Source organism: Leptolyngbya sp. UWPOB_LEPTO1, from assembly GCF_017302695.1.
Lineage (GTDB): Bacteria > Cyanobacteriota > Cyanobacteriia > Leptolyngbyales > Leptolyngbyaceae > Leptolyngbya > Leptolyngbya boryana.
The window spans coordinates 55,580-113,250 of record NZ_JAFLCJ010000006.1; the positions used below are offsets into that span (position 1 = coordinate 55,580).

The following is a 57,671-nucleotide window of genomic DNA, read 5'->3' on the forward strand; positions in this document are numbered from 1 at the left end:
TGATTGATATCTACTTGATTTAGAGAGCAAAAATTTCTGATGAGTAAATTTCCGATCGTTCTAATTCCCCGTGCGCTAAAACAGATCACTATGGAGTTTCCACCACTGCCTACAATTCATGAACCGGAATCACCTAAAGACCCAATAGCCCCAGTACCTCCTACAAAACCTACAAAGCTTGAGTTACAGCAAGTAATCTGGATAGGGATAATCACTAGTCTATTGTTTTTTTCTATCAACGTAAGTTTAGGGATTTTCTCTGTTGTTGTTCTGACAGTAGCCTGGATTTGGTATGAACAGTGGCTTGACAATTCTTTCCCTCAAATTGAACAGAAATATCAGCAAGATCTAGTCAGATTCGAGCAGCGAAAACGGGGCTACCAAGAAGAATTAGATGCAATGCCTGCACGCAGGAGGCAGCATCAACTTGATTTGGAAGCGCATAAGCAAAAATTAATACGGCTAAAAGCTGAATATCGGCAGCCAGAGAAGGTTGTAGCATTTAGGCGAAAACGCCTTTGTGAGGTGTTGAAGCATACTCTTCCGCACGATGGAGAAGACAGTAGGGCGATTGAAGGAGCGAATGAGCATAGATTACGGCATCGTTTAGAGCATTTTTTTCATGGCAGAATCTATACGAGACTAACAGTATCGATTCCGAACTACGAATATCCTTACAGCCCAGATATAACGTACATTGATACTACTTTAGGACTCTACATCGACATTGAGGTAGATGAGCCATATGACTACTACTCTGGTCAGCCAACTCATGAATTGAATGGAGAGAAAGATGCTCGACGTGATCAATTCTTTCTCAGAAGAGGTGGGATTGTCATTCGATTTAGCGAGGAGCAGGTTGTTTGTGCGTCTGAAAGTTGCTGTAAAGAAGTAGCTAAAACGATCGCAAGTCTAACTGGCGATCCAACTATCCCCGCTCAATTTGAAAATGTTCCAGACTTGGTATCAATGCCTCAATGGACTTATACAGAGGCAGCAGAGATGGCTCTTAATCGGGTAAGAGATAGAGGATACGAATGCAGAAATTTTCCGCAATCAGTACCACGTACTTCTGGAATTTCCCCTGCTTCAGGTAGTACCCTTACACCAGATGAATTACTAAATCGCCTTACTGAATCAATGAGACAACGGCGCTCTCAAGCCGAATCATCAAGACGAGTGCGTTCTCAGCAACAAGACCGTTCTAGCTTACCCACTCCACCTGCTCCAAATTCTCAAACCTTCAATACTCAACCGCCAAAGAATCCTCCAACTGTTCAATCTCGTTCTCCAGTTCAACCCCCTAGCGATGCTCAGCGACCTACGAAGAAGACACCTCCTGTTCAGCCTAATAATTCTGAAAATCGGGGACGCTCCTGGAGAAGAAATCGCCGCAAGAAGCTGAAGATGAAATTGGCGAATTCCCAAACTACTGAATCAGAAGCACGAGGATATATTCAAACAGCTTTAGAGCTTGGAGTCATTGAACAGAACGAATTTTCAAAATTCATGGATTACTTCATTAATAGAGACAACAATAATGCCTGATCAATACTCTTCCTTCTACGCTGGAGAACCAATCTCTCAACCTCCAGACCGCTTCACCAAAGCCGAGAAACTCGAACTACTGATGTGGCATCCTCTCTTCACTGGGAAATGTCCTCGCTGTGGTCAAAAACTCGCTGAGTCGATCGCTGAATGTGAGTGCGGCTGGAAGGATGAAACTGAAACAAAGAATTGAATTTTGTCCCGAAAGCTATGAGTTGTAATCGTGAATAATAGTGTTTTCATCCCCATAGTCTTATGATGAGTATTCTCAAATCCCTCACCCTTCTGAGTATTCTGACTGCTTCTCTTCCCGCGATCGCCCAAACTAAACAGGTTCTTGATCAAAGCTGCCGTCAAGGAACTTGTTGGGAATCATCGCTAATCAGTAAGAAATTAGTTCATCAGAATCAATTAGGTGGAGAGCTAAGCCAACTCTACAGAATTGAAGTTGAGACTAAGCTTACAGCGAGAGAAACCACGACCAAGAGAGCCACGCAATGGGTGTATTGCTCAATGAGTGAGCCTTTTGTCGCGTTTAGCCAGCCTTCTGACGACCTAATCTATCTCCACTATTTGAATCCCGGTAGCGAGATATATGGCTATAACGCTGGCTCTAGTAGAACGTACTGGGCAATTTGCCACAATACCTGGAGTGCTGAAACTTTTGGCTCAAGTGAAAACCTTGCTCGAAAAGCGAGACAGTTAGGATATTCCCTCACACTGCAAAGTGTTCAAAGAGAAATTCCTAAGCAATTATTCCAGCCCTAAACCTTCAAAATAATCTCCTCAACCCCTCCATTACGAACCACAATTTTTTCAATCAGTGCCCGATAGATCTGCTGCTTCTCTTCATCATTGAGAGTCTTCCAATAGAGCGGATCACTAAATACCTGAAGTAATAAATCGCGCTTGGTTAGAAGCTCAGAAGTGATATTCTGTTGGGCTTTCTGGTATTGCTCAATCTGTTGCTTTAGGTCTTCTACAATTCCGGCTGCTCGATCTCCTGGAGCAGATTGATAAAAGGAAAGCTCTGCACGTAATGATAGGATTTCCGGAGAATCAGTAGTAGTGCTGGGAGGTAGTTCGGCAAGTCGAGTAACCTCTTCAGTCCGTTGAATTAGAGCCTCGATTACGAGTGGTTCGATCGCATCATGGCGGATACTTGTTTTCTGAAGACAGGTTCGCATCCGGTAATTTTTACATTGAAATGAGAATTTTCTAATTGTTGGATCAGTTCTAAGTCGGTAATTTTGAACTGAACATCGTCCTCGACACTCTCCACAAATGATCAATCCCGTGAATGGGTGAATTAAATCGGTCTTGTAGGCATATCCTCCATGTTTTGAATTCCAATCCAGAACCGCTTCAATCTCCTGATACTCCTCATCGCTCATTACACGATGATCGGGATGAGTGTTATAGCGAATATCCCAGAGATGCTTATGACGTTGACGTTGATGATATGCCCGACCATAAGCAAGATGTCCTCGTAGAATTGGATTATTCAGCCATGAAACAAAGCCAGAAATACTAAAGCTAAGACTATGCTTTGGTTTGCGATTTGCTTTAACGCCTTCTGTTTTAGCTTTAATGAAAGTTCGGATTCCATATCTATCGTTAAGCCAGAGAATAGTCCGGCGAACAGTTCGGTATTCCAAAAACTTTTCAATTAATTCCCGCGCCACTTCAGCCTGACTTAGCTCGGTTTGAGTCTCAATAATGCAAACATAGGGTCTGTGGTCAAGTTCAAACCTCTCACCTATTTTTCGATATCCAAATGGAGCAAAGTAGGCTGCATTGCGATCGCGATGATGTTGATGTCCTTGCTTCACTCGTTTGGACAATCTTGCACTGTATGCTCGTGCTTGGATTACTGCTTGCCCTGCCATGACACGTCCATCAGGGTCAGATAAATCAATGTAGGGTTGGTCAAGACTAACTAACTTAATATCCTGCTCTTCTAGCAATTCAAAAACCCAAAATGATCTAAGCTCATTCCGTGCTAGTCGATCGATATCAGTCACACAAAGACGCTTGCCTCTTGCGGCTCCAGTTTGAATATAAGCAAGCATTGCCTCAAAATCTGGACGCACCACACCTTTTTTATAAGCTGATTCAGTATCCGCCCAAATCTGAGTACATCCGAACTTTTTAAGCCGCGCAATCTGATTGTCAACGCTATGTCCCTTTGCCTGTTCATCGCTGGAAACCCTTGCGTAGCCTAGATCGCCATCCACGAAACCCACCTCGATTTAACGTACTTGCTATCGTACATTAAATCCCATGCCAAATGCACAGGTACAAATGACGAACCTTAAACGATCGCTGATCCAATCCTGTTCAATGCATCGGCGATCGATGGATTTCAATCCAGCATGATATGCCCCGGTTCGATGCCCTTGTTGTGTGAGCCATTCTGCAAGCTCCTCACTTTCGCTTCGCGATCGCACATAAACTAAACCCGATCCCATCTGCGAATTGATTACGGCTAGTAATTTCTGTCTGCGCTGTCGCGGAGTCGAAACCGATTGAATTTGCAGATTCAAATTCGCACGATATGGACTAAGCCGGAAGATTTGCGGCTTTTCAAGTTGTAAAATCCGTTCAATCGTTGCTTGAGCTAAGGAATTCGCAGTGGCAGTGAAAGCTGCGATGGCAATACGATCGCGATTGTGTGATAAGGCTGCTCGAACCGCCCCAAGCCGATAGTAAACGGGTCGAAATGTCTCACCCCACTGGGTTAAACAATGCGCTTCATCAACAATTAGCGTGTTAATTTTAACTTCGAGCAATCGTTGCCAAACAGATGCACTGAGTAACGTTTCAGGAGAAAGATAAAGCAAACGGTAACGTGCGATCGTGCTCAAAATCCGCTTACGCTCTGCGGCTGGAAGTTCACTATGTATCAATGCGGCTGGAATTCGGCGCTGTTGCAAATCTTGAACTTGATTCTCCATTAAAGCGACGAGAGGAGATACCACGATCGTTAATCCAGCTCGCATCACTGCTGGCAGTTGAAAACATAGAGATTTACCCCCGCCTGTCGGGAGAACAATCATCGCATCTTGATTGTTCAAGATTGTTTGAACAATCTCACCTTGAGGCGGACGAAATTCAGAATAGCCCCAGAACTGTTTTAAGCGATCGTGTAAAAGCATAGATAACTGAGGCAAGAACTGAGAAGGCGACTCAGTTTACCCAGCTTCAGCTACACGATCGCTAAGACAAAAGTAGCATTAGTTACCGACCAACATATTCATCATTTCTGCATGTAGAAATGCAATATCGGGATCACGTTGAATCGCTTGGTCATACTTCTGCTCAAGATTCGATCCCGTTACAGCGGGACGAAGAAGCTGTTTTGTCTGCGCTAACAATTCGCTTGCTTGCTCCATCGTGATCGGTTCTTTCGCATCCAACGCTTCATCAATCTGCACAATGAACTGCGAAATCGGTCGTAACCAAGCAAACCGCTGGTCTTCCAGCACTAAGCGAAAAAACTCAGTATTCGTGACTCGTCCATGTTCTTGCTCATAGCCCATCCGCTCTCCATCCAATAGGGCTTTATGCAGCCGTAAGAGCGCGAAACGGACTTGTCCCAAGCGTTGTAGCGTCGCATCAAACTCAGTCAAAGACATCCGGCAAACTCTGGTAAACACTGTCTTCATCTTGGCATATTCACGCGATCGTGGAGTAAGCCTCAGCCGCCGATTCGCACCCCAAAAACTCTATCAAAAGTTCATACAGGCAAGCGATTTATTAAGCTTCTGCTGGAATATCGAGAGTCTCAAGGTCAACGCATTTGCGATTTGGGAATCTTAAGGTCACCGCATTGACGATGCGGAAATATCTTTACTCAATCTCAAAACTATGCGCGCTTCCCAATCTCTCTCTCGCTTCGTGATTGCTCTAGGCTTGATGACCGCATCATTTGCACCGATGCACAAGGCAAACGCGGAAAATGCAACGGCTTATCCATCTGAAACAGTCGCAGCTTTCACGAGCACTTGTACTGAACAAGGCAGCAGCAAAGGAATTCCGGCTGAAGTTATGCAACAAATTTGCGCTTGCAGCATCGAAGCCCTTCAAGAACAGTATACCTTTGAGCAGTTTGCGAAAATTGATGCGGATTTAGGCGCTGGCAAACCTGCACCTGCGGAGATGGACATGATTGTTCAGGGTTGTGTTAAAGAATTTATTAGCAAATAGACAAATTCTTCTGATTTAAAATTAACGGGAGCATAATTATGCTCCCGTTTTTTGTAAAGAAATTCCGCATCTGAAAATTCTGAGGTTAAGCTATCGTTCAAATGACTTACGTTGACGTATGGCAAGTCCGCAACTCTCTGCGCCGATTCAGCGATCGCTGGCAATTTCTACACAATCTTTAACGAAACGATTCGATCGTCGTCCCGTCGTGAGTGATGTCCATCTCGACATTGCGAGCGGCGATGTCTACGGATTAATCGGACCGAACGGAGCCGGAAAGACCACCTTAATTCGGATGCTGGCGCTGATCGAAGAACCCACGATCGGCGAAATTCATTTCAACGGTCAGCGCTACGATCGCCATAATACTGCTGAGATTAAGCGCTATCTCGGTTATCTTCCCGACGACTTTCCGCTCTATGACGACCTGAATGTCTGGGATTATTTAGATTATTTTGCACGGCTATATCGACTGCGTGAACCGCGACGCTCCCGAAGACTCTACGAAGTGCTCGAACTCGTTCAACTGACTCACAAGCACAAGGCTCCGATCTCGACGCTCTCACGGGGGATGAAACAGCGCTTAGGATTGGCGCGTACCGTCCTGCATGAGCCGATGATTTTACTTCTGGATGAGCCAGTTTCAGGGCTTGATCCCATCGCTCGAATGCAGTTTCGAGAAATTATTAAAAACTTACAATCCGCAGGCATGACGATTCTGATTTCCTCACATGTGTTGAGCGATCTAGCAGAATTGTGTACGTCGATCGGCATGATGGAATTAGGTTATCTTGTGGAGAGTGCATCGCTTCAAGATTTATATGCTCGTCTGAGTCAGCAGCAAATTCTGCTCTCAACTTTAGGATCATTAGATGATCTCACACGAGAACTTAAACATTCACCCTTCATTCAATCTGTTGAACCTGTCTCAGAGACTCAACTCAAAGTCGCGTTTTCTGGAAATCAAGAAAATAGTGCTGAATTACTACGATCGCTGATTCAAGCCGGAATTCCGCTGACCGAGTTTCACTGCACACAGGAAGACCTCGAAACGATTTTTCTCAAACTTGGACATCAACAGGCATCATGACTATGCTGGATCAAATTGGTAATCTCAACCCCCAACTTTTACGAGAACTGAAAGGGCGGCTCACTTGGCGCAATATTCTAATCGTGGGCGCACTCTCGATCGTGGCTCAAGTGCTCGTCTTTCTCTGGTTTTATGGTCAACTACCAACCCCAGAAGCCTATCAATATAATCCCTACTGTGGGCACATGGTCGGCGGTGAGTTTATTCAAGGTTGCACCGAGAATGTTTCTGCCAAGACTTTCGCGATTGATTGGATGCTGTGGTGGCAGCACTTTGCACAAGCGTTGCATACCTGTATTCCCTTTGTCTTAATGCTTTCAGGAACGTATTTCTTACTCAGCGATTTGCAAAATGAGGAACGTCAAGGCACGCTTGATTTTGTGCGATTAAGTCCACGATCGGCATCAAGCATTTTACTCGGTAAAATCTTGGGTGTTCCGATTTTGGTGTATTGTGCGATCGCATCTCTCCTGCCTTTACATATTTTTGTCACATCAAGAGCGGGAAATCTCAGCTTTTTGCCCAGTTTCTACATGATGCTAGCAGCAGGCTCATATCTGATTTTTAGCTTTACTTTGCTCTTTGGCTTTTTTAGTAAATCGACTCTCAAGCGATCTGCTCAGGCGCTAGGTGTAACCATCTTCTATGTGTTGATGGTTGGAGCTATTTTTGTTCCAGGATACATCATGTGGAATTCAGAAACGGTCTGGAAAACCTTACTAACAGCGCCAATTTTATATATCACTTCTCCTGATTCAAGTTGGTTTTGGTTTAGCTTACCAATTAGCAACAATACAGCGATCGCACATCTGTTTACGCTTTTGAATATTGCGATTCTCAATGGATGGGTGTGGCAAGGCTTAGCGCGATGTTTCCATCAACCTAGCACCACAATTTTGCACAAGCGTCAAAGCTATGGATTAGTCTTTTATCTGCAAAGCTTAGTGCTAGGTCTGAGCTTTCAAACGTATGTGAGTAAGGGCACTGATGCACCCCAAGCATTCGGAACCGTCTTGCTCCCAATTGTCCTGAATCTGCTGATTTTTCTACCTTTGGCTGCAATTCTCTCCCCCCAACGTCAGACGGTCATGGATTGGGCGCGATACCGTCACACTCAATCGCCGCGATCGTCACTTTTGAAAGATCTGTTGTTTCATGACCACAGCCCAGCCGGACTTGCAATGATGGTGAATTTAGCGATCGCTGGAATTCTTTGGCTTGGTATCTCTGTATTTGGGCAGGAGCGAATCTGGCATAGCACACAACTTAGCGCAATCTTGGTCTTGATGAGCCTCATAACGATTGCACTTTATGCTGCAATCATGCAATGGCTGGTCATTCAGAAAACGTCCAAACGGAATTTTATTGCGATCGCGTTGATTACCATCTTGCTCTTGATTCCGCCTGCATTCGCTGCGCTCCTCTCTTCTAGAGGATTAATTTCGATCCCGCTTAGAGACATTGTGCTCCTCACATCGCCTTTTCTTTGGAGTGTATCTCCCGAGGTTGTATCCCCCCTCGCAGTTTTGAGCGCGCTGCTAGGTCAACTCAGTTTCATTGCTGGAATTAATGCACTGATTGCTCGCCAAGTTCGTCAAATTGGTGCTTCTGAAATGAAAGATCGATTTGCTAGACTGCAACCCAGTGGTTCAGCGCAATAGCTCTGCTGGGGAGATAGGGAGCAGCAATCTGAGTCTGATTTATTTCTCCCCATCCCCCCACTCTCCACTCCGCAAACTTCATAAGGTATCTATGCTTTTCAGGTCGCGACGCACCTTGCTCAATCTTGCGATCGCAATTTTCACGATCGTGCTTTCCCTCAGTTTGAGAAGTCCAAATTTTGCAACGGATTTACTCACTGCGGATGTACAAGCTTTAGTCACAATGGGAGCGCGGGTCACAGGATCGCCTGCTGCTGAACGAGCTAGCGAATTTTTGGTCAATGAGTATCGCAAAGCAGGCTATCAAGTTGAAATCCAACCCTTCAGCTATCCGAAATTTGCAGATGTCGGCTCTGATTTGACCGTCAATGGAACTGCGATTCGAGTTTGGGCAATGGTGCGATCGCGATCGGGTCATCCTTCTGGAAAGCTCGTTATAGTTCCAAATTATGGAACATCTGAAGACTTTCAAACCGTGAATGTCAAAGGCGCGATCGCGCTGGTTCGACGGGGTGGAGGGCTGACATTTGCTCAGAAGATTGATCATGCAGCAGCAGCAGGCGCGATCGGGATTGTGATTGTCAATAACCAACCTGATAATGTTCGCGGCATGTTGATGCAACCTTCTCCAATTCCTGCTGCCGCGATTTCTGGAAAAGATGGTGCACCCTTACTCGCTCAACCGACTGAAGCACAAGCAACACTGAATGTGCAATCTCGCCCGAATGCAGTCGGACGGAATATCATTGCTCATTTGCCGGATGTGAGGCAGCCCAAGTTGATCATTGGTGGACATTTTGATTCAGTAGAAAACTCACCCGGAGCCAATGATAATGCCTCTGGAACTGCGGTGATTTTGGCATTAGCACGTCAGTTTGCTCAGTCTACTGAAGCGCAGCAAATTTGGTTTATCAACTTTGATGGCGAAGAAGATGGACTGAAAGGTTCAGAGGCGTTTGTCGAGCAACTAGACTCGGCGGTGCTCAAGAGCTTGAAAGGAATGATCAATTTTGACATGGTTGGCGTGAACGATCGCTTATTGATTGATGGTTCAGGAGCCTTAAGCGCGGTAGCGACGCAATCAACGCGCGAAGAAGTGAGATCGAGTCGATTTGGCAGAAGTGATCATGCTTCTTTTCAGGCAAAAGCAGTTCCAACCTTGTTCTTTTTCCGAGGCAAAGACCCAAACTACCATTCGCCGAGTGATAAAAGTGTCGATCCGCGCTTACTCAAAGAAACTCAGCAAGCTGCTAGTAAAATTATTTCGCAGTTGCTCAAATAATCGTTGTCTAATTGCGACTTTGCTAAAGGCGTACCATCGAAACCTCGACCTTTGTGCAGCTATTTCACATTTGCCCGCGCACCCGATTGGGCAGCAAACGCGATCGCTAAGCCATCTGCTGCATCATCTGGCTTAGGAATTTCAGATAACCCAAAAATCATCATCACCGCTTGCTGCATCTCTGATTTCTGTGCGCCATATTTGGCAACGGAAGCCTTCACTTGCGATTGATGTAAAAAAATTGGCTCATTTAGCCCATATTCTCCCAAAGCAAGTTCAATCACTCCTAAGGCGCGCAGTACCTTATTTGCAGAGGTTGTCTCACGCGTAAAAAACGGCATTTCTAAAGCGACTGCATCGGGTTTGATCAACTCACACAGTTCGCGAATATCATCGTGAATCTGCTTTAAGCGATCGTAAATGAGCGAAGTCGAGGCGGTCTTAATTACGCCGTAATCGATGACATGATCATCTTGAATTGCACCATATCCGATCGTTGCGATCGCAGGGTCGATTCCTAAAATAACTTTGCCTTGTAATGTGAGCATTATGGTTCGATGGACTATCGGCTTCCATAATACACCCGCACTATCAAAACATGTCGAAACAACCGTTTGAGATCGATCAGGTCATAGCTCGAATTCGTGAGGCAGTGCAAGAATTTCCCAAAGCTGCCATGTTTGAACTCTACGAAGATGGCTATCAATCGTTGTTTGAGCAATTGATTAGCTGTTTGATTTCTGTTCGGACTTACGACGAGGTGAGTTTACCCGTTTCGCGGCGATTATTTGAGCGAGCGCGCACGCCTGAAGAGATCGCTCAATTGTCGATCGCAGAAATCCAAACCTTAATTCAAGACTGTACCTACCCAGAGCAAAAAGCCCAGCAGATTCATACGATCGCCCATCAAATTCTCACAGAGTACCAGGGGGAACTTCCAGCCGATTTAGACGTATTACTCAAGTTCAAAGGAATTGGGGTGAAATGCGCGCATCTGGCACTAGGAATTGCCTGTCATCAGCCTTATATCAGCGTCGATACACATGTGCATCGAATTACGAATCGCTGGGGATACGTGCAAACTAAAACGCCAGAAAAAACAACGATCGCGCTGACAGCAAAGTTGCCAAAACAATACTGGATCGAGATCAATCAACTGCTGGTTCCATTTGGTAAACACATTTGTACTGGAAAACGCCCTCACTGTGCGACCTGCCCGGTGCTTAAATGGTGTGAACAAATCATTCAGCCGTAGGGAACTCTGAGTACGATCGCTGAATCCATATCAATTAGTTGGTTATGCCCTCGCCATGCAAGTTTCTCGAATTCAATTTCTATTTACGTTCGTTGTCGCTTTGACGATCGCGCTGTTTCTTCACAACCCAGTTCGAGCAGTTCAACTCAATCCAACAGTTCTCGTTGACATTCGATCGATTAATCCCCGGATTGCGCTCGACATTCGCTACGCAACAACAAATAACTTTGTCAAACAAAAGCTTTACCCTGAAGCGCGATGTATTTTACGCGCGGCAGCGGCACAACAGCTATCCCAAGTTCAAACTGCTTTAGAAGCGCAAGGATTAGGATTGAAAGTTTACGATTGCTACCGCCCTTTAGCGATTCAGAGAGCACTTTGGGCGATCAAACCGGACGATCGCTTTGTGGCAAATCCAGCCTATGGATCGCGCCATAATCGGGGGATGGCAGTTGATCTTACGCTCGTCGATCGCGCTGGAAACGAATTACCAATGCCGACCGGATTTGATGATTTTAGCGATCGAGCGTCTCGCAGCTATAAAAATCTGCCCGCAAACGTGCTCAAAAATCGTCAAACGCTCGAAGATGCGATGGTGAAAGCGGGTTTTATCCCGCTTGCGACCGAATGGTGGCACTTTGACGCAAAAGGCTGGCAAAATTACGCGATTCGAGATATCCCGTTTAGCGCCATTCCTTCAACTGCGCTCAATAATTCCACCGCCAAGTAGCACTTCACCGTCGTACCAAACTGCCGCCTGACCGGGTGTAATACTAAATTGCGGTTCATCAAACACAATCCGCACGCGGTTTCCTTCTAAAGGAATCACCGTTGCAGGAGTCGCGGTTGAGCGATAGCGAATTTGTACTTCTGCTTTAATTGGGGCTGTTGGTTGAGCGATCGACACCCAATTAATCCGCGAGACATTACATTCAGGGTTTTGCGCCTGCGATCGTTCTCCGACAATCACACGATTCATCACCGCATCCAACCCGATCACATAGAGAGGTTCACTGTGCGCGATTCCTAAACCTTTGCGTTGCCCGATCGTATAGTGATGCACCCCTTCATGCTGACCGAGAACTTTACCCGATTGATCGACAATTTCGCCTTGGCGAGGCGCAATGTATTTATCGAGAAATGCCTGCATTGAGCCATTCGCTTCGACAAGACAGAGATCTTGGCTTTCTGGCTTATCGGCAGTGTGCAATCCAAAGCCCGCCGCAATTTGGCGCGTTTCAGTTTTGTGCTTCTCACCCAAGGGGAACAGCACTTGAGACAGGACGGTTTGATCGAGATCGTAGAGAAAGTAGGATTGATCTTTGGATCGGTCGATCGCTCTTAGCAACTGATATCGCCCAGTCGTTTCATCGAAGCGAATTCGCGCATAGTGACCCGTCGCGATTTTCTCAATGCCTAAAGTCTCCCGCGCATACTTCAGCATCGGAGTAAATTTCACGGCTTTATTGCACTGCGAACAAGGCAAGGGCGTAATGCCTTCGCCATATCCTGCGACCAGATAATCTACGATGTTTTCTTGAAACACATCCCGACTATCCACAATGTGATGCGGGATGCCCAACTCCTCACAAAGTTTTGCAGCATCGACCATGCCTTCTGAGCAGCACTGACCTTTCCCTTTCATCAACCAAAGGGTCAGCCCCACCACGTCATAGCCTTGATCGTGCAACGTGGCAGCAGCAACAGAACTGTCCACCCCACCGGATAGACCTACCACAACTTTGTTCATCGGAGTGTCATCATCAAAAATCCCTTCTAGGCTAACATTTTGCTGTGAGATTCGGGGATTCGGCACATTCAATTAATCGTTGAAAACTGACGCAGCAATTCTTCTCGTGACGCGGATAAGAGGATTGGCGTAAATTCGTTCGGAGGCAAGGTTGCAATCCGATCGACAATTCCAGCCAGTTCTGAATCTAGAGCGTTAAACCGCGACATGAGCAGACTCTCGATCGTCGATCGACGTTCCTCCTCTCGTCCTTCTTCTCGCCATTCCTGTCTGCGCTGTAGATAGATTGGGGACAAATTCATAAATAGTTCCTCCTCGTCTTCAGTCAGATTGCGCCGTAGCTCTATCATAGTGCGCCATTCAGTTAACAATTCCAGAACGATCTCTTTCATTCGGTGATCATCTGGCAGAGCATTGAATTCCTGAATCGCTTTTTTCTGCGATCGTCCACGACCGAGAATCCGAAGCCATAAAGTATCCGGAGTCTGTGGAAGTTGATGCAGGACAATTAACCCAGTGCGATAAGCATTTGGGTGATGATAGATGCCACTTTCCCAGGTCCGTTTTCGGCGATTGGCTCCAAATTCACGACGCAGTTCGACAGAAGCAGAAGGAACCAGAATCCAAAGCCGAGGCATGAACTCTGGGGGGATCGTTCGTTTTTCGCGGTTGGCTTTGCGGAGCAGTTCTCGACGGAGGGAAATGAGTTTGCCCACGCAGTCGAGAATTTGGTCTTCGTCAGCAGGATTTCGGAAGGGTTCGATCAAACAAGGCGTAGTGGTCAGCTTTCCAAGTAAGCCGAGGTAGGATCGTTCAGATTCCTCGACGGATTCAGGAACGAACCAGATATCGGCGTAGCGAGTTTCCGCCTTAATTGGGAGATTGGGTGTGACTTGCCCGATCGGAGAAAGCAGTTCTTCCAAATACGCCTTGGCAAAATGATCGTGAGGCGTTTGGGTCATGCAGAGACTTGAATTCTCTGAGTTCCTGCCAGCTCAAATGCGGCATGAATCGCTTGCAGTGCTTTCACACCTTGGTCTTCTGACACGACACAACTGACTTTAATTTCAGAAGTCGCAATCATTTGGATGTTGATTTCGTGCTTGAAGAGTGCCTCGAACATTCGAGCGGCAACTCCGGGCTGTCCGACCATTCCAGAGCCGACAATGCTGACTTTTGCGATCGCGCTATCGACCACAACCTCGCCATAGCCAATTTCCGATCGCGCAGCTTCAAGCGTTTGTTTCGCTGCATCCGCATCCATTTGCGCCACGGTAAAGGCAATATCACGTGTCATCACACCATTCACCATGCGGCAGCGCTGCGATTGAATGATCATATCGACGCTGATGTTCTGACCGGCAAGAAGCTGGAAGATTTTTGCCGCCATGCCCGGACGATCGGGAATGTAGCGGACTGCAACTTGTGCCTGCTTCACATCTAACGCAACCCCTCGCACAGCAGCAGCAGAACTCGGTGCAGCTTGTGCCGATGCTTTGACTCCAGATTGTGAGATTTCAAAGACTTGGCAGAGGGCAGAAATTGCGCGATCGCAATCCACTTCATCCACCACACAACTGACTTTCACTTCCGACGTTGAAATCATTTGAATATTGATTCCAGCCTCTGCCAAAGTTGAAAACATTTGAGCGGCAATCCCCGGACGACCAATCATGCCTGCTCCCGCGATCGTGACTTTGGCAATATTTTGCTCAATCATCACGTCAGGAGCCGATTCTGGATTGATCGCATAGCCTGCGGTTAGAGCCGGAATAATTGCACTGGCAACCGCTTCAGCGCGAGTTAGAGAGTTTTTAACCACCGTGAAGGCAATATCATTCGTGTTGCCTTCGTGAATCGATTGAATAATCAGATCGACATCCAGCTTTTGAGAGGCAATCTCGCCAAATAATTTCGCGGCAACACCCGGACGATCGGGAACTCGAAGCAAGGCAACTTTAGCTTGATCGGTGTCGAATTCAACTGCATCAACCGGACGAGCAATTTCTAAACCTTCGAGCGGGCGCGGCTGCGGTTGAGGCGATCTCACCCAGGTTCCAGGATCATCTGTCCAACTCGATCGCACAACTAAGGGAATCCCATAATTTCGAGCAATTTCAACAGCACGCGGATGCAGAACTTTCGCCCCCAGGCTCGCGAGTTCTAACATTTCATCGCAGGTAATCTCCGTCATCAGTTGCGCGTCTTCAACCAATCGGGGATCGGCGGTGAGAATGCCTGGAACGTCGGTGTAAATCTCACAGAAATCAGCTCTGAGAGCAGCAGCCAAGGCAACGGCTGATGTGTCAGACCCGCCTCGACCCAGCGTTGTAATTTCCCAATTTTCAGTACTGCTGATGCCTTGAAAGCCTGCAACAACGACCACTTCGCCTTGATTGAGATGGCGTTCTAAGCGATCGGTAGCAATTTTCAGAATTCGGGCGCGGGTATGATGCGTTTCGGTAATGATTCCAACCTGCGCGCCTGTGAGCGAAACGGCGGGCTGTCCGGCTTCGTGCAGTGCCATACTCAGAAGCGCGATCGACACTTGCTCTCCCGTGGACAGCAGCATATCCATCTCTCGACGATTCGGAGTGGCAGAAATATCGTTTGCCAGTTTGACTAATCCATCCGTCGTTTTTCCCATCGCTGAAACGACGACCACCACAGAATTTCCAGCCTCAACGGTTTTCTTCACTCGTTGCGCGACGGCTTGAATTCGTTCGACCGTTCCGACCGAAGTTCCCCCATATTTCTGCACAATTAACGCCATGTGTCCCCACTCCCAAAGCTTCGCCTTGCATCATCAGTTTGATTTTATCGCTCTTATTGCAGGGAACGGCGAGAATTTTTGATCGGGTCAGGGGTGAGGACTTGTGCTTGAATCCACTGCATCAATTCAGCGTTAACTCGCTCTGGGCATTCATCATGGGCACAGTGTCCGGCATCTTCTAATTCGATGAGTTGCAGGTGCGGATTGTAGGTAAGAAATTGCTGCGCTGATTTGATCGGAATCATCCGGTCTTGTTTGCCCCATAGGAGCAGTAACGGTGCGCGAATATTGCTGAGAATCGATTGCAGATTCGGACTAAATTTTGGATGAGTCATGGCTTTGAGAATGGCACAAAATGCCCGCGCAGAATCGCGCTCATGAGCAGGCTTGGCTAGAATTTCTAGCAATTCATCGGTGACTGCTTCTCGACCCGCGTATGCTAACATCACCCAACGGCGAATAATCTTCGGGTGTCTGAGTAAGTAAAACAAGGGATACAAGACCCAAGACGAGGCAAAAATCGCTTGAATGAGTCTGACCAATGGACGCACGATCGCAGGAATAATCTCGTGCTGACTTGCGGGATCAGGCAAGCTAATCATCGCAATGCCGCGCACCATTTCAGGATATTTTCTAGCTGTGACAGAGCAGATGAGCGACCCGATCGAATTTCCGACTAAGACGACCGGCTTATCAACGCAAGTCCGCCAAAAATCATGAAGCTGTTCGACCCAAAGCTCGATCGAGTAATCAATATCAGGCTTATCAGACGCGCCAAAGCCTAATAAGTCGATCGCATAAACACTATGATGTTTTGCCAGCACAGACATATTCTGCCGCCAATGCCCGATCGAGCCACCAAAGCCATGCACAAAGATCACAGGCACTTGACTTCTAGGATTGGGAATCACGGAATGATTGATTTTCCAGTTGTGCCAGAAGAACGTTTGCTGATAGCCCAGTTTCCGCAATTGCGCGATCGAGGGTACAGATTTGACCGAGTGTAGATCAGAAAAAACGGGCTGAAAGAATTCGGTCAGTCGAAGCGCCAATTCCTCGGATCGAGGACTCAGCAATGCCCACCCCATTGCCATTAAGGTTGTGACAAAGAGTTGAATCAGTTCGACAGCAGAGGGAAATCCACCCGAAAAGAGGGCAAAGGTACGATCAACGATCGCCAGCAGCCAAGCCAGAATTCCAAACTCCCATAAGTCAATTTTGAACTGATCCAGAAATGGTTGAAAGTCCTCTAGGGTAAATTGGCGTTCAGTGGTTTGGCAAAACATAGAATCTGTGTCTTCTACAGAACAGTTCCTTTACTGTGGAACGCGATCGCCAAAGTTTCCTCTATTGAAGTGAGTGCTCTACGAAAATCTCAAGGTGCATCTTAACAACGGCTAACCTTTCCTCCGACAGATTTCGCCCCTTCAAACATTAGTTGAATGGAAAGAAGAACCGATGAGGAACATAGCTATGCCTGATTCATATAGCCATAGAAGTAGCCCAACGAAAACCAACACGAATCAAAACGGGCTGATTGATACTAATCCTGGAGATACACCGACTGAACCAGATTACAGCCGGGATGATCAAGAAATAACTCCGGTGAATGAAGCAGCTTTAGAAAGACCTACAGAGAAAGCACCTCAAGAGAATCAAGAAAAATCATAGGAGATTGTCGTGAGTGTTTTAACCATCGAGGAAGTGAAAGGATTAGTTGAGCGATCAAAGAGTTGGTGCGTTTCGATTTACCTGCCAACCGTTGTCGCTGGAACTGAGACTCGACAAAATGAAATTCGATTTAAGAACCTTTTTCGAGAAGCGCTGCAAAAATTACAGGACAACGGACTCTCTGAGGACGAAGCCAATGATTTTTTGCGCCCTGTGACTGACCTGATTGAGTCGGAAGACGATTTTTGGCAGCAACAAGATTCGGGTCTTGCACTGTTCATCACGGATGATTTTTTCCGTTACTACAAAGTGCCCCTCGATTTGTCTGAGCTAGTTGTGGTCACGGATCAATTTCATCTCAAGCCGCTTTTGCCGCTGCTTACGGGAGACGGGACATTTTATGTGCTCGAACTCAGCCAGAAGCAAGTGAAATTGTTTGAAGGCGATCGCTACCATCTCCGGGAAATCAATGTTCCCAACTTGCCGCAGTCGATGGATGAAGTCTTGCAGTATGACGACAATGAACCGCGAGGACAATTCCGCATTGGCACGACGAGTGGAGCCGCGAATTACAATAATTCATCAGCCGGAACAGGTGTATTTCATGGGCAAGGTGCACCTGAGCAAGATGATGTGAAAAAAGACTATGGTCAGTTTTTTCACGCGATCGATAGTGCTTTGCACGATTTTCTCAATGGCAAGCGATCGCCTTTAGTGCTCGCTTGCGTGGAGTACTTAATGCCGATTTACCGGGAAGCAAATACTTATCCCCATCTGATCGAAGAAGGCATTACCGGAAATGTCAAAGACACTGCAATCGCCGAGTTGCATCAGCAAGTTTGGTCGATCGTGGAGCCTTACTTCTTGCAGGCACAAGAACAAGCAGCGCATGATTATCACGACTTATCAAACACAGAATTGATTTCGACCAAGCTCGAAGAGACTGTTCCGGCGGCTTACTATGGGCGAGTCGATCGATTATTTGTTGCAGTCGGCGTGCAGAAGTGGGGCAGATTTGATCCGAATGCCAATGAGATCCAAATTCATACCAATGCTGAAGTAGGAGACGAGGACTTACTAGATGCAGCGGCAATTCAGACATTGATCAATGGAGGAATAGTCTATGCAGTGGAGCCAGATGTGATGCCTGCCCCTGCGCCGATCGCGGCAGTGTTTCGTTACTAATTGGAGACTAATTGATGAATTACGATCAGTTCATTCGAGCAGTAAAAGAGTCGGCATCATTTGAATCTCGAGAAGGTGCAATTCAAGCAACAAAAGCAACGTTAGAAACAATGCGAGAAAGATTACTCGGAGATGAAGCTAGCCATCTTGCGGCACAGCTTCCCAAAGAATTGGGAGACTGTCTGCGCGGGCGTGAAGGACAAATGGGAGAGCATTTCAAAGTTGATGAATTCTATCGCCGAATTGCAGAGCGCGAAGGCGTAGATGCGGATGTTGCACAAAGTCATGCGACGGCAGTGATGTCTGTGCTGCGCCAAGCTGTGAGTTCGGGAGAATTTTCAGATGTGCGCCTCGGATTTGCCAAAGATTACGACGAATTGTTTGCTGCGATCGCAAATTCTTAGAACTTCCTCATTTTCAGATGCAGTGGGAGGCATAGATATGCCTCCCATTTTTCATGTTGAAATCATTCCAGTGAAGACGCTCTTATTCTCAGCCTGCACCTTCTCCAAATCGATGCTCAAACCCTTGAAGATTTCTCAGTAGCGTTACGGATTACTCACAACTCTTATATTTGGATTGTGTTAATTTACACTTCAACTTTATGAAATTACTGTAGAGCAGATTTCAAAGTACCTGATGTTACTTAAGAAACTCAGTAGAGTTGCACGTAATATTTATTTTTTCAGACATTACACGACCGTAATTTCCCCTCAGTATTGACCTCCTACCCTCCCTTGCTGCAGAAGAGTGCTTCTCAAACTTGATCCATGATTAGGAGCGTTGCTCAATGAAATTCACTATCCAAACCGTTATGCAGGGCTTGATGTTGACAGCCCCGATCGTGATAAGTTCCACGATCGCCGTTGCACCGAGCCAAGCTGCAAGTTTTGCAACAGCCAGCGGCAGTTTACTCCTAGAAAACTTTACCTGGCAGGGGAATAACCTTGGCTCGGACATCAAAACTTTCACCAAGGAAATTTCATCCTCTGGCTCTAAGACGTTCGCTACTGCTACCGCAAAAGCACTTGCAACCCCAGACGCACTAGCTCAATTCTCAAAAGCACTCGCCCTAGGGAATGGATCAAACTATTTTGCAACTGCTAAAAGCTCATCGTTTACTGAAATTAATTTTGATACGCAATGTGGCTGTTTTCAGTTTGATTTCAGTGCGGCACTTGCTGCGATCGCATTTGCCACTGAACCAGGAGAGTACGCCAGCGCAAATAGTCTTGTCGCGTTCGGCATCTTCAATGGTGAGAATTTGATTGATTCATTTGAAGCAAGCTTATCCGCAAACAATCCCTTTAATCTGGTTCGCAGTAGCGACTTCATCCACATTGACTCTATCTTCGACAGTGGATTCGGGGTCGAAATCGCCGGGTTTTATCAGCGGCACTTTGAGCCTGAAACCCAGTTGACGGTACGCGGCATCACTCGAACCGATGCCACAGCCACAGTCCCAGAACCTCCTATGTTTGCAGCTTTAGTCATTTTGCCGGGACTGTTCTGGCTCAAACGTCGATCGCAGATGAAAGCCCTGCCTCAAGCAATCAGCGATCGCCAATCTGATTAAGATCGCCGCCGAAAATGGCAGTCGGATCGGTGTAGTGTTTGTACTCCATCAAATTGCCAAAGGGGTCAATCAGAAAAAAGGTGGAATGTTCAAGCGGCATACCCACAAAGCGGTGTTTCGGTTGTTGATAGAACGAGAGTTGTTTTTGCTGAGCGCGATCGAGCAACGCTTGCCAATCGGACTTGTTGGTAAAAATCAGCCCAAAGTGACGCGGATAGATCCCTTTTTGTGGAGTTATTTCATCCTGCGTTACATGGGCAACCAATTGATGATCGTATAAGTTCAAAATTGCAGCTTGATCATTTTCTCGCCCTAAACCGCAGCCTAAACCGTCCACATAGTAAGCCTTTGTCGTGGGAATATCCCGCACTGGAAAGGCGAGATGAAATAGCACTGAATTCATGATTTCGCCGCTCGTTGATGTCAGAATCAATTATGGCGAATTTTTTTCTGTGCGTATGCCTCCAGCAATTCCTTCGATGACAGATTGGCTGATCGCGATCGTGCTGAATGCGGTTTTGTTAGGACTGCTAGCGATCGCACCTAAGAAGCTTCTAACTCCGGGCGGCATTGTCAATGCTTGGATTTTAGGTGTGATTGTTTGGGGCTGTTTGGGCTGGCGAGGTTACTTGCTGGTCGTCTTTTATTTTCTAGTTGGTTCAGGCGTAACATTCGTTGGCAAGGCGCAGAAAGAAGCATTAGGGATCGCAGAAGCGCGATCGGGCGCAAGAGGAGCAGGAAATGTTTGGGGATCGGCGCTAGTCGGGGCGATTTGTGCCTTATTGGTGTTGGGTTTAAATGTGACGCAGTTCGCAATCGATTTCATTCCACTCTTGGCATTGGGATATGTCGCGAGTTTTTGCACCAAGCTTTCTGATACTTGTGGAACTGAGATTGGTAAGGCTTACGGGCAGAGAACTTTCTTAATTACGACATTAAAACCCGTCCCCCGTGGAACAGAAGGCGCGGTGAGTTTGGAAGGCACGATCGCAGGAGTTGTGGGATCGGTTGCGATCGCAATGGTCGGCTGGTCGCTAGGATTAATCAGTCCGATTGGCATTGGAATTTGTGCGATCGCGGCTTTTGTAGCCACGACGATTGAAAGTTTGATCGGAGCGACGATCGAGGATAAAGTCCCCTTTCTAACGCATGATGTCGTGAATATTTTGAATACATTGATTGGGGCGATTGTTGCGATCTCGATCGGATTGCTCCTGCCTCGCTAAACTGACCGATCCTTAGCACTAGCTTAAGGTCGTCAATACCTCTGATTTTTCGGAATGGGTTAGGATTGCAAGATTTTATGTGCCATAGGTGCGTCCCTTCCAGGCTCCTCCTTTACCTTGCCAATGTTGGAGTGCAGAGTCGATCGTCATTAAGGTATACAGAAACGCGATCGCGGGTAAACAAAAGGCAGACCAAGCGGGACAGCGATAAAATCGCACGATCGGAAAATAAGCGATCGACATCAACACATACGTCACGAACCCGATCCAATTCAGCACAAGAATCGGAGCAAGGTAAACCAAACCCATTCCTAGCACCGATCCAACCAGCAAGATTGGCGAATAGTTCAATTGGGTATAAGCCGTTCGAGCGACCATTTTCCAAATCGTATCGAGCGAATCGTAAGGACGAAGGCTAATTGTAGATCGCGTGAGTCCGAGCCAAATCCGCCTCGTTCCACTTGCCTTAATCGCATCTGCCAAAGCGCAATCATCAATTAACGCCTGCCGAATTGCATACATTCCACCAATTCGCTCCAACGCCTCGCGTCGAATCAAACTACAGCCTCCTGCCGCTGCCGCTAGCGTTCGAGTCGGATCATTCGCCCAGCGAAACGGATACAACTTGGCAAAAAAGAACACAAACGCTGGAATTAATAGCTTTTCCCAAATACTCACACAGCGCAAGCGCACCATCAGAGAAACTAACTCTCGATCGTCTGCCATCGCCCAACTCACCAGATCGCGCACATTTCCTGCATCATGCTGAATATCTGCATCTGTCAGCAGAATATAATCCGGCTTTAGCTCCATTGCCCGTTCAATTCCCTGCTGCACCGCCCAAAGCTTCCCTGTCCAGCCACTCGGCAAAGGCTGAGCTGGAATGATCTGCAACCGAGCAGATTGATTGCATTCTTCAGCCGTCGATCGCGCAATTTGTGCTGTGCCATCCGTGCTGTGATCATCGACGAGAAAAATCGTGAGAGAGCCTGAAAAATCCTGTGTCAAGAGCGATCGTAACGTCAGCGGCAGCATATCCGCCTCATTGCGCGCTGGAATCACCACACAAACCGACGCACTCTGAATTTCACCTGTTGGCAACCGCTGATCCATCCGCCAAAACTGACCTCTGAACGCTAGCAAATAGACCCAAATCAAGAAACTCACGATCGAAATCCCAAGAACGATATCAGACATGTCAAGCTCACCATGAAGGCACGAATTTTAGCGGAGCGCTGGAAATGGCATTTCTTCGCGTCGATGAAAACGTTACCTTAAATTCCCAATACATCGTCAAGGTAAAGTGGAAATTCAAGAGGATTTACTTTAGAACAAAAAACAAGATCAGTGCAATCAGCACAGTCTGGCAGAGAAGCCGATGCAGATGATAAGGTTTGGGTTGGTGTGAGGAGTATCTAAGATGTCAGCGCTAGAAAATGCGATCGCAGCCAGTCAGCAATATCTACTGTCGTTACAAAAACCAGAAGGCTATTGGTGGGCAGAACTCGAATCGAATGTGACCATCACCGCAGAAACGATTCTGCTGCATAAGATTTGGGGCACTGATCAAGAGCGACCGTTGCAGAAAGCTGAGCAATACTTGCGATCGCAACAACGAGAACATGGAGGCTGGGAACTGTATTACGGCGACGGCGGCGATCTCAGTACCACCGTTGAGACGTACATGGCACTCCGGTTATTAGAAGTTCCGGCAACTGATTCCGCTTTGATCAAGGCAAAAGAATTTATCCTGGCACGCGGCGGAATTAGCAAAACTCGCATTTTCACGAAATTCCATTTAGCGTTGATTGGATGCTACGACTGGCGAGGCATTCCCTCCATTCCACCTTGGATTATGCTGCTGCCATCACTGAAAATTGAGGTTCCAAATCCGTTTGGATCGGAGCCGCTATTTTCGGGGCATACGTTCAGTATCTACGAGATGTCTAGCTGGGCGCGGGGCAGTACTGTACCCCTATTGATCGCGTTTGATCGTAAGCCTGTATTCATCACAAATCCAACCATCACGCTCGAGGAGCTTTACGTTGAAGGCGTGCACAACGTCAAATATGAATTGCCCAGAAAATCAGATTGGACAGATTTATTTCTCGATCTCGATCGAGCTTTCAAATTTGCAGAAGAGTGGAACCTTGTCCCGCTCCGAGAAGAAGGAATTAAAGCTGCCGAAAAATGGGTTCTCGAACGGCAAGAAGCAACCGGAGACTGGGGCGGAATAATTCCCGCGATGATCAATTCTCTGATTGCATTACGGTGCTTAGGATATGACGTAAATGATCCTTACGTGATCAGAGGCATGAATGCGATCGATCATTTTGCGATCGAAGAAGAGAATAGCTATCGAATTCAGCCTTGTGTTTCTCCGGTTTGGGACACTGGATTAGTTGTACGATCTCTGATCGAATCTGGGGTAGATCCAGATGATCCAACACTGGTCAAAGCAGGAGAATGGTTGCTCGAAAAACAAATTCTCAGTTACGGAGATTGGGCGGTTAAAAACACTCAAGGCAAGCCCGGAGCCTGGGCGTTTGAATTTGAGAATCGATTCTACCCAGACGTAGACGATTCGGCTGTTGTGGTGATGGCACTCGACTTGATCCACATGCCGAATCAAGGTTTAAAGCGACAAGCGATCGCTCGTTGCGTCGAGTGGATCAGCACAATGCAGTGTAAACCGGGGGGCTGGGCAGCTTTTGATCTCGATAACGATCAAGACTGGATCAATGAGGTTCCTTATGGCGATCTCAGAGCAATGATTGATCCGAACACTGCTGATGTGACTGCGAGAGTGCTGGAAATGTTGGGGCAGATTGAGCCAGAGTTAGGAGTTGCCATTACTCCAGAAAAGCTCGATCGTGCTCTGCGCTATCTCACCCGCGAACAAGAAAAAGATGGCTCATGGTTTGGACGTTGGGGCGTGAACTATCTCTATGGAACCAGTGGTGTTTTAGCTGCCCTCGCAAAAGTTGCTCCGAATACGCATCGGCGAAGTATTCAGCGCGGTGCTAATTGGATGGTGAGTGTTCAGAATCCCGATGGAGGTTGGGGCGAAACTTGCGAAAGTTATAAGAATCCAGCGCTCAAAGGACAAGGAGCGAGTACTGCCTCTCAAACCGCTTGGGCATTAATTGGATTACTTGCAGCAGGCGATGGAACAGGCGACTATGAATGGGAAGCGATCGATAAGGGAGTCGCTTATCTAATTAGCACTCAGCAAGATGGAGCCTGGAATGAAGATTGGTTCACAGGCACTGGATTTCCGGGTCATTTCTACCTGAAATATCATCTCTATCAGCAGCACTTCCCCTTAACAGCTCTCGGTCGCTATCAGACCAGTTTAAAACAGCGATCGAGTTTGAAAGTACCGCTGAATCTGAAAGTTAAAGAAGTGGATACAGTTCAAGCTGGAGGACAAGAGCTATAGCGATTCTGTTTGAGTTGTGAATGCGTGGAAAAGAGTGGGGAGTAGGGAACGCTCTGAGTTAGGTTTTCCCCATTCCCCATCTCCTCAAGAATTCGGATCTTTCTCAAACCGAACAATATCGTCCTCACCCAAATACTCCCCATTCTGCACCTCGATCATCACGAGCGGAATCACTCCCGGATTATCCACCCGATGTGGCGTTGCCATTGGGACATAAGTGGATTGTTTCTGCATTAATACCTTCTCTTCTCCACCACAGATCACTCGAGCTGTCCCAGACACGACAATCCAATGTTCACTGCGATGGTAATGCATCTGAGTACTAATATGTGCTCCCGGCTTAATCTCAATTCGATTAATTCGATATCGCTTCGATTCTTCTAAAACCGTCACCGTTCCCCAAGCCCGAATCTCTGTTACCTCTGCCGGGCTAGCTGTTTCTTCAGTTTTCATAGCAGAAACTTCAGTTACTCCACTCTCCATCATGCAAGAAAATCCTCCTAAATCCGAATGAATTAGAAATCAAAGTAAATGTATTGCGTACCTGCTTCTGGAGCAAGTTGCCATACCACGTACCAACACAGGGGAACTAGCAAAAGCTTCAAATGCCAAGTTAAATTCAACTTCAAGCTGCGCTGTAACAGATAAGCGAAGACCATGATCAACGCGATCGCGCTCAAGACCATGACAATCTGAGGCGGATTCAACCCAACTGCTTCTATATAAACTTTTTGAGCATATTGCACATCCGCCGAATAGCCCCAAAGTCGCTCTACCACCTTCAACGCAGAATCAACATTCGGCAACCGGAAAAAGATCCACGAAATGAAGACCAACGATTGAGTCAACGCCCAAGCGACTAACATCCCAGGCAAACTTGACCAAGCTGCTGCAATCCAGGTGAATTGTTTTGCGATCGCGACATTCAATCGGTGGATGGCGAGTCCAATTCCATGAATCACACCCCACGCCAAAAATCCCCACGCTGCTCCGTGCCAAATTCCCGCGATCGTCATCACAATCAGGAGATTCAAACAAGTCCGAAACAATCCGCGCCGCGATCCACCCAAGGGAAAATAAAGGTAATTGCGCAACCAATCGCCCAAGGTCATGTGCCAACGTCGCCAAAAGTCAGCAAGGCTTGTCGTCAGATAAGGAAAATTAAAATTCTCTGGAAGTTTGATCCCGAGGAGCAATGCACTTCCGCGTGCTACATCCACGTAGCCACTAAAATCGAGATAAAGCTGGAACCCATACGCAATAATTGCTAACCACAGATCTGCACTTCCTGCGCGTTGAATATTGTCAAAACTTAAATTGACGAGGACATTTAAGCGATCTGCCACTAATCCTTTCTTAATCGCTCCACAGGCAATTAGCCAAAGCCCTTCTGTAATCTGCGGCATTTGAGGTGCTTGAACTGCCTGGATCTGTCCGACAAACGGGTGATAGCGCGTAATCGGGCCAGAAATCAACTTGGCAAAAAACAACTTATAGGCTGCAAAATCGAGAAACCCTTGAGCCGCAGGCGCTCCCCGATACACATCGACTAAATACGCAATACATTCAAAACAGAAAAAGCTCAGCCCAAAAGGTGCAATGAGGTGAATATCTGTCCAGTTTGCAGTTTGTTGAATCGTTGGAATATCTAAGATTTCTCCGATCGTTCCAAACACAAACGGCACATACTTAAATCCTACGAGCAACAGGACATTGAGAAAAATCCCCGCGCACAGCACGCGCAACCGTCGCTGATTCCAGTCAGCTTGAGCAAACTGCCAATCTTCAATTCGCCAATCTGGCGGCACTCCCATCGCCCTCCCTAGCCAATAGTTAATCACTGTCGCGACCAGCAACAGCGGAATATACTGGGCTTGAAGTGACGCATAAAACACTAAACTGGCGAGAAAGATTAACCAAGATCTCAACCAGGTTGAACGTGCCGACCAGTACACTCCGATCACACAAAGCAAGAAAATGGCGTACAGGGGCGAGAGAAATTGCATAGACGACTAGCGCGGAAAAAAGAACTCGATCGCGTCTAGTGTACTGTCAAACCTGTAGTTCAAAGCAAGAAAAAAGCAGCTGAATCGCTGCTCTTAAAGATATCAAGGGTGATCTAAAAACATCAAACCAACGATGCAGAAGTATATCTCAGGACTCCAGCCCACACTGGTATCTATAAGTGTGTGTCCATTGAAGCGATCACGATCGCTTCAATGGACACTCCAACAACCGTCCCTCGTTTCCCGAAGATCTCGCTAACTCCTGACCATAATAGGCTTAGCGTTTAACTGTCCCTATGCCCTGCAACTCAATTTGAGTTCGGGGCAGTTTTGTTTTAAGGCAATTTTGCTTTAAACAGGGGTTTAAGCCGTTGCCTGAATCTGATCAGACAACCTAGGCGAGAGAATCTCTGTCCGTACGGCTGCTAAACAGCCTCTACAGCCGCATTTGTAGCTCAACAGAGCTGCTCCACCCGGATTCGGCGACGTGCTCGCCGTTACACTGGCAAGATTGGGCAGCGCATAAGGTTGAATTGCGCCAAAATTCACGCTCCATCCCAAATCGCGTAACGCTCCCAAAGTTAGGCTGCTCATTGGCATTGCGACTCCCGGAGATTCCGCAAACGGAGTCATCAACTCGATATCAAACCGCCGCTCATCCCAGTGGAAAAAGACCTGTGGCTCGATCGGAACCGCAGTTGCAGTGCCCGTGCCTAACAAATCGCCATAGGCTGCTCCTGCATAACTGTTGGCGCGATACGTGGCACTGGTGCGATCGATCCAAGTCTGACCTGCTCTAACCCGCGTTCCGTCTGAGTAGGCAAATTCAAGCGGCTCCCAAATTGTCCCAAATCCGAAGACGTGAGCCAACTCATGAATCATGATGTCGCGTAAATAAATCGGATTTGCATTGAATTCAGCAATCTTCCGAGTATTGAGCGTACTCGCGCCGCGGGTAATCACGAGATTATTTGCTGAGTCTAGCGTGAGCGTTGGTCCGGATAATGCCAATGTGCCAGTATCAGCAGTGCCATCTTGGGCAACAAGATTTTCACCCGTTAATGCAATGTCTAACGTATTCGATCGTGTGATGCCTGTGCGATTGAGAATCACTCCTTCCCAGAACCTTGCTGCTTGATTAATTGCATCACGTGCAGCGGAATTTAATCCAGCTAGAGAATCGGCGAACGTCAGCGCAATCCGAAACTGCTGATCATCACTAGCAGCAGCCGTAAAATTACTCGAAACGGTGTAGTTCGCTGCTTGATTTCGGTAGCTTAGAACTTCTACAAGATAAGTCCCAGGATTGATAAATCGACGAATCGATTCTGCCGCTGTGCCGCGTTCCCATTGCCAAGCGAGAATTTCGCCGCTATCGATCACGCCATTGCTATTTACATCCTGAATCAACCGGATATCTGAATCGCCCGTAAGTCCCGTCAAACTCGCGGTGAAGATTCCAGATTGACCAATCGTGAAGCGGTAAAAATCGCTCGTGTTGCCAGCATCGACGCGATCGCTGCGCGAAAAGATTGGAGCTTGATTCTCGGCGGTCGCAATTGTTCCGCCACTGGTCAGTGTGCCTGTGCGTGACGTTGAAGTTGTCGGCGTGATCAAGAGCGAAGCAGAGCGCTCGAGAGTCGAGGTCGGTTGCCAATCTAGATTCGGTTCTGTGAAGACGGTTGTGGCATCGGCTACACTGCCATTTCTGACAAACCAACCTAATAATTCTCCAGTTGATGAATTGCGCCAGAGTAAATCGGTTGTTCCATCCCCATTGAGATCCGTTCTACTCAGCGATTGCCAATTAGAACTGAGCGATCGTCCTGCTGTGGTTTGAACGCGCTGTATGCCGTTGTAGAGCCAAAACTGCGTCTCCCCGGTTGTCTCATTCCGCCAGACCAAATCCGAAAAGCGATCGCCGTTAAAATCTCCAATGCCCGCAATTTTCCAATCCAAGCTAGGCGCAGGATCAAGATACAATCCCTGGGCGAAAACCCCATTGTTGAGGGTCCAGACTGCGGTTTGTCCGGTATTGAGGTCATACCAAATTAGATCCGGAGAGCGATCAAGATTCAGATCCGTAATGCCCTGAATTCGCCAGCCCCCTGGTCCCGTTGAAGCGATCCCTGTTTTCTGTGCGATCGCTGTATTATTCAACAGCCAAAGTGAAGTTTCTCCACTCTCAGTATTCTGCCAGAGAATATCAACGGAGCCGTCATTATTAAAGTCAGCTAATCCTGCAACACGCGAATTGAGGTCAATGACGGGATCTAGTGCGATCGTCTGAGCAGTGCCATTCTCCAACTGCCAGATTCGCATTGCTCCCGTGCGAAAATTCCGCCACAGGAGATCTTGTTGCCCATCTCGATTGAAGTCTGCGATCCCTGCAACTTGCCAATTCGCATCGGCTTCAGTCGGTAAATCATTCCGCACGACTGGGCTTGAACTTGCGATCGACCAAATCTGATTTGCGCCTGTTGTCACATTGCGCGCCAGCAGATTAGTTGTCACTGTAGTGTTAAAACTGCTAGCTCTCGCGTAGATGGATCGAGTCGCTCGGCTCGATAATATCCTTTCTAGAATAGAATCTGAACCGAGGATCATTGCCTCTGCACTCAAAGAATGGTTGAGACTCATTGTTGTCCCTCCCGCTGCTGAGAGTTTCCACACGAAATTTTGCCCCAACCCGGGTAGACGAACCGCTCGAACACTTTAGCCACCGTATTTCTCAACCCTCAAATAGGCTTTGAGCAAGATCGCCTCTACGTGCGATCGCGCTTAAAATTTACTCGTCTCTGACAAGCTCAATCCTGAGTGGTAGATTTCCTGAACCCTGGCGACTATTTTATGGGGAAAGCTCCGAGATTAAACGGTCGGTTTCATCAAGCTTTCACAAAGTAAATGCAAAGTGTACGTAAAGTTACAGCAGTCTTAAGATAAATGGATATCTATACGGTTGTTCAGGTCGCTCAATCACCTTGACGATCGCCAAAATCGGAAACAGCCAGCTACAGATCAAAAGTCCAATGCCGATAACCATCGCAATCGGGATACCAATAACGGTGGCAGCGAGCAAGCCTGCTAAAATCCCATATGCGTATAAATTGATATGAAAATTCAGTGCTTCACGGGCATTGTCTTTAATGACCCAGTCGTCCGTAATGAGCAAAATCGCGATAGGAATCCCGATGGAAACGAGGGTGGCACTAAAGAAAATTGATCCGTGACACAGTGCGGAGAGAAGTTTTTGTTGTCCGATGGATTGCATGAGGAGAATCAAACTCGATGCTTTTGAATCTAGCGACAATCCCACCGAATTTGTTGTTAGCTTTAAGATATCGTTATGAATTGGGATTGCCCGCACTCTAACTCTGAGCCACTAGCATGTCGATCGAACTTCAGTCCGAATTGCAGGAAGCCGTAGAACGGCGACGAAATTTTGCGATTATTTCTCACCCCGACGCTGGGAAAACGACGCTGACCGAAAAGCTGTTGCTGTATGGAGGTGCGATTCATGAAGCGGGTGCGGTGAAGGCTCGTCGTGCCCAACGTCATGCGACTTCAGACTGGATGGCGATGGAGCAACAACGGGGTATTTCGATCACCTCAACTGTGCTGCAATTTGAATATCAGCAGTGTCAGATCAATCTGCTCGATACGCCAGGGCACCAAGATTTTAGTGAAGACACGTATCGCACCTTAGCGGCGGCGGACAATGCCGTGATGTTGATCGACGCAGCTAAAGGTCTAGAACCGCAGACGCGCAAGTTGTTTGAAGTCTGTCGCATGCGATCGCTGCCGATCTTTACCTTTGTCAATAAGCTCGATCGTCCGGGTCGGAGTCCGATTGAACTGATGGACGAAATCGAGCAAGAACTGGGGATGCAAACCTATGCTGTGAATTACCCAATCGGCATGGGCGATCAATTTAAAGGAGTATTCGATCGACGATCGCGCAAGATTCATTTATTCGAGCGCAGCAAACATGGGAGCCGTGAAGCGGTCGATACTGTTATCGATTTGGGTGATCCGAATATTGAGGATCTGCTAGAGAAAGATCTGTATTACCAATTCAAAGACGAACTGGAATTAGTCGAAGAAATTGGGTCTGAATTTGACCTAGAAGCAATTCACAAAGGGCAAATGACGCCGCTCTTTTTCGGAAGTGCCATGACGAATTTTGGGGTTGAACTATTCTTGAATTCGTTCTTAGATTACGCTTTGAAGCCCGGTGGACATACGAGCACAAAAGGTGAAATTGAACCCACTTATCCGGAGTTCTCGGGTTTTGTCTTCAAGCTGCAAGCGAATATGGATCCGAAACACCGAGATCGCGTTGCCTTTGTTCGAGTCTGTTCGGGCAAGTTTGAAAAAGATATGGTCGTCAGCCATGCTCGAACTGGAAAAACCGTGCGATTGTCTCGTCCTCAAAAGCTATTTGCTCAAGATCGAGAAGTCATTGAAGAGGCATATCCAGGCGATGTGATTGGTTTAAATAATCCTGGCGTTTTCGCGATCGGTGACACGATTTACAACGGTCAAAAGCTCGAATACGAAGGGATTCCTTGCTTTTCGCCAGAATTATTTGCGTATTTGAGAAATCCCAACCCGTCGAAGTTCAAGCAATTCCGCAAAGGAGTGTCAGAACTCCGGGAAGAAGGAGCCGTTCAGATCATGTATTCAGCCGATGAAGCAAAACGAGATCCCATTCTCGCAGCCGTCGGACAGCTTCAAATGGAAGTCGTGCAGTTCAGATTGCAGAATGAATACGGCGTGGAGACAACGGTTGAATATTTGCCCTACACGGTTGCTCGCTGGGTAGAGGGTGGCTGGGAAGCGCTCGAAAAAGTCGGGCGAATTTTCAATACGGTCACGGTGAAGGACAGTTGGCAGCGTCCTGTGTTGCTTTTCCGCAATGAGTGGAATTGTCAGCAATTGCAAGGTGATCATCCGGAATTGAAATTGAGTGCGATCGCGCCTGTGGTGTCGGGGCAGCAACCTGTGGAGATTTAGTAGGGAGTAGGGAGTGGGGAGTGGGGGGAATGTTCCCTACTCCCCACTCCCCACCCCTTCATCTGACTAAGCCACGAGCCGAAATTTAAATTTTTACCTGGGTACTCTAAGAACGCTGTATTTTAGGGAATCCTACTATGTCTTCTTTTCCGGAATCGGCTTCTCGTTTAGAAGGGCTAGAAGCAGGATTGGCAGCGCTTCAGAGCGAAAATTACCCAGGCGCGATCGCGCAACTTTCAGAATTTCTGGCATCTGCATCGGATCTCGATCAACCTGATGCGTTAAAGGCGCGAATTGGCATCATTCGAGCCAAAATCCAGAGTGGACAGACCGAAAGCGCGATCGCACTCTGTCAAGAACTTCAGCACAGCCAGAACGAACAAGCACGGGCTTGGGCAACTCAAACGATCGCTAAACTCACGCCTGTCGAAACAGGATTTGTTCCGATCGAGCCGAAACAGAAAACGCGGCGAAAACGAGTGCAGCAAGCTCAGCCGATTCAGCAAGTTCAGCCGATTCAGGAAACCCAGGAATCTAGCAGCGCATCGTCTCAAGCCGCGCTGGCTCAACCCGAAAAAACTCAGCATGTTTGGCAAAATGCCGGACGCGCACAACGCTGGCAACCCTTGCGCCGCCTGAATCCTGCTCGCCTGCAATGGGCAGAAATGGGCGCAGTTGTGATGCTTTTTCTCACACTCTACGGTATCTGGTCAGCCGCGATCGCAGCGTCTTGGTTTTGGTTTCGGGTGCAGCGATGGTTAAATCTGAGTCCACTCATTCCAGAGGGCGAAGTTCCTGCACTAGGCTTAGGTTTGAGTCTCGTCATTGCCTTCATTGCCTCCCCGTGGATTTTAGATGCGATTCTGAAGCAGTTTTATGGACTCAAGCCTCTGTCTACTGCTGCACTGACTCGTTATAGTGCGGAATCTTACCGATTACTTCAACGCTTTTCTCAACAGCAAAAAGTTCCGATTCCAAAACTCGGGATTTTGCCAACTCAAGCGCCAATCTCTTTTACTTATGGCTGTTTTCCTAAATTCGCTCGAATTGTCGTGAGTCAAGGATTATTCGACAGTTTAACTGAAGAAGAAATTGCTGCAATTTATGGATATGAATTAGGTCATATTGCTCAATGGGATTTTATCTGGATGTCGCTGATTGCAGTTGCGCTACAAATTCCTTACATCTTGTATCAACAGTGCGCGATCGCGAGCGATTCACTGAAAGCTATTCGGATTCAAAATGCTTTTTTAACTAAATTTTTTCAAGTTTTAAGTGCGGTAGCTTCGATCATTTCTGCACTTTCATATGGATGCTTTTCGCTTTTTCGTTACTCAGGATTGTGGCTATCTAGACAACGAATTGTCTATAGCGATCGCCAAGCTTGCAATTTAACGGGCAATCCAAATGCATTAGCTCGCGCCCTAGTCAAAATTGCGATCGCGACTGACGAAACAATTCAGCACGAAAAGCATACTCCTGCTGTGCTAGAAAGCTTTGAGTTACTTAGTCCAATCAGCTATCGCAGCGCTACTACACTCGCCAGCTTATTCAAGCATCTTCCGATCTCTACCCTATTTCAATGGGAACAAGCGAATCGAAATCGCATTGAACTTATGCTGAATCAGTCCCATTCGCTCTTGGGAATTCGCCTCAATCAACTCATGAATTATTGTCAGGAATGGCACATCACATCCGAGTTTGAAATTGATTCTTCTGTCGTCGAGAATCGCAAGCGCAATCTTGTTGAGCTTGCACCTTGGTTAGGACTAATGCTCGGTAATGCGATCGCAATACTCTTATGGAGTATTGCTTATCTCCTCCATAGCCGTGGCATTTATCAACTCAATTGGCTTGCGAGTGACTATAGCTTATTTACTGCCTTTTCACTCATCGGCTTCGGTCTAGGAATGCTAGTGCGATTTAATCGATTTTTTCCTGAATCTCAGACCGAACAAACTCATCTCATTCGCTTGCTGACTCAGCCAACGCTCACTCCAATTGATAGCCCGAAAATTCGTCTTGAAGGAAGATTAATCGGGCGTACTGGCACTCGCAATCAACTTGGACAAGATCTAATTTTGCAAACTGAATCCGGTTTAATTCACTTGAATTACTGCTCGCAATTTGGCGCGATCGGCAATCTCTTCTATCGGTTTCCAATCGGACAACCTGTAGTTGTGACGGGCTGGCTGCGTCGGAATGCCACGCCTTCGGTTGACGTTGAAACACTGCATAGTCGATCGCTCTTGCGAAGCGGGCATCAAACTTGGTCAGTTGCGATCGCGATGGCTACGATTCTGCTTGGACTTCTGCAAATTCTGTAAAGAATTGTTGCAATTCTTCGGCAAAACTGTTACATTTCGTAGCAAGGAGTTCAACTCGCCCGATGTGGCTAGGTCGAATGCGAAATCGACCCTTCAAACTCTCGGTAACAGGTTTTCTCCTCCCAACACAGCAAGCTGAACCAGTCGATTGAAATGATCGGCTGGTTTTTAATGTGGAGCAGTCCGGCACAATCTACCAAGAAGGCATAGAACTCAAGAGGGAAATTGCAGCATCTACTCGAATCTGACAGACGAGCATGATACCTTTAAGAGTGGCGCATCTCCTGAAGGGACACAGTAACCTTGTTACTGATCCTGTAATCCTCTAGTGATCACTAAGTCTACTGAGTGCGATCGGTTATTCCTAAACTTTCCGGGTTCAGTTTGAATCCCATCGGAAGAGGTTTTCGGTAAGATCGTAACTTGCGGCAAAGTTGGCTGCGGGAGGTAACGGAAATGTCATTCAGCCGTATCCTTCGCCCATCACGGCAGAGTGTTAGTTTAGATGAATGTTGCCCTAGCGCTCTCTTAATTCGGATTCCAAGTCTGGAGGTGTCTCGATATGTCAGTTCGTTTATATGTGGGTAATTTACCCGAAGATTTAAGCCGTCAAGACCTCGAAGCTGCATTTGCGGATGCAGGGGAAGGCGTTACGGCAAAGCTGATCACCGATCGTAAAACGGGTAAATGTCGTGGCTTCGGCTTCGTCACCGTCAAAACTGATGAGTTGGCAGATCAATTCATCGAGAAATACAACGGAGTCAGCATCAAAGACAACGCGATCAAAATTGAGAAAGCGTTGCCTCGTACCAAAGATAAGGCAGATGAACCTGAAGCAGCAGCTTCAAATGCTGGTGGATCTTCGGCAAAACGCAGTAAAGGCGGCAATAACAATAACAAAGCTCGCCGTTCGACAACTCCTGCTGGCGATTCGGATTCGGTTCAACCCGATCCACGTTGGGCACAAGAGTTGGAAAAACTCAAACAGATGTTGGCGACTCAAGCTACCAACTCTTAAGTCAGTGACGCTGATCCAGGATTAGCGTCATTTCTTCTTGCGTTTCAATCGCTTCTGGGCGGGAATTCTAAAGCCTGTATTGGTTTGGTTTTAGCTTGAAATGAAGCGTTTGAACGATCGTGCATTTAACCTCCTCCAGACCGAAATTCGTCGGTGTCTTGGTGCTAATGGGATTGGGCAAGTTCAAGCTGAACTTGCCCTTCGTCGTTTAGAAAAGCTGCGCCAACAAACTGGCAGTCCTGTGATGGAGTCAGAGTTACAAGCTGCGATCAGTGATTTGATTCCTCAAGCGAATCCGAAAGTTTTCTCTCAAGCAGCCAAGATTAATCGTCCTGCCTCTAAATTTTGGGCGAGACTGAAGTTTGGAACGGCGTTGCTCGTATTGGGTGCAGGGACGGTCGGCGTTGCCAATTTACCGATTCCGGGGATTCGGAATGTCGTTTTGAAAGAGGCTCCGTTTTTACTAGCGCCGACTCACATGTCGATGCATCATCACTATCGAAGTGCGATCGCGCTCATCGAGCAGGCAGATCAACTGGTGAACCAAGCCACTGCGTTTGAAGATCACGAATTCGGGGCTGAGAAAGTTAAAGCTGCACAGACGCATTTAGATCAATTGCCAGTTTCACTGCTAGAAGATCCGGAGGATTACTGTAATGCGGCAGGATGTAGTTTTACGACGAATGAGTTTCGAGTAGCCCGTCAAACGGTCGCTCGCATGGAGGCAAAGCTATTTCAGGAGAAGAATGCTCAGACTCGGTTTGAGCAGAGTAATCAGAGGTTAGCTGAGTCGATTCGGATGATCGATAATGGCGCGTTAGGCAACGATCGAGCCAGAGCCTTAGCAGATTGGCGATCAGCAATCGATGCATTAGATCAATTGCCGAAAACGACTTTGGCAGGTCGGCTAGCTCAAAATAAAATCACTGCGCTGGAACGGGATTTTCGGGCGATTGTGGGATCAAATCCAAAGAATTGAATTCCAATTCATTGCGTTGACTTTGGAATGTTTGAGGAATTTCAGGAGTAAAAGCCGACTGAAGCGAAGCGAAATTACCCGTATACGACGACTGTAACTCGTTGGTCAACGAAAATCTTCGATCGTGGATCAATCTTCGCCCTAAAAATCAGATTCGTCTTCGGGTAAAACATCATCGCTGCCCCCGAAATTTCCTAAAAAACTTACAAAATATTACACAGTTAGACCTTCCACCGTCCGACTCAGGAAGATCTTCTGGTGTTATGGACTCGCTGCCGATGAGGATTTGTGGAATCGATCGTAGCGTAAAAGCCTTGAGTTGATTTCCGACTTTTATTCCTGGGAATACTACTTCTATCCCGGTAACAGCTTCGCCGTCGATCATCTCTAGGTTACTACTATGTCTTCCCAATCCCCCTGGACGCTTGCTTCTTTGAATTTTCTGGGCGTACTGACTTTGGCAGGTTTAAGCTTCCAAGATATTGCTCTGGCAAATGTACCGGATAGCCTTGCCGTTTACGTTGGTAACGTAGCGTCCCGCCCTAGAAATCTTGAAAAGCTTAAAGCTGAGATTCCTGCTGAAGGTTCGACCGAATCCAAATCTTCGACTGCACCTTCAACTACATCTTCGACTGAATCCGAAACTACATCTTCAACTACATCCTCATCAGAATTGTCGGCTCCTGAAGTGCTCCCTGCACCCAAGCTTCCAGAGCTAGAATCGACCGAAACTGCAACTGCAACTTTCCGAGTCGATCGCTTTGACATCACAGGCAGCACAATCTTCAAACCCGAAGATTTCCAATCCGCAACAGCTCCTTATGTCGGGCGAGATCTTACCTTTACGGATCTGCTCCAAGCACGAGCAGCCATCACCAAGCTCTATACGGATCGCGGATACACTACCACTGGCGCATTGATCGAACCCCAAACAATGGAAGACGGGGTTGTCAAGGTGCAAGTTGTGGAAGGGACGCTCGAAGATGTCAAAGTCAATGGAAACCACCGATTAAACGCAGACTACATTCGCAAGCGAATTCAGCTTGGTGCAGGTGCGCCGCTTAATGTTGCTCGCTTGCTCGAAAATCTTCAGCAGCTTCGTCTCGATCCACGAATCAGTAACGTTTCTGCGGATTTACAATCGGGAGTTCGCCCGGGCACAAACTTACTGCAAGTAGATGTCCAAGAGGCAGATAGTTTTAGCGTTAGCACTTCATTTGATAATGGTCGCTCTCCTAGTGTTGGCAGTTTCCGCCGTAAGTTAGAACTGCGAGAAGGTAATCTACTAGGTTTCGGTGATGCGCTGACGTTTGGCTACTCTAATACGCGAGGCAGTAATACGATCGATTTAAACTATACAGTTCCAGTCAATGCCCGGAATGGGGCACTCTGGTTTAGCTATGGCTCCGGTCGTAACAATGTGATTGAAGAGCCTTTCAGTGTTCTTGATATTCAATCAAAATCGCGATACTACGAATTTGGGTTTCGTCAACCGTTACTTCAACGTCCTACTAAAGATTTAGCGATCGGATTGGTTTTCTCTCGTCAAGAAAGCCAAACAGAACTCGGGTTAGATGGCATCGGTGGCTTTCCACTGTCTCCGGGTGCAGACTCAGAGGGACGCACGAAAGTTTCTGCACTGCGATTTTTCCAGGAGTATACACAGCGGAGTACGCAGCATGTATTTGCGTTGCGATCGCAGTTTAGCTTAGGACTCAACTGGCTGAATGCGACCGTGAACGAGAACGCTCCTGATAGTCGCTTCTTTTCTTGGCGGGGGCAAGGTCAATGGCTAAGACAAGTTGCACCTGAAACCTTGTTCTTAGTTCGGGGTGATGTGCAACTTTCGGGCGATTCGATGCTGCCGCTGGAGCAGTTTGGCTTGGGTGGACAAATGACGGTGCGCGGCTTCCGTCAAGATGCACTGTTAACGGATAGTGGGGCATTGTTGTCGGCTGAGTTTCGGTTTCCGATTGCCCGATCGCGTAATCTCGGAACTTTCCAACTGGCTCCTTTCATTGATTTAGGCACAGGCTGGAACATTGGCAGCGCAAATCCTGAATCCAATACGCTCTTAGGTGCAGGGCTAGGATTGATTTGGCGACAGAGCGATCGTATGTCGGTTCGACTGGATTGGGGGATTCCAATTACGTCTTCTGGGGGCGATAAGCGATCGCTACAAGAGAAAGGACTCTACTTCTCAGTCAACTACACCCCGTTCTAATTTGCCTCAAAGCCTAATCTTCAGAGATTAGGCTTTTTTTAAGTGAATCGCTGTTTGCAGATATACAACTGAGAACGCCTCTATCACCATCAGGGAGTAGAGGCGTTTAGCAAAGAAGTCAAGACTTATACTTCGCAAATTTAGAAGAGTTCAACTTTGAATTTCTCATTGATTCGATCAATAATTCCTGCCTCTTCAGCAGTGACCACACCGTCTAGCTGAGCAATTTTCTGACATTGCGCGAGCAGAGAAACAGCAAAATCCTGATTGACTTGATCAAGCAAAGTCTCTAGAGAAGGTGGAGAGTGTAAATTGGCTGCGATCGCTTCTAACGAAGCGGGGCTGAAATTCATTTGCTTCAGATCTGGAAAAATTTGCTGCCAGGTTGTGTTCGGCTGCCCAGCAACCATCAGATGGACTAGAATCTGATCCATGATGACTTCTTGAGCCATCGCGCCTTTTAGATATGCTTCACCTGCAGATTGAAAGTCTTCTAACGTTGGTGGCAGGGCTGTTTGACTAATTTTTGCCTCATAAAACTGACAGGCTGCATGACCTAACGCATAAAGCATCACGGCATTGCTGCTTGCTCCGATCGCTGCTCCCGCAACGGGTACATTCCGCAGCAAACCTAATCCAGCTTTAATCGCATGTTGTCCACCAAGTGCTAACCCGAAAATCGTTACAACTTCACCTTTCCGTTCCGATGCTTTCAGATCCATTCCATATGCACAGGCTATCTGATAGACCATCTCCGCTTGCAAAGCCATGGTTGCTGCTAAATCGACAACAAAGACCGCAGCTGCGGCTCCAGGTACTAAGCTACTGGCTAAGCCTGTGCCCCCAGCGTAGATTGATTTCTCTACTATGATTCGATGAGCAATGTTGTAAGGCTTTTCGTTTGGATATTTCTCTTTGAGATGTGCAACGTGCGCCTCTGCTCGGACAACATCGACTTGGCTAATGGATGCCAGCACCAAATCCATCTTTAACACTTTGGTTGCTTCTTTCAGCAAAGGGCTATCACTCACGACATCAACGAGATAGCCCACACTTGCTGGAGCTTGCATGACTGTATTGGCGATCGCGCCACCTGCCCCAACTGCGCCAGTTGCTATCGCTTGCCCGGTTTGAGTTGCCGCATTCCCAATCGCCCCTGCGGTTCCAACCACTGCTCCAGTTACGCTTCCTCCGACTTGGGTCGCTGTTTCAGTGACAGCACTTGCTGCACTTGCGATCGCGCCAAACATTGATCCAAACATTGAAGTGCTTGGTTTTGAAGCGATCTGAAATTCTTCCTGCCAGTCAGGAAACTCTTCGTCTGCTTGCTTGCCAGAAACTTTGACGATCGCAATCTCAGAATTCTGCAATTTTGCAATCTCTTGACGAATGAATTCTACTGATGTCTTCTGATCAGGAGCCTGTGTGCCTTCAAGAACAATCTTTAAACAACGATCTTTCAATTCTGTCTTTGCTTCAATCTGTTGTGGGTGAAGATGCTGATTGATCAGAGTTGAAATTGCCGTAGTTGTATCACCTTGTTGGGCAAGCGCTGTCAGGTTGGATTGGGAATTCATAATCGCAGTTTCTGCATGATTTCCTCAAAATTCCCTCATTACATTTTTCTCTAACGTAATCCCAGTCTTTGTTATGGAGAGCTAGACAGTAGGTGTTAATGGTTAATGTTGAGTTCTTCTCAATCGGGATAAATTGCCAGTAGCTCGATTACCCGACGAACAGTAAGGCGGAGATTACGAATGCAGGGTTGTCCATTCATCCGCTTTGGATTACTGGTAATACGATCTAACTTTATGGGAAGCGCCGCAATGGTTCATCATTATCTTGGCTTTTAGTTTTGTCACACACTCTATCGGTGAGCATTACGGTTAAAAGCGAGACTGCTATAGAGATGAAAGGCGGAACTCCAAAGGGCGTGATCGTACTCTTGCACATGAGCAGGCAACCTTTCGAGCAACATTGGAAACTCGATCGCGGTTTCTCCAAAGCTACTAAAATCTGCCCATAACGGCTGTTTGAGAAGCTGCTCATTTAGGAAGTTTTTCAAGCTATTCCAGTGCTGGCGATTCATCGCTTGATCAAGTTCGATCGTGGCATCTCCCATTGCGCCAAATTCAATCCCTTGATCAAACTGATAGCGCCAATCACACATGCGCAGAATACAACGACGCTTTGGTAGATGCAGATCATACACTTGCAGATAGTCCAACGTTTCTGCTTTACTGCGTCGTTTAACTTCTCTGCCTAGGATGACATCGGTTACATTTTCTAGAATCGGTAACTGTCCCTCAACTCGCTGACTCACTTCTGACCAATCAAAGCTCAGTGAACCTAGTTGTCCTTGCTGATTTTGACAAACCACGATCGCTTGAGGCGCATAGTCTTCAAAATACTGCACCTCAAAGACTGAAACCTGTTGTAAATCGGCTTCAGTCACGGAAAATGCCGGAATATTTGCGGCTCTGAGTTGTTCGGTGTAGAGATTCATTTCTCCGATCGCACCTAAGCGATAAATCTTCCAACCGCGATTTGGTAGGTGCAATCGAGCCGTGTACACATCCAAATTCATGATTTGAGCCAGAGCTTTTGCCGCTTGAGCACGAATTTCAGGCGAGATCGCTTCGAGAATTAATAGTCCCGGTTCTGTATTTTGAGGATCAGATTTGGCGGCTGCGATCGCTTGTTGACGTTTAACTTGTAGTCGAGCTTCAATGCGTTGCAGTCCTTGCCGCGCGTGAGACACAATTTTCGGATGAGTGACATTTTTCAACAGTTGCTGGTAGATTGCTGTTGCATTTTCAAAATGTTCTGACACTTCGTACAAACGTGCTTTGTAGATATGCCCCCAAGGGTTTTGAGGTGATTCTTTGAGGAATTCTTTTAGCAAACGAGCGGCAAGATTGTAATCTCGACGATCGAACGCCGCAGCAATTTGATCCAGCGACATACATTAATGCGAAAATCTGCTCTTCTAGTCTTCACTCGCAGCGCGGCTTTCTACCATTCCGGCAATCAGAGAAAGGGCTGTGACCGGAGCCGTGACTGCTCTTAAAATGCGTTTTCCTAATGTGACAGGCTGATATTGTTTTGCGATCGCCAGTTCAATTTCTTGCGCTGTCCAACCTCCTTCACAGCCGATCGCGATCATGACCGATTTGCCCAACTCACAATTGAGTAAATGCTGAGATGAGCCGCGCTCGGCACAGAGATATTTTGAATCGGCTGGCAGATCTAATGCGGTTTTGAAGGGCAACGGTTCTAAAATCGTGGGCACAATTTGCCGCTCGGATTGTTCAGCAGCTTCTTGAGCAATGCGCCGCCAGCGATCGAGTTTATTGCCACTGGGATTGAGTAACGTGCGATCGCTGATCACGGGCACGATACAACTGACACCGAGTTCGGTTACTTGCCGAACTACGTCATCAAATCCGGTTTTCGGCAGAGCTAACATCAACGTGACCGAGACTGTTAGCTCTGATGATGCGTGAATTGATTCAATCAATGTGGCTTGATCTGATTCTAGAATGGCAGCCCAAGTTTGACCTTTGCCATCGAGTGCAATAAAGCGATCGCCATTTTTCAATCTCAACACGCGTTGAAGATAGTGCTGCTGTTCTGAAGATAAAGCAACGATTGAACCTTTGACCTGAGATTCAACAATCACGAGCCTTTGGAGTTGGGACATCTGAACAAACACAAAAAAACAGGCACTTGGGTTTAACCCTGTGCCTGTTTATTATCAATCGATCGGGTTACACCTCGACCGGAGTTTCTTGTCTGGGTCTTGCAGGTGGAGCTTCTATAGGTGCTGGAACCCCTCCTGTAATAATCCGCGCTCCGCGTGCCCGAGTGATATAGTTCCATGCCCACTGAATCATCACGACGAGCTTATTATCAAACTCGATCAGGAAGTAAACGTGTGCCACAATCCAAATAAACCAGGCGATGAATCCCGACAGATGGAATCCGCCGACATTCGCAACGGCTTTATTTTGTGCAATGACTGCAAGGCTGCCCAAGTCTTGGTATTTAAACACGGGTAGTGCTTTGCTCTCGACTCGCGCCTTGATCAATTTGGCAACAAATTTTCCTGCCTGCATTGCGACGGGGGCAATCCCAGGCAACGGTTTGCCTTCTGAATCTGCCCAGTGTGCTAAATCGCCAATCACGAAGATATTTGGATGATTCGGAACACTCATATCCGGCTCAACCATCACCCGACCAGCGCGATCGAGTGATGCCCCAGTCCGATCAGAAATCACTCGACCTACGCCTGAGGCTTTCACCCCAGCCGCCCAAATGATCGTCTTGGCAGAAATTACTTCCCGCTCGTCGTTGTATTCCAACGTCACGGTTTCGCCATCAATGTTGATCACCTTGGTCTTCGTCCGCACCGTTACCCCTAGTTTTTCAAGGGATTCAGCCGCTTTGACCGACAAATCAGCTGGATACGGAGGCAAGACTCGATCCAAGCCTTCAACGAGCAGAATTTGAGCTTCTGTCGTATCGATGCTCCGAAAATCATTCTTCAGCGTTTCTTTTGCAAGTTCTGCGATCGCGCCTGCAATCTCAACTCCGGTTGGACCCGCACCCACGACCATAAAGGTCAGCAGCGCTCGGCGCTTTTCGGGATCAGTCTCTTTCTCGGCCGCTTCAAATGCCGAGAAAATCCGGCGACGCATTTCGACTGCATCTTCGACCGTCTTCAAACCCGGTGCATCGTCTTTCCATTGGTCATTGCCAAAGTAGTGATGGCTTGCACCCGTTGCCACGATTAAGCTGTCGTAAGGAATCGTGCCACGTCTGGTGACGACTTGATGATTCTCAGGATCAATATCGATCGCTTCTTCCATCAGAACGCGAGCATTTTTCTGGCGGCTGAGCACAGAGCGCAGCGGTGAAGAAATGTCCGCTGGCGAAAGTGTCCCAGTCGCAACTTGATAGAGGAGCGGTTGGAACAGATGAAAATTGCGTTTATCAATGAGCGTTACTTCAACATCGGCGCGGTTGAGGCTTTGAGCGGCATATAAGCCCCCAAATCCACCCCCGATAATAACCACACGATGCTTGGGCGGTGTTGTCACAGGTTCCATAGGTTGTCAACAATGCTGATGTGGGAAGGCAGTTACGTAAAGCGCACTCTGAACGGCAGAAACAATCCGAAGAGCCAAAAATCCGTAATAAAAACGTGTGTCTAACTCATCGATCGCTGTCCCTCGCTCCTCGTTCAAAAATGCCCGATCTCTACTCAAGTGTAATTAGCCCGTTCGTAAATTTGTGACAAATTGTAACTGAAATTGGGATATTTTACTATTTCGTCACAATGTCTTGATGATTCGAGTCGCTTCTTTCATCTTCTACGGACTTCTTAAGGCGAAACAGGACGAATTAGAGAGTGTCCTATTTTTTATCCTACGTATCCGAATTAAACACTACCGTTAGAGACATCAAAACCGTTCTTGAATTTAGAGGTCACCATGCAAAAGTACGATAGTTCCACTCAAGCTCACAGCAGCGCTTGGATTTTTCAGTCTTGGGCATCGTTTGTGATTTCACTGTCGGCGACGACGATCGGGATTTGTTATCTCCCGGTTGATGGCTGGGTGAAAGGTTACATCGGTATGGGAACGATTTTCACAGTGGCATCTACCTTTAGCGTGGCAAAGACGACTCGCGATATGCACGAAGCGAAACGAATCATTTCACGAGTCGATGAAGCGAAATTAGAACGAATGTTAGCGGAACACGATCCCTTCAATAAGTAGTTAAGTAGGAAATAGAGGAAGAGAGTTGGAAAAGTGGGAGGCAGTTTTCCCCCACTCCCCACTCCCCACTCCCTACTTTGACTAGAATATTGTCAGTTCTTACCGATCCCGCCCCGCATGACTCAACCGCCTCTGCCCCCTCGCCGTTCCCAAACCGTCCTCGGCACGCTCACTCAAGCTGTGAAGACCACCTTCACGCGGATCGACTTTTCTAAGCTGAAGTTGAAGCCAAATGCGCGAGTGCCAGAGCTGTTGATTCAAGATGCTGACGCTCCAAAAGCACAAGTTTTTCCGCTTTTGGGCGATCGCTATACGGTGGGGCGCAGTTCTAAGTCTTGCGATATTGTGGTGCGCAATCCCGTGGTCAGCCAAGTTCATGCGGTGATTAAGCGCGATCGCAAACGGAAATTTTTAGGATTGCCTACACGATCGAGATTTGTGATTCGCGATGAAGGGTCAACGAATGGCATGTATCGCGGCAAACGCAAGCTGAAATCGACGATTCTTTACAACGGAGACATTATTACGCTTGGACCGCCTGAACTTGAGGCAGCCGTTCGAGTGCAGTATAAAGACCCCTTGCCCTGGTATCTGAAAGCCGTTCGATATGGACTGTTTGGGGTGAGTGGGCTGAGCGCGATCGCAACGTTAGCGATCGCCTTTGAGTGGCAAAGATTTTCTGTCTATCCGTTGCCCGAATCGGTTCAAGGACCAGTCGTGGTGAATTCGCGAGATGGTCAACCTTTGCGGACACCAAGAACCGATCGACATATTGAAATTCAAAATCTCTCGGAGTTTTCGCCCTACTTGCCGAGAGCCGTTATGGCGTCTGAAGATTCTCGCTATTACTGGCATTTTGGGGTCGATCCGATCGGGACACTTCGCGCGGTCGTTACGAACGTTCGAGGCGGCGAGATTCGAGAAGGCGGAAGTACGATCACTCAGCAACTTGCGAGAAGTGTTTTTCCAGATTACGTGGGACGGCAAGATTCGGCGGCTCGGAAGATTCGAGAAGCGATCGTCTCACTCAAACTCGAAACCGTTTATAGCAAAAACTTTCTGCTCAGAATGTATTTGAACCGAGTTTATCTGGGCAGCGGGATTTACGGATTTGAAGATGCGGCTCAGTTCTACTTTGGTAAAGCGTCTAAAGATTTAACGTTATCCGAAGCCGCCACACTGGTGGGAATTTTGCCTGCGCCGAACAGTTTTAACCCAGTGACCAACTACAAAGCGGCAGTTGAATATCGCGATCGCGTGTTGGAACGGATGGCACAACAAGGCATGGTGTCTCAAGAAGAAGCCGATCGTGCTCGTCGATCGCGGATCGAAATTAGTCCAAAAGCACGGCAAGAATTGCAGGGATCAATTGCGCCTTATTTCTACAGTGCAGTGTTTGATGAACTGGATTCTTTGCTCGGCGGACGATTGGCAAGAGAGGGGAATTTCATTGTTGAAACCGGACTCGATCGTAAAATGCAAGCCGCTGCTGAGCGCAGTCTAAAAAATAGCGTTGAAACGAACGGAGCGAGTGCTGGATATTCTCAAGGCGCAGTGGTGACGATCGATGCGAAAACCGGAGCAGTCCTGGCACTGGTCGGCGGTGTGGATTATCAAGAAAGTCAATTTAACCGCGTGACTCAAGCCCTACGTCAACCCGGATCAACCTTCAAAATTTTTGCTTACGCCGCTGCCCTAGAACAAGGGATTTCTCCCGGAACCACCTACTCTTGTGCGCCTCTAAACTGGGGAGGACAGACTTTTGCGGGATGTTCAGGCGGTGGGGATTTCTATACGGGTATGGCTCAATCGTTGAATGTTGTTGCGCTGCGAGTGGCTCAAGATGTGGGCTTAGATAAAGTGGTGCAGATGGCACAGCGCATGGGCGTGCAATCCACCTTGAAAGCCGTTCCGGGTTTAGTCTTAGGACAGAGTGAAACGACTCCTTTGGAAATGACCAGCGCGTTTGGAGTCTTGGCAAACGAAGGCGTTCGGAATCGTCCGCATACGATTAAACGCATTATCGATAGTGGGGATTGTCAAAATCGTCAAGATATCTCGACGTGTCGAGTGATTTATCAGGCGGATCAAGATAGTGAGAATAATGCACAAGTGATCCAGCCTGAAGTCGCCAATACGATGACAACATTGCTGCGCGGGGTTGTGCAATCAGGCACGGGGCGCAGTGCGGCGATCGGGCTTGGCGAAGTGGGCAAAACGGGAACCACCAACGACAACAAAGATCTCTGGTTTATTGGCTATGTCCCCAGTCAGAAGATTGTCACGGGGGTTTGGCTCGGAAACGACGATAATAAGCCGACTGACGGAAATAGTGGCTTAGCGGCAAAACTCTGGGGCGATTACATGCGACAAGTTGTACGGTGAAATTTTCATAGGCTGAAAGGAGGATCGATCGCAAGATCAGGATGTTCCGAAGCGTTCGGGGATCGCGTCCATGCTCATTTCAGCTTCACGAATCTTGAATTGGATAGCTCCGAAGAAATACGGACAGATAAATTTCATCTATTGGCGATTTAGTCAATTGTGTAGAGAAATTGCCATCTGAATCTGAAATTGAGCCAATTTCAGGCATTTTTTAATTATTATTTCAGTAGAAAAACCTCTACCTGAAGGTAGATTGTCTAAAAACTTTGTGAAACCTTTAATGTTGTCAAGTGTGAAAACACTGGCTCTCCCCTACTACCAGACTGAGATGACTAAGATCAGGGCGCAAGTTCAATCATTTTTGTCGATCGACACCTTGTCCGAATCGTGTGATTCCCAATTTTTTTGTGAAACTATGACATCCTCCCTTTTAAGTAAAATTCCACCTGAGCGAGTCGGTCTGACTGGCGAATATGACCACAGTGGTTTAGCAAAACGAGTTTTACAGGCTTTTCAAGCTGAATTTTCTTCTGAGGAGCTAGAAGGTGTCAGAGTCACGCAACGCGGCAAGATTGTGGTTCTGCTCGGGAGTGTGGCAGACGATCACATGCTGGCGAGATTGGTCTGGATTGCTCTGCGAGCCGAGGGCGCGATCGGGGTTGAAACGACCGGAATTCGGCTCAAATAATCTCAAATTCAGTTCCATAGGTCGATTTCAAATCGCAGGTGTCGTGATCGACGAGATTGGTGTCGCTGAGTTCGAGATTGTAAAAGTCAACGACATTGCTATCGAAGTAAGGTCCGGCATGCCAGGTTCCGAGATCGAGCTTGATGAAACAATTGCCGGGAATTCGGAAGGCAGTCAGATCTGCGATCGCGGGTGCAGCGGCTTCAGATGGAGGTGCGACGGCGATTAGCCATTCTCTGCCTTCTAAAGCGCCGAGACACTGCGTGCATTGCTGATGACGGGTGATTTTATGAAACGTTCTCCCCCGATGCTGCAATCGCATAATGTAGAACCGGGGGATGCCATTTTGCAGGTGAAGTTGGGCATCTTCTCGATCGAAAGTTTTGCCATCGACAGAGGCTTGAATCACTTGTCCAAAGGGGCGGAAGCTTTCAGGGGTAATCAGATTTGCTTGAAGCTGCATTGATCTCTTTCCAACGGTTTATGGTGAACCTTTCTTGGGATTGACGATCGAGGGAATTCATTCCTTCTAGGATTCATACGTCGTCAATGTTGAGGATATGACTGATGAATAGATTAAACCGAGTTGTGCGCGAAATTCGCCGAATTGTATTGGTGATTTTTATTGTAGGAATTGCTGTGATTGCACCGATGCAGGCAGCTCATGCAGCCGATCCATCCTATTCTCCAGGTGCGCCGGATAGCCCCAGTGCTAAGCAAAGAACGATCTATGAAGGGAAAGGGGCATCGAGTGCTGAGGCTCAACCGGGCGCAAAGCAAATGATGCAGAAGATCAATCGCGACTTGGATAGCAATAACAGTGATCGTCCTAAAACGACGGGTGAATGGAATCGCGAAGCTCGTGAAACTGAGGGTAATCTTGGACAACGGGTGAAGCGGATTGCTGAGGAAACGAAGGAAGCCGTGAAAGATTTCGGACAAGTGTATCCGGATACGGCAGAGCGCAGTGGCGATGCATTGCAAGAGAGTCTTGATCGCTCGAACTAATTTGCTTTGATTGCAACTGGATGTTGACCGTAGTGGGGGAGCGCTTCTGACCAATGGGGGCGCTCCCCTTTTTGCCACTGTTGCAGCGCGATCGCTAAGATTCCCTCAACATACTGCCCTTGTTCTGAACCGACCTCAATTCGGCGATCGATGGAATGCTGATCCAGAGCATCTCTCCATTGCTCAGTTGTCATCACGGCATCCGATTGAATTGCTTCGCCATTTCGGTAGATTGCTGTGTGGAGTTCACCTCGCTGAGCAGGCATCTGTAGCGCGATCGTGCCTGTGTGACCTGATGCAACGGCTGCCAAACTCGAAACCCCGAACAGAGGAATTTCTAACTGTTGGGCTAAAGTGCGAGCTAGCACTACACCGATTCGAGTTCCCGTAAAGCCTCCCGGCCCGATCGCCACGGCAATAAAGGCTAAATCTTGCCAGGTTTGAGGGGCGAGAAATTCGACTAGATGGGTGTGTAATAGACTTGATAGGTCGCGTCCTAGGGGTTGAACCGACCATCGAGATTCACCTGAGAGAGAAGCGATCGCGAGTCCTAAATCAGGACTACTGGTATGAATTGCAAGGGCAAAGTTTGGCATAAGGGAAGAGATGGATCAATCGAGAGAATGCGTTGCGACTTCGTTCCACACTCGCTTCAGTAAAGAATGTTCGGCTTCAGTAGCTTTCGTAGGTTGAGCGAAGTCAGAACCTCATGCCTACGAACTGGTTTTAATTCGATTCTTCTTGAACGGGTGGCTTTTTCGCAATCAAAGCTTGGCGAAATCCCAAAACCACTAAAATGTTTGACAACGTGAGAAAAGACTCTGCACTGCCATGTAGCCAATCTACATCTGCAAGCTGCTTGCCGTAATGAATCTTGGCATAAATTCCCGCTGGAATTGTGATCGCAACAAATACAAGTGTCATGTAAAAGCCAATCAGGGCGAGTCGAGGCGTTTTACCCGATCGCGTTAAAAACCACAAAAACCCCAAGTAGGGAAACAGCGACATTGCAAAAAGCGTTTCTTTAGAAATCATGATTCCGAATTTTGAGTAGAGCGCCAAATCCACCAACCTGCTGCACAGCAGGTACAGTTTCCAACGACGGTCATCGCTGCTTGAAGGGTAACGAGCCAATCGAGCGCAGGTGGATTGTCGAAGAAATGCCAGGTACAAGCGCACATTGCGCTGACGAGTGCAGGCAACATTCCAAAAGAGAGCGATCGCCAAACCAAATCGCCACTTACTTCGGCATATCGCCAAATCAGCCAAATCGCTGCAATCCATTCGATGACGCTGGAAACGTGAATAATCCAAGTGGGAATTGAGAGAGCCGTCATAGTAGAGTGAGAGACACTCGTTCAATTCTAGAGGTTTCGAGCCTCGCTAATTTAAGAAATTGCGAGTTTCAGCCAGCTAAACAAATCGCCGACAGTTAGCTGCAAGTTTGACATAAAAGCAGGAACGGGTAGCAAATGTTCTGGTTCCTGAAGAAAGTCGGGTTGTTGACCGGATGGATAGGCAAAAACTGATTTCAATTTGGGATCAATGAGCCAACCCATTTGGCAGCCAAACTTCAGACAGTGCAAAATATTTGCTGTGACCTTCGATTGATTTTGGTCGGGAGAAAGAATCTCAATCGTCCAATCAGGAGCAGCATTGAACGTGTTCGCAATATCTTCCTCCTCATCTAAAGGAATTCGATTCCAAGTAAAGACTGCAATATCAGGCACGATTGAGCGGTCTCCAAAGGTGCAGCGTAGTTCTGGAAGTGCTAATGCAATCTGATCTGATTCAGCAATGGAGTTGATCTCTGTAACGAGTTTCCCTTGTAGTTTGCTGTGCTTTCCTTGTGGTATGGGCTTTTGCACCAATTGACCTTGAATATATTCGGTGGCAGGCTTGGTTTCTGGAAGCCGCAAAAACTCTGCTAACGTTAGCGCTTTGTCAGAAATCTGCACCATCGTCAATTCCCCAACGTGCTGATGATTTGGAATATTGCATCATCATAGCGATTCCGACGATCGCTAACCCAGGAATGAACGGGTCGATTGCTTCGCTGCATCATTTCCGCGAGCGCAACGACTTTTTGATGGTGCAGAAAACGACTTGATTGGGCTTGAGAGATGAATCATCCAAATAATCCAAGTGGGAATTGAGAGAGCCGTCATAAAAGTCGTAAAGTGATCCTGTCTAATTCTAGAAGCTCTTAGGCTCCGAATATGCGTGTTGTTTTATGCGGCTACTATGGCATGGGAAATGCTGGAGATGAAGCCTTGCTCGCTTCGCTTCTGCAACTTCTCCCGAAACAGGTTGAGCCGATCGTGCTTTCCGGCGATCCGGCTCAAACGCGCGATCGCTACGGTGTCGAAAGCTGTCATCGCAAATCTTTTCCAGAGGTCTTCAGCGCATTACGACGATCGCAAGCCTTTATCTGGGGCGGCGGCAGTTTGATGCAGGATTCCACCAGTGCAATGAATCCCATCTATTACGGTGGTTTGATGCGCTTAGCGCAGTTCATGGGGTTGAAAACGATCGCTTGGGCACAGGGAATTGGGCCGCTTCAGCGATCGTGGGTCAAAGGTTTTACAAAATCGACGTTTCAACGTTGCACAAAAGTCAGCGTTCGAGATCAGGCTTCGGCTGCTTTATTGAATCAGTGGCAAATTCCTTTCACTCTTGCGCCTGATCCCGTTTGGGCAATGGAATCGACTCCAGTTGAGGGCTTATGGAATTTACCTGCGCCGCGAGTAGCAGTGAATTTGCGATCGCACAAACATCTCACGCCAGAGCGAATTGCAGTTTTCACCCGTGCATTAATTGATTTTCAAAAAGCGACGCAGACGTGTCTATTACTTCTGCCGTTTCAAGCGAGCCAAGATTTTGCCCTCGCTCAATCGCTGCATGAAGCACTTCCCGAAGTCAGTCATATTTTGCAGATCAAACACCCGCAAGAATTAAAAGGCGTGTTTCGAGGCGTGGAAATGACGATCGCGATGCGACTACATGCCTTGATCATGGCAGCGTCAGAAGGCTGTCGCTGTTTTGGACTAAGCTACGACCCGAAAGTGACTCAACTCATGAGCGATCTAGAAATGGCAGGATGTGCGATCGCAGGGTTGCCAACAGATCCAAATGAGTTGAGCCGTCTGTGGATCGAGCTTTATGCCAATGGCGACTCGCTCTCAGATGACCAGATTCATTCCTTAGTTGATCGGGCTTTCTTGCATCAAACTATTCTTGAAGAAGTGTTAGGTGGCGCTGACCGTTAGGCTTCCCGGTTTCGCAGGATCACCATGAAGGGTAATGCCGCGATCGTTCGCCGCTAAATGCCGCACAATTTTGTAAACGGATTCAACATCATCCGGTACACCTGCATTGAGTGCCAAAGTTGCAAGTGGAATTGGTGTGTTCTCTTTTTTGAGGGCTTCCATCACCTTGCTTTGAACATCCAAAACAACCGCAGCAGCTTTCTTACCTGCTTCTACACCCGGTTGATGGTACGAATTGATATTGACTAAAAATCCGTATAGACCCACAGCCCGATCGTATAACGCAATCAAAGCTCCAACCATTCGCGGGGTCACTTCTGGAATCGTTAAAGTGATGGAATCCCGTTCATTTTCATACAAAGCTTTACGAGTTCCTTGGAGCAATCCAGAAAGATAATCGCCCGAAGTAACACCGGGTTCAACTTCGATCGAAGAACTCGATCGATCTTTCAAAACTTCAATAAAGGTGAGAAAGAAATTCGGCACACCCTCCCGCAGTTGTTGAACATAAGCGTGCTGATCGGTTGTGCCTTTGTTGCCATAGACTGCGATGCCTTGATGCACCACATTGCCATCGAGATCCTTTTCTTTGCCCAAGGATTCCATGACTAGCTGCTGAAGATAGCGGCTGAACAAGAGCAAGCTGTCTTTGTACGGCAAGACCACCATATCTTTTTTGCCTTTGCCATCGCCGGAAAAGTACCAGCAAAGCGCGAGCAGTGCCGCTGGATTGGATTTGAGATCAGGAATGCGCGTGGCGATATCCATTTCTTTCGCGCCTTCTAGCATTTCGTGAATGTTGATGCCTTGCAGGGCGGCGGGAACCAATCCAACGGCTGAGAGTTCTGACGTTCGACCGCCCACCCAATCGTGCATCGGGAAGGTGGTGATCCAGCCTTCGGATTTTGCTAATTGGTCGAGATTGCTGCCTGTTCCGGTGATTGCGATCGCTTGCTTGCTAAAATCCAACCCTTTTTCTCGGAAGGCATTTTGCACTTCTAACATGCCGTTCCGAGGCTCTGGGGTGCCACCGGATTTAGAAATCACAACGACGAGGGTGGTGCTTAAGCGATCGCCCAATTTGGCTAAGACGCGATCGATTCCGGCGGGATCAGTGTTATCGATAAAATGGATTGCCATTGCAGGCGCATCCGCACTCAAGGCTTCGGCTACAAATTGAGGACCGAGCGCTGATCCCCCAATCCCGATCGATAAGACATCGGTAAATTTGGTGGCACTCGGCGGATGGATTGCACCAGAATGAACATCGTGCGTGAACGATTCGATTTGCTGAATCGTTTCGACGATATCTTTTTTCAGATCCGCGTTCGGGGCAAGGTCGGAATTTCTCAGCCAGTAATGTCCGACCATACGATTTTCGTCTGGATTCGCGATCGCGCCTGCTTCGAGGTCTTTCATCTGAGCAAAAGCGTGCTCGAATTTTGGCAGCATCGTTTCTACAAAGCGATCGTCAAACCGCATTCGGCTGATATCGAGATAGAAGTCTAACCCCTCGTGATAATACAGCCAGTCTTGATAGCGTTGCCAAAGTGCAGAAGCAGTCATACCCGTAGCCCTCAATTTGTAGCTCTGATGATTAGTTTATAAGGGCTGGGGGCTTCGAGAGTAGACGATAGGGAAGATTTAAGGAAAATTGGGGAGTGGAGAGTGGGGGAGAATGTTTTAGTCTGATCGTTTTAAGCGCTCAATTTCTTTCTGTAATTCTTCGATTTCGCGTTTTAGGCGGTCGGCTTCTTCTGCTCGGGGTTCTGTGTCTACGGAACCTTCTGCGCCCACTCGCACATAATTGCCTTGACGGATATTTTGGAATTCGGAAGAAGTTGCCCACTCTTGCAAAAAGCGAATCCGCTCGATCGTGAACGGATGTGATTGAAATACGCCGCTTGACAAATCGTTATAGAGCGAAAATTTATAGAATTGGTTCAGTTGATCCTCGTCTAAGGCTTGATAGCGATCGCTCTGTTTGATCAATTCATCGAGGTTCATTTCGTGCGCATATTTTTTAGAGCCGCCTGCTAGACGCATCATGCCTGTGAGAGTCAGGTTCAAATCGTCCATGACGAGAAGAGACGCACGATCGGCAGAAAGTTCTGCTTTTCTCAACCATTCATAAAATGCCATCAGTAAGCCTGTGCTAATCAGGCTGCTCAGTCCAAAGGTCAATTCAGACAGACCCGCGATCGCAAAATATGCCCAGGTTGCCATTTGCATCAGGGTGGTGTGTCCGCATTTTAAGTGCCCTAATTCGTGAGCGATTACCGATCGCAATTCTGTCTCACTCAATAAATCCAGCAATTCAGAATTCAACACGACACAAGGGCGTTCTTGTCCCAAGGCATAGGCGTTGACGACGGGCGATTGCGAGACGAACAAAGCGGGTTCTGGTGAAATGTCTAAACTTTGCAAGCATTCGCGAAAGATTTGGTAGACCGAAGAGAATTGTCTCGCTCCGACTTGAATCGAATTTCCCATCAAATAGATGTAGCGAGGACGTTCATAGATAAATTCAACAAATTTACGAGCGACGAGATCGAAACCGGGGACACGTCTCAAGGCATCTTCAGCTTGGCGATCGAGCGGATGACGAAAGGCTTCACTCGAAATTCCGGGATAGTTTGGCATAATAACTGTGCTAAGCGATCGTATTTATCGTAGCGAAATCGATCGAGAGAGAAACCAGGAAATTAACGTGCTTTCAACGCTGGCAGAGTACCTTGTAGGAGAATTTGGCAATCGTGCTCAGGCGATTGAAAGTCCAATCTGGTTTGTGCATCTACGACTGTGGCAGCGTCCGGTCAAGCTCTTTACCGAAGATAGCTTCACGATTTTTGCAGAACAATCAAATGTTTTGAAGCTGGATCAGCCTTATCGACAGCGATTGATGAGACTGCAAGAAACAGCGGGTGCAATCACAGTTCAGTACTATCAATTCAAAGATCCAAATTTGGTGCGAGGAGCCGGACAACACCCGGAACTGCTCGAAGGCTTGAGCGAATCGGAGATCGAACGACTTCCTGGGTGCGTGTTGCAGGTGAGTGAGTCGGCAGGGCGGTTTATTGCAGCGGCACCTCCTGAGACTTGCTGTAAGTTCTCGCTCCAGGGAACTGTGATTCAAGTTTCTTTAGGCTTTGAAGCGATGCGCGATCGCTTTTTGAGCTACGACAAAGGCATTAATCCCGAAACGCAACAGGCGATTTGGGGGGCATTAATGGGCGCATATGAGTTTGAAAAACTGCGATCGTATGAATGAACACTCACCTCAGCAATCACTGAAAAATTGACTTCAGACGACTGAGCGCCGCTTGAATCTCTTTCAATTCGGTCGGACTTAAGCGATCGAATCGTTCTTTTAGATAAAGCGTATGTTGCGGAAAAATCTGCTCAAATAATTGCTCGCCTTCTGGAGTTAGCACAATCAAAAAACAGCGCCGATTTTCCGGTGGAACTTCTCGCCGAACCAGTCCTTTTTGTTCTAAGCGATCGACGATTCCGGTTAAGGTGCCTTTTGTGACTAAAGTTTTCTCAGCTAACTGATTCATGAACATGCCGGATGTATTGCCGAGCGTGCAAATCACATCGAACTGAGGTGGGGTCAGTCCTGTTTCTCGGATATGGGCTTCGTCGTAGGCACAGAAGGTCTGGTAAGTGGTTGCGAGTTCGCGCACAGTAGGGTAGAAGGGCTGTTTTGCAGCGGTTTTAGAATCAAGCTCAACGTTCACAGCAATGCTTTATCAGGGTTCAGTTACTATTTTACATCAAACTGTTTTAATTAGAACTATCCTTTCACCCCGCTTCCGGCTTCCGTCGGAACGATATAGCGCTGCATCACCAAGAAGAAAATCAGAATCGGCAAAATCGAGATGACGGATCCTGCGGCAATTAAGCGCCAGTCGAGTGTGAACGTTCCCGCAAGATTTGAGACTCCCAGTGGCAGCGTGAAAAATTCAGGTCGATCGAGGATCAACAGCGGCCACAAGAAATCACTCCACGATCCGATAAAGACAAAAATCGCCAACGTGACTAAAGCCGGACGAATCGAGGGAATCATCACATGCCACCAAATTCCTAATTCTGAGCAGCCATCCATTCGCGCGGCTTCTTCGAGTTCTTTTGGCACACCTTGAAAAGCTTGACGTAATAGAAAAATTCCGAATGCAGACGCGATCGCCGGAAAAATAATGCCGAGATAAGTATTTCTCAGCTCTAAATTGACGGCTAAAACATACAGCGGAATCATCACAATCTGAAATGGAATCAGAATCGTTGCGACGATCGCGCTGAAAATCACTTCTCGTCCAGCAAAATTCAATCGTGCTAATGGATAAGCTGCCAATGAGCAGAATAGTAAATTCAATCCAACCGTCAACACAGAAACCAACGTGCTATTGAACAGATATCGTCCGAATGGATTACTATTCCAAACGGTAACGAAATTCTCAAGCGTCGGTTTGACCGGAATAAAGCGCGGCGGAAATTGAAAAATATCTTCAGTCGGAGACTTGAACGCTGTGCTGATGAGCCAAACGAGCGGAATCAGCATCAGAACTGCGATCGCGCTTAATAATCCGTAGGTTAATATCGATCGACCAATCCGCATAAGTTCCCCCGCAAACTGATCGTCGATTTTATATTACTTCGTTGCCACCACTGCTAAATTCCAAGCCATCCGCTTCATCAACGGCAATTTTTTCAGAATCTTGTCTAATTTTTCCAATCGCAAGTAGGTTTTCTCTAATCGAGCTTGTTCGAGAATAATTTTCTTCCAATACCGTTCTTGATTGGGATTCACGCGTTCGATCAGATAAAACTGCAAGAAAATCCAGAGCGTTGCAATCCAAAAGGTGTCGAAATCGGTTTTGGCATAAAGCGATCGAATAAAGTTGACAATGCCAATATCTAAAGGAGTTTCGTCCTCTGTCCGCACTTCTGTCGCCATGCGACGGTAGACATTAATCACCGGATTATGCCGCAACGGATCCCAAAAACAAGCCTTGCCGCCAGGTTTGAGAATTCGATGCATTTCTCGCAGAGTGATTTTCGGATCAGGAATGTGATGTAAGAGATTCGAGGCATAAACAATATCGAAGGTATTGTCAGGAAAATCGATCGCCATTGCATTCACGACGCGCCCTTCAATTTTCACGCCATTTTTCTCAGCCAATTGCAGCGCCACATCCACCATTCCCGGCGAATAATCTGCGGCAACACACCGCGCTCCAAGTTTGGCAAAATACACGCTATTCTCACCCGCTCCACAGCCGAGATCGAGCAGCAATTTCCCACGCACATCCCCAAGTTTTCTCAGAATGAAACGATTTTCAGGAGCCGTACATGCCTCGAAATAGTCCGAAACTCGAATGCCATCGACATCGATCGTACTTGCCCACTGATCGTGAAATTCCTGTTCTCGACTTAAGAAATCTTCCTTCATGAATGCCAAGCGATGAAGTTCGCTTTATTGTACTGTGGCGGGAATGAGATCGCCGCTTTACGATTGCGGAAAGATTCAACCCACAGTTGCAACCTCTCGCTTCGTTGCTAAACTGCCCGGAACCACATACTGCTTGATCAAATTACTGCGATGCTCAAAAACCGTTGCCTCATCGTAAAGGGTTCCAGATTTCGCCGCTTGCTGAACAAGCTCACAGAGCTTTTCGCGATCGCGATCCAATGCCACAATCTGATCAGCTAAGGCGGTTGGATTATTCAATGGGGTGAAAATCCCGCCGCCGTATTGAGCGACCAAGCCGCGTGGATAAGGACTGTCATACCCAACAATCGGCAAGCCAGAAACTAACGCTTCTACCAGACAGCGCGGCGATTCCGGCGTTTTGTGGCAGAACATAAACACATCATTCTGATGCATGGTTTCTAACATCTGAGCGCGATCGCTGACAAATCCACCAAACGTGATCAGATCGGCGATGCCTAACTCGATCGCCATTTGCTTCATCTGATCGAGCAAATGCCCATCACCAAGCCAAGTTGCTTCAAGCTGCAGACCCCGCTGATGCAACTGGTGAATGATCGTCACCCAATCAAATGCCCCTTTCATCTCGACCGCACGACCGACATAGCAAATTTTCAGCGGTTGATTGCGCTTGAGTCGATCGAGCTTTTCTGCTAATTGTGCTGCGCTAATCTGATCGGATTTCTGCGTGTGAATGTCATAGACGCAATAGGAATTCGGATTTAAAGGAGAATACGCGGTAAAACAATCTTGCCCTTGAAACAATCCAATCTCCGCCTGTCGAATTGCCTGCTGCACATATTTCTGCG

The 57,671-nt window shown here is 47.4% G+C and carries 56 protein-coding genes (1 of these 56 cut by a window edge); 26 read left to right on the forward strand and 30 right to left on the reverse strand.

The window, feature by feature from the left end:
• Positions 1-399: 399 nt before the first annotated feature.
• The 3 genes from J0L70_RS11365 (at position 400) to J0L70_RS11375 (ending at position 2,316) form a co-directional block, all read left to right on the forward strand.
• Positions 400-1,548, forward strand: a complete 1,149-nt coding sequence (locus J0L70_RS11365) for a hypothetical protein (protein ID WP_287454612.1) — start codon at positions 400-402, stop codon at positions 1,546-1,548.
• Positions 1,541-1,741, forward strand: coding sequence for a hypothetical protein (locus J0L70_RS11370; RefSeq protein ID WP_287454614.1), 201 nt, complete (start codon positions 1,541-1,543; stop codon positions 1,739-1,741). The genes J0L70_RS11365 and J0L70_RS11370 overlap by 8 nt, the downstream gene beginning before the upstream one ends.
• A 62-nt stretch (positions 1,742-1,803) precedes the next feature.
• Complete coding sequence (locus J0L70_RS11375) at positions 1,804-2,316, forward strand: hypothetical protein (RefSeq protein ID WP_287454615.1); 513 nt, start codon at positions 1,804-1,806, stop codon at positions 2,314-2,316.
• Here the strand turns inward: J0L70_RS11375 and xisF are convergent.
• The 3 genes from xisF to J0L70_RS11390 form a co-directional block, all read right to left on the reverse strand.
• The gene (gene xisF / locus J0L70_RS11380; protein WP_287454616.1) at positions 2,313-3,794 is read right to left on the reverse strand and encodes a fdxN element excision recombinase XisF; all 1,482 of its coding nucleotides are present in this window, start codon (positions 3,792-3,794) and stop codon (positions 2,313-2,315) included. The two genes, J0L70_RS11375 and xisF, sit on opposite strands and share 4 nt — an antisense overlap.
• Positions 3,795-3,812: 18 nt before the next feature.
• Positions 3,813-4,721 carry a RecQ family ATP-dependent DNA helicase gene (locus J0L70_RS11385; RefSeq protein ID WP_287454617.1) on the reverse strand — a complete coding sequence of 303 codons (909 nt, stop codon included), beginning with the start codon at positions 4,719-4,721 and terminating at the stop codon, positions 3,813-3,815.
• 63 nt (positions 4,722-4,784) lie between these two features.
• Positions 4,785-5,186 carry a hypothetical protein gene (locus J0L70_RS11390; RefSeq protein WP_017286031.1) on the reverse strand — a complete coding sequence of 134 codons (402 nt, stop codon included), beginning with the start codon at positions 5,184-5,186 and terminating at the stop codon, positions 4,785-4,787.
• Between the two features lie 232 nt (positions 5,187-5,418).
• On the opposite strand from J0L70_RS11390, the gene J0L70_RS11395 reads away from it, so the two are divergent.
• From J0L70_RS11395 to J0L70_RS11410, 4 genes are all read left to right on the forward strand, one after another.
• Positions 5,419-5,757: a hypothetical protein gene (locus tag J0L70_RS11395; RefSeq protein ID WP_287454619.1), complete on the forward strand. Its 339-nt coding sequence runs from the start codon at positions 5,419-5,421 to the stop codon at positions 5,755-5,757.
• Positions 5,758-5,875: 118 nt separating this feature from the next.
• Positions 5,876-6,847, forward strand: coding sequence for an ABC transporter ATP-binding protein (locus J0L70_RS11400; RefSeq protein ID WP_287454620.1), 972 nt, complete (start codon positions 5,876-5,878; stop codon positions 6,845-6,847).
• A 2-nt stretch (positions 6,848-6,849) separates the two neighbouring features.
• Positions 6,850-8,508: a hypothetical protein gene (locus J0L70_RS11405; RefSeq protein ID WP_287454622.1), complete on the forward strand. Its 1,659-nt coding sequence runs from the start codon at positions 6,850-6,852 to the stop codon at positions 8,506-8,508.
• Between the two features lie 91 nt (positions 8,509-8,599).
• Positions 8,600-9,790: a M28 family metallopeptidase gene (locus tag J0L70_RS11410; RefSeq protein WP_287454624.1), complete on the forward strand. Its 1,191-nt coding sequence runs from the start codon at positions 8,600-8,602 to the stop codon at positions 9,788-9,790.
• A 59-nt stretch (positions 9,791-9,849) separates the two neighbouring features.
• Here J0L70_RS11410 and J0L70_RS11415 read toward each other — a convergent pair whose 3' ends face one another.
• Positions 9,850-10,338 (reverse strand): crossover junction endodeoxyribonuclease RuvC, encoded by a 489-nt coding sequence (locus J0L70_RS11415; RefSeq protein WP_017286026.1) that lies wholly within the window; start codon positions 10,336-10,338, stop codon positions 9,850-9,852.
• Between the two features lie 50 nt (positions 10,339-10,388).
• Between J0L70_RS11415 and J0L70_RS11420 the strand changes: the two genes are divergently transcribed.
• Complete coding sequence (locus tag J0L70_RS11420; RefSeq protein ID WP_287454625.1) at positions 10,389-11,045, forward strand: endonuclease III domain-containing protein; 657 nt, start codon at positions 10,389-10,391, stop codon at positions 11,043-11,045.
• Between the two features lie 55 nt (positions 11,046-11,100).
• Entirely contained in the window at positions 11,101-11,775 is a 675-nt protein-coding gene (locus tag J0L70_RS11425) for a M15 family metallopeptidase (protein ID WP_287454626.1), read from the forward strand.
• Here J0L70_RS11425 and mnmA read toward each other — a convergent pair.
• From mnmA to J0L70_RS11445, 4 genes are read right to left on the reverse strand one after another with little or no spacing between them, the layout of a single operon-like run.
• The gene (gene mnmA, locus J0L70_RS11430; RefSeq protein ID WP_317135180.1) at positions 11,743-12,861 is read right to left on the reverse strand and encodes a tRNA 2-thiouridine(34) synthase MnmA; all 1,119 of its coding nucleotides are present in this window, start codon (positions 12,859-12,861) and stop codon (positions 11,743-11,745) included. The two genes, J0L70_RS11425 and mnmA, sit on opposite strands and share 33 nt — an antisense overlap.
• Before the next feature lie 2 nt (positions 12,862-12,863).
• Positions 12,864-13,757: a flagellar assembly protein H gene (locus J0L70_RS11435; RefSeq protein ID WP_287454627.1), complete on the reverse strand. Its 894-nt coding sequence runs from the start codon at positions 13,755-13,757 to the stop codon at positions 12,864-12,866.
• Entirely contained in the window at positions 13,754-15,568 is a 1,815-nt protein-coding gene (locus tag J0L70_RS11440) for an aspartate kinase (RefSeq protein ID WP_017286021.1), read from the reverse strand. Before J0L70_RS11440 ends, J0L70_RS11435 begins: the two co-directional genes overlap by 4 nt.
• A gap of 53 nt (positions 15,569-15,621) precedes the next feature.
• Entirely contained in the window at positions 15,622-16,854 is a 1,233-nt protein-coding gene (locus J0L70_RS11445; RefSeq protein WP_287454629.1) for an alpha/beta fold hydrolase, read from the reverse strand.
• 187 nt (positions 16,855-17,041) lie between these two features.
• On the opposite strand from J0L70_RS11445, the gene J0L70_RS11450 reads away from it, so the two are divergent.
• From J0L70_RS11450 to J0L70_RS11465, 4 genes are all read left to right on the forward strand, one after another.
• Positions 17,042-17,239: a hypothetical protein gene (locus J0L70_RS11450; RefSeq protein WP_017286019.1), complete on the forward strand. Its 198-nt coding sequence runs from the start codon at positions 17,042-17,044 to the stop codon at positions 17,237-17,239.
• Between the two features lie 9 nt (positions 17,240-17,248).
• Positions 17,249-18,424 carry a baeRF3 domain-containing protein gene (locus J0L70_RS11455; RefSeq protein WP_017286018.1) on the forward strand — a complete coding sequence of 392 codons (1,176 nt, stop codon included), beginning with the start codon at positions 17,249-17,251 and terminating at the stop codon, positions 18,422-18,424.
• Between the two features lie 14 nt (positions 18,425-18,438).
• Positions 18,439-18,828, forward strand: a complete 390-nt coding sequence (locus J0L70_RS11460; RefSeq protein WP_017286017.1) for a DUF2267 domain-containing protein — start codon at positions 18,439-18,441, stop codon at positions 18,826-18,828.
• A gap of 386 nt (positions 18,829-19,214) precedes the next feature.
• Complete coding sequence (locus J0L70_RS11465; RefSeq protein ID WP_287454631.1) at positions 19,215-20,000, forward strand: hypothetical protein; 786 nt, start codon at positions 19,215-19,217, stop codon at positions 19,998-20,000.
• On the opposite strand, the gene J0L70_RS11470 is transcribed toward J0L70_RS11465, so the two are convergent.
• Positions 19,978-20,403, reverse strand: coding sequence for a VOC family protein (locus J0L70_RS11470; protein ID WP_287454632.1), 426 nt, complete (start codon positions 20,401-20,403; stop codon positions 19,978-19,980). The two genes, J0L70_RS11465 and J0L70_RS11470, sit on opposite strands and share 23 nt — an antisense overlap.
• A gap of 55 nt (positions 20,404-20,458) precedes the next feature.
• Here J0L70_RS11470 and J0L70_RS11475 point away from each other — a divergent pair, with 55 nt between their 5' ends.
• Positions 20,459-21,226 carry a TIGR00297 family protein gene (locus J0L70_RS11475; RefSeq protein ID WP_287454634.1) on the forward strand — a complete coding sequence of 256 codons (768 nt, stop codon included), beginning with the start codon at positions 20,459-20,461 and terminating at the stop codon, positions 21,224-21,226.
• A 75-nt stretch (positions 21,227-21,301) separates the two neighbouring features.
• Here the strand turns inward: J0L70_RS11475 and J0L70_RS11480 are convergent, their stop codons facing one another.
• Positions 21,302-22,423, reverse strand: coding sequence for a glycosyltransferase (locus tag J0L70_RS11480; RefSeq protein WP_287454635.1), 1,122 nt, complete (start codon positions 22,421-22,423; stop codon positions 21,302-21,304).
• 223 nt (positions 22,424-22,646) lie between these two features.
• Between J0L70_RS11480 and shc the strand changes: the two genes are divergently transcribed.
• The gene (gene shc / locus J0L70_RS11485) at positions 22,647-24,668 is read left to right on the forward strand and encodes a squalene--hopene cyclase (RefSeq protein WP_287454636.1); all 2,022 of its coding nucleotides are present in this window, start codon (positions 22,647-22,649) and stop codon (positions 24,666-24,668) included.
• Positions 24,669-24,752: 84 nt separating this feature from the next.
• Here shc and J0L70_RS11490 read toward each other — a convergent pair whose 3' ends face one another.
• The 4 genes from J0L70_RS11490 to J0L70_RS11505 form a co-directional block, all read right to left on the reverse strand.
• Positions 24,753-25,121 (reverse strand): phosphomannose isomerase type II C-terminal cupin domain, encoded by a 369-nt coding sequence (locus J0L70_RS11490; RefSeq protein ID WP_036045191.1) that lies wholly within the window; start codon positions 25,119-25,121, stop codon positions 24,753-24,755.
• A gap of 62 nt (positions 25,122-25,183) precedes the next feature.
• Complete coding sequence (locus tag J0L70_RS11495; RefSeq protein WP_190651439.1) at positions 25,184-26,674, reverse strand: MBOAT family O-acyltransferase; 1,491 nt, start codon at positions 26,672-26,674, stop codon at positions 25,184-25,186.
• Between the two features lie 363 nt (positions 26,675-27,037).
• Positions 27,038-29,188 carry an FG-GAP repeat domain-containing protein gene (locus J0L70_RS11500; protein WP_287454637.1) on the reverse strand — a complete coding sequence of 717 codons (2,151 nt, stop codon included), beginning with the start codon at positions 29,186-29,188 and terminating at the stop codon, positions 27,038-27,040.
• Between the two features lie 409 nt (positions 29,189-29,597).
• Entirely contained in the window at positions 29,598-29,945 is a 348-nt protein-coding gene (locus J0L70_RS11505) for a DUF4870 domain-containing protein (protein WP_026148376.1), read from the reverse strand.
• 116 nt (positions 29,946-30,061) lie between these two features.
• Here J0L70_RS11505 and prfC point away from each other — a divergent pair, with 116 nt between their 5' ends.
• From prfC to J0L70_RS11530, 5 genes are all read left to right on the forward strand, one after another.
• The gene (gene prfC / locus J0L70_RS11510) at positions 30,062-31,690 is read left to right on the forward strand and encodes a peptide chain release factor 3 (protein WP_017286007.1); all 1,629 of its coding nucleotides are present in this window, start codon (positions 30,062-30,064) and stop codon (positions 31,688-31,690) included.
• A 137-nt stretch (positions 31,691-31,827) separates the two neighbouring features.
• Positions 31,828-34,017, forward strand: a complete 2,190-nt coding sequence (locus tag J0L70_RS11515) for a zinc metalloprotease HtpX (protein WP_287454639.1) — start codon at positions 31,828-31,830, stop codon at positions 34,015-34,017.
• Between the two features lie 562 nt (positions 34,018-34,579).
• Positions 34,580-35,035 (forward strand): RNA recognition motif domain-containing protein, encoded by a 456-nt coding sequence (locus J0L70_RS11520; protein ID WP_017286004.1) that lies wholly within the window; start codon positions 34,580-34,582, stop codon positions 35,033-35,035.
• A 100-nt stretch (positions 35,036-35,135) separates the two neighbouring features.
• Positions 35,136-36,014, forward strand: a complete 879-nt coding sequence (locus J0L70_RS11525) for a hypothetical protein (protein WP_287454641.1) — start codon at positions 35,136-35,138, stop codon at positions 36,012-36,014.
• 400 nt (positions 36,015-36,414) lie between these two features.
• Complete coding sequence (locus J0L70_RS11530) at positions 36,415-38,238, forward strand: ShlB/FhaC/HecB family hemolysin secretion/activation protein (protein ID WP_017286001.1); 1,824 nt, start codon at positions 36,415-36,417, stop codon at positions 38,236-38,238.
• Positions 38,239-38,378: 140 nt separating this feature from the next.
• On the opposite strand, the gene J0L70_RS11535 is transcribed toward J0L70_RS11530, so the two are convergent.
• The 5 genes from J0L70_RS11535 to J0L70_RS11555 all read right to left on the reverse strand — a co-directional run bounded on the left by J0L70_RS11535 (position 38,379) and on the right by J0L70_RS11555 (position 43,349).
• A complete protein-coding gene (locus J0L70_RS11535) occupies positions 38,379-39,815 on the reverse strand; it encodes a hypothetical protein (protein WP_287454642.1) in 1,437 nt (478 codons plus the stop codon).
• 119 nt (positions 39,816-39,934) lie between these two features.
• Positions 39,935-40,066: a DUF433 domain-containing protein gene (locus J0L70_RS11540; protein ID WP_353736635.1), complete on the reverse strand. Its 132-nt coding sequence runs from the start codon at positions 40,064-40,066 to the stop codon at positions 39,935-39,937.
• Positions 40,067-40,105: 39 nt separating this feature from the next.
• Positions 40,106-41,203 carry a tetratricopeptide repeat protein gene (locus J0L70_RS11545; RefSeq protein ID WP_287454643.1) on the reverse strand — a complete coding sequence of 366 codons (1,098 nt, stop codon included), beginning with the start codon at positions 41,201-41,203 and terminating at the stop codon, positions 40,106-40,108.
• Between the two features lie 24 nt (positions 41,204-41,227).
• The gene (locus J0L70_RS11550) at positions 41,228-41,941 is read right to left on the reverse strand and encodes a 16S rRNA (uracil(1498)-N(3))-methyltransferase (RefSeq protein ID WP_268182712.1); all 714 of its coding nucleotides are present in this window, start codon (positions 41,939-41,941) and stop codon (positions 41,228-41,230) included.
• 67 nt (positions 41,942-42,008) lie between these two features.
• The gene (locus tag J0L70_RS11555; RefSeq protein WP_287454644.1) at positions 42,009-43,349 is read right to left on the reverse strand and encodes an NAD(P)/FAD-dependent oxidoreductase; all 1,341 of its coding nucleotides are present in this window, start codon (positions 43,347-43,349) and stop codon (positions 42,009-42,011) included.
• Positions 43,350-43,733: 384 nt separating this feature from the next.
• Between J0L70_RS11555 and J0L70_RS11560 the strand changes: the two genes are divergently transcribed.
• The 3 genes from J0L70_RS11560 (at position 43,734) to J0L70_RS11570 (ending at position 47,094) form a co-directional block, all read left to right on the forward strand.
• Positions 43,734-44,021, forward strand: coding sequence for a YiaA/YiaB family inner membrane protein (locus J0L70_RS11560; RefSeq protein WP_017285994.1), 288 nt, complete (start codon positions 43,734-43,736; stop codon positions 44,019-44,021).
• Positions 44,022-44,138: 117 nt separating this feature from the next.
• Positions 44,139-46,406, forward strand: a complete 2,268-nt coding sequence (locus J0L70_RS11565; RefSeq protein ID WP_190651456.1) for a PBP1A family penicillin-binding protein — start codon at positions 44,139-44,141, stop codon at positions 46,404-46,406.
• A gap of 415 nt (positions 46,407-46,821) precedes the next feature.
• Complete coding sequence (locus J0L70_RS11570) at positions 46,822-47,094, forward strand: hypothetical protein (protein ID WP_144056127.1); 273 nt, start codon at positions 46,822-46,824, stop codon at positions 47,092-47,094.
• Here J0L70_RS11570 and J0L70_RS11575 read toward each other — a convergent pair.
• A complete protein-coding gene (locus J0L70_RS11575) occupies positions 47,087-47,557 on the reverse strand; it encodes an ureidoglycolate lyase (protein ID WP_287454645.1) in 471 nt (156 codons plus the stop codon). The genes J0L70_RS11570 and J0L70_RS11575 overlap by 8 nt on opposite strands.
• A 104-nt stretch (positions 47,558-47,661) precedes the next feature.
• Here J0L70_RS11575 and J0L70_RS11580 point away from each other — a divergent pair, with 104 nt between their 5' ends.
• Positions 47,662-48,102, forward strand: coding sequence for a hypothetical protein (locus J0L70_RS11580; RefSeq protein ID WP_017285990.1), 441 nt, complete (start codon positions 47,662-47,664; stop codon positions 48,100-48,102).
• On the opposite strand, the gene tsaB is transcribed toward J0L70_RS11580, so the two are convergent.
• The 4 genes from tsaB to J0L70_RS11600 form a co-directional block, all read right to left on the reverse strand.
• Entirely contained in the window at positions 48,099-48,698 is a 600-nt protein-coding gene (tsaB, locus tag J0L70_RS11585; protein WP_287454646.1) for a tRNA (adenosine(37)-N6)-threonylcarbamoyltransferase complex dimerization subunit type 1 TsaB, read from the reverse strand. The genes J0L70_RS11580 and tsaB overlap by 4 nt on opposite strands.
• A 130-nt stretch (positions 48,699-48,828) precedes the next feature.
• Positions 48,829-49,137, reverse strand: a complete 309-nt coding sequence (locus J0L70_RS11590) for a DUF3593 domain-containing protein (protein ID WP_017285988.1) — start codon at positions 49,135-49,137, stop codon at positions 48,829-48,831.
• Positions 49,134-49,439, reverse strand: a complete 306-nt coding sequence (locus J0L70_RS11595) for a DUF2499 domain-containing protein (protein ID WP_017285987.1) — start codon at positions 49,437-49,439, stop codon at positions 49,134-49,136. The genes J0L70_RS11590 and J0L70_RS11595 overlap by 4 nt, the downstream gene beginning before the upstream one ends.
• Positions 49,440-49,490: 51 nt before the next feature.
• Positions 49,491-50,063, reverse strand: coding sequence for a Uma2 family endonuclease (locus J0L70_RS11600; RefSeq protein ID WP_287454648.1), 573 nt, complete (start codon positions 50,061-50,063; stop codon positions 49,491-49,493).
• Between the two features lie 258 nt (positions 50,064-50,321).
• Between J0L70_RS11600 and csaB the strand changes: the two genes are divergently transcribed.
• A complete protein-coding gene (gene csaB, locus J0L70_RS11605) occupies positions 50,322-51,371 on the forward strand; it encodes a polysaccharide pyruvyl transferase CsaB (RefSeq protein ID WP_287454649.1) in 1,050 nt (349 codons plus the stop codon).
• Here the strand turns inward: csaB and J0L70_RS11610 are convergent.
• Positions 51,351-52,937: a glucose-6-phosphate isomerase gene (locus tag J0L70_RS11610; RefSeq protein WP_287454651.1), complete on the reverse strand. Its 1,587-nt coding sequence runs from the start codon at positions 52,935-52,937 to the stop codon at positions 51,351-51,353. The genes csaB and J0L70_RS11610 overlap by 21 nt on opposite strands.
• Positions 52,938-53,054: 117 nt before the next feature.
• On the reverse strand, positions 53,055-54,014 hold the full coding sequence (locus J0L70_RS11615; protein WP_287454652.1) for a M48 family metallopeptidase: 960 nt from the start codon (positions 54,012-54,014) through the stop codon (positions 53,055-53,057).
• Positions 54,015-54,021: 7 nt separating this feature from the next.
• On the opposite strand from J0L70_RS11615, the gene J0L70_RS11620 reads away from it, so the two are divergent.
• The gene (locus J0L70_RS11620; protein WP_287454654.1) at positions 54,022-54,642 is read left to right on the forward strand and encodes a chromophore lyase CpcT/CpeT; all 621 of its coding nucleotides are present in this window, start codon (positions 54,022-54,024) and stop codon (positions 54,640-54,642) included.
• A 16-nt stretch (positions 54,643-54,658) separates the two neighbouring features.
• On the opposite strand, the gene J0L70_RS11625 is transcribed toward J0L70_RS11620, so the two are convergent.
• The 4 genes from J0L70_RS11625 to J0L70_RS11640 all read right to left on the reverse strand — a co-directional run.
• Positions 54,659-55,111, reverse strand: coding sequence for a MarR family winged helix-turn-helix transcriptional regulator (locus J0L70_RS11625; RefSeq protein ID WP_190651470.1), 453 nt, complete (start codon positions 55,109-55,111; stop codon positions 54,659-54,661).
• Between the two features lie 56 nt (positions 55,112-55,167).
• Positions 55,168-55,989 (reverse strand): carbohydrate ABC transporter permease, encoded by an 822-nt coding sequence (locus J0L70_RS11630; protein WP_017285980.1) that lies wholly within the window; start codon positions 55,987-55,989, stop codon positions 55,168-55,170.
• A 33-nt stretch (positions 55,990-56,022) separates the two neighbouring features.
• Positions 56,023-56,823: a class I SAM-dependent methyltransferase gene (locus tag J0L70_RS11635; RefSeq protein ID WP_017285979.1), complete on the reverse strand. Its 801-nt coding sequence runs from the start codon at positions 56,821-56,823 to the stop codon at positions 56,023-56,025.
• A 75-nt stretch (positions 56,824-56,898) separates the two neighbouring features.
• A protein-coding gene (locus tag J0L70_RS11640; RefSeq protein WP_017285978.1) for a glycosyltransferase crosses the window boundary here: on the reverse strand, positions 56,899-57,671 show its 3' portion. 502 nt of this gene lie beyond the right edge of the window; only the last 773 of its 1,275 coding nucleotides appear in the window; its start codon lies beyond the right edge, outside the window; its stop codon occupies positions 56,899-56,901.

Coding starts and splice junctions, on each gene's coding strand:
- J0L70_RS11410 (WP_287454624.1), top strand. CDS start 8,600: ATGCTTTTCAGGTCGCGACGCACCTTGCTCAATCTTGCGATCGCAATT.
- J0L70_RS11615 (WP_287454652.1), bottom strand. CDS start 54,014: ATGCCAAACTATCCCGGAATTTCGAGTGAAGCCTTTCGTCATCCGCTC.
- J0L70_RS11555 (WP_287454644.1), bottom strand. CDS start 43,349: ATGGAACCTGTGACAACACCGCCCAAGCATCGTGTGGTTATTATCGGG.
- J0L70_RS11550 (WP_268182712.1), bottom strand. CDS start 41,941: ATGTCCCAACTCCAAAGGCTCGTGATTGTTGAATCTCAGGTCAAAGGT.
- J0L70_RS11415 (WP_017286026.1), bottom strand. CDS start 10,338: ATGCTCACATTACAAGGCAAAGTTATTTTAGGAATCGACCCTGCGATC.
- csaB (WP_287454649.1), top strand. CDS start 50,322: ATGCGTGTTGTTTTATGCGGCTACTATGGCATGGGAAATGCTGGAGAT.
- J0L70_RS11450 (WP_017286019.1), top strand. CDS start 17,042: ATGCCTGATTCATATAGCCATAGAAGTAGCCCAACGAAAACCAACACG.
- J0L70_RS11400 (WP_287454620.1), top strand. CDS start 5,876: ATGGCAAGTCCGCAACTCTCTGCGCCGATTCAGCGATCGCTGGCAATT.
- J0L70_RS11395 (WP_287454619.1), top strand. CDS start 5,419: ATGCGCGCTTCCCAATCTCTCTCTCGCTTCGTGATTGCTCTAGGCTTG.
- J0L70_RS11610 (WP_287454651.1), bottom strand. CDS start 52,937: ATGACTGCTTCTGCACTTTGGCAACGCTATCAAGACTGGCTGTATTAT.
- J0L70_RS11520 (WP_017286004.1), top strand. CDS start 34,580: ATGTCAGTTCGTTTATATGTGGGTAATTTACCCGAAGATTTAAGCCGT.
- tsaB (WP_287454646.1), bottom strand. CDS start 48,698: ATGCCAAACTTTGCCCTTGCAATTCATACCAGTAGTCCTGATTTAGGA.
- J0L70_RS11390 (WP_017286031.1), bottom strand. CDS start 5,186: ATGTCTTTGACTGAGTTTGATGCGACGCTACAACGCTTGGGACAAGTC.
- J0L70_RS11405 (WP_287454622.1), top strand. CDS start 6,850: ATGCTGGATCAAATTGGTAATCTCAACCCCCAACTTTTACGAGAACTG.
- shc (WP_287454636.1), top strand. CDS start 22,647: ATGTCAGCGCTAGAAAATGCGATCGCAGCCAGTCAGCAATATCTACTG.
- J0L70_RS11505 (WP_026148376.1), bottom strand. CDS start 29,945: ATGCAATCCATCGGACAACAAAAACTTCTCTCCGCACTGTGTCACGGA.
- J0L70_RS11420 (WP_287454625.1), top strand. CDS start 10,389: ATGTCGAAACAACCGTTTGAGATCGATCAGGTCATAGCTCGAATTCGT.
- J0L70_RS11495 (WP_190651439.1), bottom strand. CDS start 26,674: ATGCAATTTCTCTCGCCCCTGTACGCCATTTTCTTGCTTTGTGTGATC.
- J0L70_RS11470 (WP_287454632.1), bottom strand. CDS start 20,403: ATGAATTCAGTGCTATTTCATCTCGCCTTTCCAGTGCGGGATATTCCC.
- J0L70_RS11595 (WP_017285987.1), bottom strand. CDS start 49,439: ATGACGGCTCTCTCAATTCCCACTTGGATTATTCACGTTTCCAGCGTC.
- J0L70_RS11535 (WP_287454642.1), bottom strand. CDS start 39,815: ATGAATTCCCAATCCAACCTGACAGCGCTTGCCCAACAAGGTGATACA.
- J0L70_RS11490 (WP_036045191.1), bottom strand. CDS start 25,121: ATGAAAACTGAAGAAACAGCTAGCCCGGCAGAGGTAACAGAGATTCGG.
- J0L70_RS11630 (WP_017285980.1), bottom strand. CDS start 55,989: ATGCGGATTGGTCGATCGATATTAACCTACGGATTATTAAGCGCGATC.
- J0L70_RS11435 (WP_287454627.1), bottom strand. CDS start 13,757: ATGACCCAAACGCCTCACGATCATTTTGCCAAGGCGTATTTGGAAGAA.
- J0L70_RS11580 (WP_017285990.1), top strand. CDS start 47,662: ATGAATAGATTAAACCGAGTTGTGCGCGAAATTCGCCGAATTGTATTG.
- J0L70_RS11375 (WP_287454615.1), top strand. CDS start 1,804: ATGATGAGTATTCTCAAATCCCTCACCCTTCTGAGTATTCTGACTGCT.
- J0L70_RS11475 (WP_287454634.1), top strand. CDS start 20,459: ATGCCTCCAGCAATTCCTTCGATGACAGATTGGCTGATCGCGATCGTG.
- J0L70_RS11445 (WP_287454629.1), bottom strand. CDS start 16,854: ATGTTTTGCCAAACCACTGAACGCCAATTTACCCTAGAGGACTTTCAA.
- J0L70_RS11425 (WP_287454626.1), top strand. CDS start 11,101: ATGCAAGTTTCTCGAATTCAATTTCTATTTACGTTCGTTGTCGCTTTG.
- J0L70_RS11565 (WP_190651456.1), top strand. CDS start 44,139: ATGACTCAACCGCCTCTGCCCCCTCGCCGTTCCCAAACCGTCCTCGGC.
- J0L70_RS11530 (WP_017286001.1), top strand. CDS start 36,415: ATGTCTTCCCAATCCCCCTGGACGCTTGCTTCTTTGAATTTTCTGGGC.
- J0L70_RS11365 (WP_287454612.1), top strand. CDS start 400: ATGCCTGCACGCAGGAGGCAGCATCAACTTGATTTGGAAGCGCATAAG.
- J0L70_RS11465 (WP_287454631.1), top strand. CDS start 19,215: ATGAAATTCACTATCCAAACCGTTATGCAGGGCTTGATGTTGACAGCC.
- J0L70_RS11440 (WP_017286021.1), bottom strand. CDS start 15,568: ATGGCGTTAATTGTGCAGAAATATGGGGGAACTTCGGTCGGAACGGTC.
- J0L70_RS11635 (WP_017285979.1), bottom strand. CDS start 56,823: ATGAAGGAAGATTTCTTAAGTCGAGAACAGGAATTTCACGATCAGTGG.
- J0L70_RS11570 (WP_144056127.1), top strand. CDS start 46,822: ATGACATCCTCCCTTTTAAGTAAAATTCCACCTGAGCGAGTCGGTCTG.
- prfC (WP_017286007.1), top strand. CDS start 30,062: ATGTCGATCGAACTTCAGTCCGAATTGCAGGAAGCCGTAGAACGGCGA.
- J0L70_RS11370 (WP_287454614.1), top strand. CDS start 1,541: ATGCCTGATCAATACTCTTCCTTCTACGCTGGAGAACCAATCTCTCAA.
- J0L70_RS11590 (WP_017285988.1), bottom strand. CDS start 49,137: ATGATTTCTAAAGAAACGCTTTTTGCAATGTCGCTGTTTCCCTACTTG.
- J0L70_RS11525 (WP_287454641.1), top strand. CDS start 35,136: ATGAAGCGTTTGAACGATCGTGCATTTAACCTCCTCCAGACCGAAATT.
- J0L70_RS11515 (WP_287454639.1), top strand. CDS start 31,828: ATGTCTTCTTTTCCGGAATCGGCTTCTCGTTTAGAAGGGCTAGAAGCA.
- J0L70_RS11560 (WP_017285994.1), top strand. CDS start 43,734: ATGCAAAAGTACGATAGTTCCACTCAAGCTCACAGCAGCGCTTGGATT.
- J0L70_RS11575 (WP_287454645.1), bottom strand. CDS start 47,557: ATGCAGCTTCAAGCAAATCTGATTACCCCTGAAAGCTTCCGCCCCTTT.
- J0L70_RS11545 (WP_287454643.1), bottom strand. CDS start 41,203: ATGTCGCTGGATCAAATTGCTGCGGCGTTCGATCGTCGAGATTACAAT.
- J0L70_RS11600 (WP_287454648.1), bottom strand. CDS start 50,063: ATGGTGCAGATTTCTGACAAAGCGCTAACGTTAGCAGAGTTTTTGCGG.
- J0L70_RS11480 (WP_287454635.1), bottom strand. CDS start 22,423: ATGTCTGATATCGTTCTTGGGATTTCGATCGTGAGTTTCTTGATTTGG.
- J0L70_RS11460 (WP_017286017.1), top strand. CDS start 18,439: ATGAATTACGATCAGTTCATTCGAGCAGTAAAAGAGTCGGCATCATTT.